This window comes from Vibrio wakamikoensis, from assembly GCF_050337275.1.
Lineage (GTDB): Bacteria > Pseudomonadota > Gammaproteobacteria > Enterobacterales > Vibrionaceae > Vibrio > Vibrio chaetopteri.
Genome location: NZ_JAKJST010000012.1, coordinates 173,015 through 230,685, shown reverse-complemented (window position 1 = coordinate 230,685; position 57,671 = coordinate 173,015). Strand labels below are relative to the sequence as shown.

The following is a 57,671-nucleotide window of genomic DNA, read 5'->3' as shown; positions in this document are numbered from 1 at the left end:
AAATAAAAATCGTTCCGACAACAATACCTGCCCACTGAACATACTCGAGCAGCTCAGGTTCGATGAATACTAACTCTATTAACCCTAAAGACAGTGAGGCAAACAGCGAAAGGCAAATCGCCACTAAAAATATCACCCCAGCACCCAGCGTAAACGCATTACTCCCTTCTAATTTGGGGATCGCCAATTGAACGCCCTTTTTACGCCCAAACGCCCAATACACGTGAATCAACGCGATGATCGATAGAATCGAAAACATCGATAAAGCTACGAGCGACTGCATGAACCCTCTCCAATTTTAAATACCTAAGTCATCTACAGAGAGGTGTACTATGTTGGAGATTGCAAACCAAGTCGAAGCACGCCAATTACGTGCGTTACATTAAAGTTTGCGTCTCGAACGACATTACAAGACTTAGTAACCCGTTAATTCCATGTATCCAAGACCTTCATGGGAGCCTTTTATCTGTACGGGTCCTTCCCAGTAAGGTACGGTCAAAGGCATTTTGGCATTAGGGTTAATGGCGTTAATCGTCAAAGATAGCTCGTGTGTTGGTATGTCTAGTTGCCACGATGTCGGGTGCGGGTGGCCATTTAGGTCTGTGTGTGTCTTTACCTTGAGAGAGAGTTCATCTGCACTAATGGTGATTCCTTCTCGGTCACGATACATCAATCGTCCATAGGCGTAGTTAGCTTCCCCTGCTTGGTTGTCTCTGAGCTGAAAAACCACCAAACTAGTGTCTGTGTCGAGCCTCAGTGCGAACCAGTCCCAACCTTGCTGAGAGCCGAGCAAAAATCGGGAACTCCACTCTCTGTCTATCCATGCTTGCCCTGTCACCTGATGCCTTTGCCCTTCCACTTGAATCGAGCCCGTGACGTCTATAAACGGCTGACTGTAATAATGAGAAGCAACCCTACCATCGGCACTTTTCACGCTATAACCATTATCACCCTGAAGCTGAAAGGCTGACTCGCTAGAGAGTGAGAGCTCGTAGCTAAATACACCTGCGGCAACGGAAAGTGTGGCGGGGAACATGTCTTGGGACTCACTATTCCATTGCCAATCATCCAAATAAACACGAAAAGGCCGCTCAGTCACCCCAGCGATTTCTGGATGGGCGCGAGACCATTTCTCTTGTGCAAGATGAAGCGTTGGCGTGGTGATTGCACTGTGCGCCATGTATATCTGTGTACTGTTCCAGTTTGCCTTTTGTTGTTCTACGTTTTGCGCCTCCTCTGGCGCTAAGGCGATTCGAAACAGCGTCCATTGAACGCCAAATGTTTCGCCTGCACTGTTCTCTAAATTTGCAGTGACATACCACCACTCATAGCGAAAATCATTGTGCGGCTGATGATCTTTAGGAAACTCTATGCTTCGATTGGCCGTCACCTTGGTAAAGCCTTGTTCATCTTGGCCAAGTAAAGCACCAAAACCTTGAGGCTTTGGTTCCTCACAACCGCTCAATAGAAATAAGAGTGGCAACAGTGTCACCAAAAGACACGAGGATCTATTTTTCATCACAGCACCTCGCTCTGAAGACTCGACATCGCTGGACGTTTCACCAAACGCCACAACGGCAATGCCGTCGCCGCTGATGCTGTTGCGATACTCACCAGTGATAGCATCGCGATATCGCTCCAACTCCAAACAAATTGCAGGCTCCATCCAAATGCGCGCAGCGTTACCATATCCGTCAATATGTACCCCACCAACGCACCGAGCGGCAGCGCAAGGCATAGCGTAAAGCAAACTAACACCACCATTTGCATCACAACCATGCCTAGCAATAGTCGACTTCGTACCCCAAGTGCATACAGCCGGGCTATGGCTGCTTTGCGCGCTTCTATAAGCATGAAGCAGGCACTAAACAGCCCGATTACCGCCACCATTAACGTGACACCATTCAATGCTTTTGTAACCGCAAATGTCTGCGAGAAAATCTCGAGTGCTATGGTTTTGATTTGTTGTTGATCGTAGAGCTGGTTGTCACTAAACCCAAACTCGTCCATCAATCGCCTGCGCATATCATCGCTATCAAGTTCTGATTCAATACCCAAGCTAGTGGGTACAGGCGAAAATTCAGCGCGCTGCCAAAGTTCGGGAGCGATCAATAGCTCCCCTGTTGGTGAACCGTAATCATAAAATATTGCACCGACTTTTAGTGGTTTTTCAAGCGCAGTGTTTAGCTCCGCCACTTCTAGCTCATCACCAAGGGCTAATCCAAGTTTCACTGCCATTGGTTCACTGATAGCCGCTAGCTCCATTTGATAAAAACGTGGCCAGAAGTCGTCCACCATTTCTTTAACGACCATCGTTTGTTCAAGTGTTAACGTGTCTTTGGTGCCGAGCTTGGTTGGAAGGTTAGAAACCGTCGTATCTAAATAGCTTTGAGTGAAGATGGCACTTACTCCTGGCATAGACTGCAACGTACTTTGAATACTGCTCATCTCACTTTGAGCGGGACTGATATAAATGTCCGCATGAAGGCGCTGCTCTAGCCACTGTTTCAATGTATGCTCAAAACTCACCACTAGGGTATTCATCGCCAGGTTCGCTGTCATGGCCAGCAGCAGTGCCATCATCGCGAGAGATAACGGCGCAACCAACTCTTTAAGCTCAGCGACGAGATAATGCTTCAACCCACTGGTAAACAGCTTTTCAGCCCAAGCGCTCAGCAACAATAAGCCTTTAGGCAGATATAGTGGCGTAGCAACCACCAACACGCCAAGCCAAAGCATAGTGACCCGAAAATGATGACTGAGCACGAGTCCAACTACAGCCAACATCGTTAAACCAATGGCCATAACCAATAGCTGGGTGGTCTTTTGTGGTTCTGGAAGCGCGTAATAGCCACTGTGTATTGATAAAGGTTGCTGAACGCTACCCCGAAAATGTTGCCAACATGCCACCAGTGCAGCGGTCAACGTGATAGAGAGGGCTTGAAACAACCAGCTCCATTGCCAAGAACCTGGCAAGAGCGTGGCGCCGTAAAGCTGCTCCAACGTCAATGCTACCGTTGGATGCAGCCAATGACTCAACTGCATTCCGAATATAAAACCAAGCAAGGATCCAAGCAGAACCATGATGGTCAGCTCAACCAACAAAGCAGTAAAGACGATTGTGGATTGAAGTCCCGCTTGCTGCAGCTGAACCAGCAATCGCCTGCGCTTTAACAAACTGTACTTCACGCCATTGTAGGCAATAAACAGCCCTACCAAAAAAGCCAGCATGCTCATTGCGGTTAGATTTAGGTGGAAACTATCGGTCAGTGAATCGAGATCGCTGCTTTGAGTATTTTCAATCCACTGGCCTTGCGCTGCGACGAGGCTCTTCCATTGCTTCTCCTGCGCGCTGCGACTTCCAAACACCGCTATGTAGCTAAGCTGCCCAGAGCGATTGAGTAAACGCTCCGCGAAGCTAATGTCCACCAGCATTCGATTACCCAGTTGCCATTGATCTGGCACGGCATAAATTTGTGTCTTGGTGTCATCGAGTATCAACTGGCTAGGGCGCCCCATTTGCTCAAACTGTTGTTCACTCACCAAAGCGATGGGTTCACCTTGAAGCATGTCAGTCAATGGCAATTGCTGGTCGAACAGAAAAATCGGTTGTTTACCGTCTTCTCTCCCACGGTTCATCGTCGCGGTGACAGCCGCAACGACGTCACTGCCCTGCACTGAATATCGCCGACCTTCGGATGAGCGAACGCGTCCTTCAAGTACCGCCAGTGATTGGCTCAACCCAGCCTGCCTGAGCTGAAAATAGAGATCGTTTGAGAAGTACTTTTGTCCAGTAGGAGGGATGATAAATTGCGAGGCAGGCAGACTCAGTTGCTCTGCGGCATCAGCGTAGCTGCGCTTTGCATTTAGGTTTATCGCTTGCACCGCAACAAACAGCATCACCGCAAGCACGATACCAATCAGTATAGAGGCGGCTTGCAATGGAGCTTGTAGATAATGACGGGCATAAACACGCAGTGCGAGCACAAGATGCCAAAGCTTAACTCGCGTCATAAAGCTGTCCGTTCACTAAACGTAATCTCGACTGCATAAAAGCTGCACACTCCTCGCTGTGCGTGACCAAAAGCACCGCCGTATTCCCTTGCTGGGTAATGTCGGCCAAAAGCTGCATGACTTCTCTGCCCGATTGCTCATCCAAATTACCCGTTGGTTCATCTGCTAAAAGCAACTTAGGCTGACTAGCAAGCGCTCGAGCGATGGCAACTCTTTGCTGCTGCCCACCGGATAACGCCGCGACATGTCTATCCAGTAGTCCACTTAGCCCTAATGTCTCTACTAAGTAATCACACCAATCATTCCATTGCATTTGAGCAAGAGACAGCGGAAACGCAATGTTTTGACGCACATTGAGTGGCGTCAATAAGTTGAACTGCTGGAACACAACACCTAACTTGTGGATGCGAAAATCGCTCCAGTCACTATCTCGCCATTGACTCGTATCTTGGCCATCAAGAACTAGCTTTCCTGAATTTAAAGGCTCAAAGCCCGCAATGATGTTCATCAACGTACTTTTGCCACTCCCGCTCGCTCCCATTAGAGCAATGCTCGAGCCGGTAGCCATCACCAATTCGCAGTCGCTAAGCACCGCGTGCACTTCATTGCCATCAACAAATTGCTTGTTAACACTGTTTAGAGAAACCAACGCACTGTTGGGCATAGAGGCTCCTTAGGATTTGTTACTAACGCTGAGAACACAATGCTGATACGCATTCAATCTGGCTTCACACCAACCCTCCAGGTGATAATTCAGTTAATAAAATGTAATTAACACAACTAGATAAGACAAGAAAGCACACACTTTTTGATTTTAGTTCACTAAATAAATGGGAAATGTGACATGAAATGCAATTCGGCCGAACAACTAACCCATTGAGTTGCTTGGCAATGGACATCCCACTATGGTGGACAAGATATGCACCTACACACACCGCCGTATTTAAACCGGTAAATGTGAATTTAGGGTGACACGGATGTAACTAACTTCAGGCGTCAGACTTGAAGTCAATAAAATAAGATAAGGAAATCAGATGCCATTTAAAAAAACCGCATTTGCACTCGCCTGTGCTTCTGCATTGCTTTCAACTTCAGCATTCGCGGCAAACGACAAGCTCACCATCGGTATTACGCAATACCCTGCCACTCTGCACCCTGACATCGACAGCATGGTGGCAAAAGCCTACACCAAAGGTTTTGTTAATCGCGAAACCATTGGGTACGACCAAAACTGGGAGCTCGTTTGCTTTTATTGTGAAGAAGTCCCTAGCTTCGAAAATGGTTTAGCGCAAATCGTAGATAGGCCGCATGCCAAAGAAGGTGAGAGCAAACAAGGTGTTAAGATGCGTGTAACACTCAAATCTGATCTCTATTGGGGCGACGGCACTCCGATCACCACGAAAGACATGGTGTTTTGGCATAAAGTAGTCACCTCTCCTGACGTGCAAGGCAACCCTGAGTTGACGACTATGCAGCAGATCGAACAGCTTGAAGTTGTCGATGAGCATACAGTGAATGTCTATGTCGACCGCGTTTCATTCAAATATAACGCTGACTATATCCCAAACATTCTGCCCGCTCACATCGACCAAGCGGTATTTGAAAGCAATTCTAAAAACTATCACCTCAACACCAAGTTCGTGACAGAGCCAACCTTGGCTGGCCTATACAGCGGCCCATATATCATCGAGCAGCTCAAACAAGGTCAGTTCGTTAAAATGACCCGAAACAAACATTGGAAAGGCAAACAACCGCATTTTGATACAGTGACACTCAAAACCGTCTCTGACACTCAAGCCTTGCAAGCCAATCTGCTTTCCGGTGACGTCGACTACATCCCTGGCGAATTGGGTCTGACTCTCGACCAAGCACTACAATTTGAGAAAAAATTTGGCGACAGGTTTAACGTCGATATTCGTCCTGCATCTCTCTACGAGCATTTGGACGTTCAGCTCAACAATCCTCACTTGTCGGAAGTAAAAGTTCGCCAAGCGTTATTATTTGGGCTAGATCGCAAGCTAATTACCGACAAACTATTCGATGGAAAACAGCAAGTTGCTAACTCAGATACAAGTCCACTGGATAGCATCTATACCTCTGAAACACCGACCTACGACTACAATCCAGAAAAAGCGAATCAACTACTGAAAGAAGCAGGCTATGAGCTAGTCAATGGCGTGCAAATGAAAGATGGTGAGCCGCTGGAAATTGAGTTTATGACGACTGCGGGCAACAAAACACGTGAGTTGGTACAGCAATTCGCTCAAGGTCAGTGGAAGAAAATCGGCATCAAAGCAAACATTAATAACCAAACTGCACGCGTGTACTTTGGTACTACCCTGACTGAGCGCAAACACAAAGGTCTAGCTATGTTTGCGTGGAGCTCGTCACCAGAAAACCCCCCGTTAACCATTCTGCACTCTGATTACATCCCAACTAAAGACAATCAATGGGCAGGACAAAACTACGCTGGCTACAGCAATCCAGAAATGGATCGCATTCTAGAAGCCATCGATGGCGAGCTTAACAAAGAGAAGCGCACTGAGCTTTGGAAGCAATTCCAAAATCTGTATGCGACAGAGCTGCCAGCACTGCCTCTCTACTATCGTTCAGACAGTTACATTCTTCCAAAATGGCTGGTTAATGTTGAGCCAACCGGACACCAACATTACTCAAGCTACTGGTCTGAAAACTGGAGTCGAGCAAACTAGATTTCGAATTCTAAAGTTCGAAATGAATAAGCATCGAAACCGCTAAGCGGTGTCCATTTTAAGAATGAAGTGTCTATGAATGAAGTTATCTTAGACGTCCGCAATATGAGTGTGGCCCTAGGGCCGCATTTTGCTGTTAAGGATGTCAGCTATCAAATCAAGCCAGGAGAGATCCTTGGCGTCGTCGGTGAGTCTGGCTGCGGAAAGTCACTCACCTCTCTTGCCATTATGGGGCTACTCGATAAATCGCTTACCTTGTCTGGTGATATTCGTTTTGGCGGAAGAAATCTTGTCGGCCTGGGTGAAAAGCAGTATCAGCATATCCGTGGCGAAGGCATTGGCATGATCTTCCAAGAGCCAATGACCGCCTTAAACCCAGTAATGAAAGTCGGGGATCAGATCGCCGAAATGTTCATTATTCACGAAAACAGCTCACCCAAAGAAGCACGTGATCGTGCCATCGAAATGCTCAAACAAGTTCACATTCCGTACCCTGAAAAGCGTGCTAATGCCTATCCGCATGAGCTATCAGGGGGAATGAGGCAGAGAGTGATGATCGCCATGGCGCTCGCTTGTAAGCCGAAAGTATTGATTGCCGATGAACCGACAACAGCGCTTGATGTGACGGTTCAGGCGCAAGTGCTCGACCTACTAGAAGAACTGAGAGAAACCACGGGAACGGCGATCCAATTTATCAGTCACTCTCTTGGTGTAGTGTCGCAAATTTCGGATCGTGTCATGGTGATGTACGCGGGACGTGTCGTTGAAATCGCCGATGTAAATGAGATTTTCGATAACCCTCAGCACCCCTACACGCAAGCACTACTCGATACGATCCCACGAGTCGGCGTCGATGTGGACAGGCTACCTGCTATTCCCGGCAGCGTACCACCACTCGATCAACGAAGTGAAGACTACAGCTTTCGTGACCGCTGCCCAGAGCTCTACGATAGCTACTTGCAGAAAGCAGAGAAGCGCAATCATCAAAGACAAGCCACGAAAGCGGCTCAATCAGATTCGGCGCTACAACAGCCCATGTTTCGTCAACAAGGAGGCGCGGCCTAATGACTTTGCTCGAAGCCAGTAACCTGCACAAGCACTATCTCCTTGAGGCAGGCTCGATGTTTGGAAGAAAACCGAAAACCCTTCATGTCACCAACAATGTTTCCCTCAAGGTTGAGTCAGGAAAAACCACCGCGATTGTCGGTGAATCAGGCTCTGGAAAATCGACGTTAGGCCGCATGCTCAGCATGTTAGAGCGTCCCGATTCCGGCGATATATTTCTCGCAGGACAAGAGGTGTCTAGATTGCCTAGTCATATGCAGCGTCGATTACGACAACGCATTGGCCTTGTGTTCCAAGACCCCTACTCCGCGTTGAACCCGCGTATGCCGATTCTCTCTTCACTGATTGAACCGATGAAAGTCAACGGCATAGGGAACAAGCAATCACAGCGTGCCCGCGCTATCGAAGTCTTAAGTTGGGTGGGCATGCGAGAAGACGTTCTTACCCGCTATCCTCATGAGTTCTCCGGCGGACAAAGGCAGCGGATCGCCATTGCCAGAGCATTGATGCTAAGGCCTGAACTTATCATCGCCGATGAACCACTCTCGGCACTAGATGTGTCCGTGCAGTCGCAAATTCTCAATCTATTTAAAGATTTGCAGCAGGAGCACGGTATTGCGTTCTTGTTCATTAGCCACGATATGGCGGTGGTTTACCACCTCGCACACGAAGTGGTGGTAATGAAAAGCGGAACCATTGTCGAGCACGCTTCCAAAGCTGATTTTTTTGCGAACCCCAAACACGCTTACAGCCGTGAGCTACTGAGCGCTGTTCCGGACATTGGCAACACGCGCAGGCGAAATCGCTCTCAGCAAACCGTAACCGCTTAAACAGTTGGCCACTGGTTTAAGCCATTAGATGTAAGGGCTTTATGCCCGTATGGATACACGCATTTTATGAAACGATTTATATTTTCAAGATTGCTGCAAATGCTGCTGGTTCTTCTGCTGGCCTCGTTTGCTGCATACAACTTAATGGGATTAATGCCAGGCGATCCTATCGATCTCATGGTACAAAATAACCCCCATATTACCGCTGAAGACGTCGCAAGACTTAAAGCAGAGCAAGGACTGGATAAACCGGTCTATGTTCGCTACTTCCATTGGCTTGGTGATGCCCTGCAAGGTGAACTAGGTTATTCCCGCATGTTCTCTCAGCCCGCTATATCCGTGCTTTGGGAAGCGATGAAAAACACCCTCATTTTGGTTGGGTGCGGCACGCTTCTCTCTATACTGATTGCGCTACCCGTTGGTGTGCTGTGTGCCGTAAAGCAAAATCGCTTCACCGATTACCTGATTAGTGGCATCACCTATCTATTTCTATCTACACCTGCGGCTTGGCTCGCGCTAATGCTGATCATGCTGTTCTCGGTGGTGTACCCCATCTTCCCCGCAGGAGGAACGGGAGAAGCCGATGGCGCTGAAGGTTTTGATAGGCTGCGTTATATGATCCTACCTATCCTTAGCCTAACCTTACTCAGCATTGCCTCTATTTCACGTTTTATGCGCTCAAGTATGCTGGAAGTGTTTCGCCAAGATTTTGTGCGAACCGCAAAAGCAAAAGGCGCTTCTTCAACACGAGTACTCTTCAGGCATTGCATTAAAAACGGCATGTTACCGATGATCACCGTGCTCGCAATGGATATTGCGGCATTAATGAGCGGCGCGGTACTGACCGAAACCATCTTTAGTTGGCCTGGTATAGGTAAACTCACTGTCGATGCGATTAACGGTAGTGACTACAACGTCGCCATGCTCTGTTTTATGGTCGCCACTACCGCCATTCTAGTGATGAACTTTATCGCCGACATTCTCTACTCCAAAGTGGATCCCCGTATTGATCTGACCAGAGGAAGCCCGTCATGACCGCACTCGCAGCAAGAAGCCAAAACCCTTGGCTGCAAATCGTTCATCGCTTATCTCGTCATAAGTTAGCAATGGCTTCTTTACTAATCCTTACTGTAATGACGATACTGTGCTTCAACGCTACGAGTATTGGTCAATGGCTGGGTGTCGATCCTTTCGAAGACAATCTCTTTAGCCGTTTCGAAGCCCCGAGCGACACGCACAAACTTGGCACTGATGAACTTGGCCGTGATATTTTGATACGCCTCCTTCTGGGTGGTCAGGTATCCCTTACGTTTGCCTTTGTTGCCGCCATTGCAACCTCAGTGATTGGCACAGGGCTGGGCGTTGTTGCTGGTTATCATGGCGGCCGCGTAGATGCCATTATCATGCGCAGTGCTGACTTCATCATTAGCCTGCCTGGCATCATGTTGCTGATTTTGATCCAGAGTATCGACATGACCAAGCTTGGCTTTTCAGAAGAGTTAGTACGTAGTGATAGCTTTAGTGTCTACCGTTTAGTGGTGGTGATTTCACTATTAGGCTGGCCATTTGCTGCACGTTTAGTGCGTTCAAACACCCTATCCGTAAAACACCGAGAATATGTGCAAGCGGCTATCGGTTACGGCGCAAGCCACTGGTTTGTAATGAGGCAGCACATCCTACCTAATGTCATCGCTCCAGTGATTACCGCCACGACACTTGGCATTGGCGGAGCAATCCTGACCGAGAGTGCTTTGAGTTTTCTTGGCTTTGGCATCAATCCACCCACACCATCTTGGGGCAACATGCTACAAAACGCTCGTGAAGCCATGTGGCATTACCCAATGGCGGCAGTATACCCGGGTGTGATGGTGCTCATCACCGTTATTACGATTAACTTCTTGGGGGATGGTTTGCAGGAAGCGATTGATCCGAAAGCTTAGTATTCACTAGCAGGGAAAGTGGCGGTGCTCTTTCCCTGCTTATTATTGCGAGGTACACAAAAACCAATGTCTACATCTTTACTGCTGTGAGTGATAGCGGAATTTATGCAATGTATCGCTACACCAAAAATCTTATTTAGCAGCCAACGCTACCCCATCAAATTTTACGCCTTCCCAGCCATACTTAATAAAGTTACGAATATTGGCATGATCAGTACCTTCAGGATTTTTCAGAACATCTTCGCGATAGTATTGGCCAAAGCACGCCAACGTTGATTGCTCATCCAGCTCTTTGATTTGAGCGAAAGCGAAGATTTTGCACGAGCCATTGTTTTGACCGGCTTGATTCTCCGTGTCCCCGTTTACAAAGCTCACTGGCGTAAAATCAAAGTGCTCGTCAATCACGTGCATCGTTTGCTCAAACATCACTTCGTTTGGTTGTGTAGCCAGCAGTGCTAGAAATTGTTCCATTTTTTAGTATCCCTTACTCGTTTTCTGAGCTCGCACTATATCATTGGCGCAATAAAATGTGGGGCAGTTAGAAAAGAAAAAGGGTTCGAGAGGAAATACGCAAGCCCAACTGATTAAATATCAGCCAACAATCAACATTCCTCTCATATCAGCGACTTTGAATGTCTTTTAAATGAGTTAACAATGCCTTCTCAAAGTCTTTCTTAATAAGGGGCTTAGCAATCACCGTATTGACGCCACTATCTAGAAATTCTTGTCGATTTTCACTGATAACATCCGCTGTCCATCCGAATATTAATACACCATCGCCATATTTTTCTCGTATCTCTGATGCCGCACTCGGGCCATTCATTACTGGCATGTGATTATCCAATATGATCAGGTTGTATTTATTAGGGTCGAACATTTCCAAGCACTCTGCGCCGTTGGCGCAGCTTTCGACTTCGATATTTAAAGACTGACAAAATTTGGCGGCAACAATTCGATTGATCGCATTATCATCAACGAGCAGTACCCTGTAGACAGAGAAATCTGCATCAATAGGATCAATACTCAATTCATCATCAACCTTATTCTTAATCGCTGGCAGAGGGATCTGAACCGAAAAAGCGGAACCCACCCCCACTTCACTGTTCACTTTTATTTGTCCGCCCATCAGTAAGGTGAGGCTTTTTACTATCGAGAGCCCTAGCCCAGTACCTCCAAACTGGCGTGTTGTAGAGGTTTCCGCTTGCTCAAATTTCTCGAACACACTGTCTATTCTCTCTGGGGGGATCCCAATGCCCGTGTCTTTGACAACCAACTCGCATTGTCCTTCGCCTCGATTAGACACAGAGACTGAAATCGATCCTTTTTGAGTAAACTTGAGCGCATTGCCAACCAAGTTAAGTAAAATCTGTCTCAGCCTTACCTGGTCGCCAACAAACAGCGTATCCGGATCGGTTTTATCATGAATTTCAAACAGCAGACCTTTTTCAGAACAGAGACTTTGATAGGTATTGTTCACTGGGGCGAGTATTTCTTGCATCTTGAACTGGGTATGTTCTAGCACTAGCGCTTGGTTTTCGATCTTTGAGATATCCAAGATGTCATTGAGAATAGAAATAAGATGGTTGCCAGAGCCTAGTATGAGTTGAAGTGCTTCTCGATGTTTAGGGTCGGTAATTTCTTTTTCTAGGATTTGGGTTAGGCCGAGCACTCCATTCATTGGTGTTCGAATTTCATGACTCATCGTCGCCAAAAATGCGGATTTCGCCTCATTTGCAGCATTCGCTTCTTTGGCTGTGGTGGTTAGTTTACTCTCTAATTTTTTGTACTCAGTAACGTCCCTTTCTATGGCAATATATCGGTCAATGACACCATTCTCATCGCTAATCGGTGTGATATCGATATCCACCCAGTATTCTTTCCCCTGAGAGTCATAATTCAAGATTTCCGTTTTGATTGGCAGCCCTTTAGATAGGGATTCCGCAATGCGTTGTTTCGCTTGCGGGTCAGTATTGTCACCTTGTAAGAAGTGACCAGGTATTTTGCCTTTCACACTCACCAACGCATAGCCAGTCATCTCTTCAAACGCTCGGTTGACCCATTCAATAGCGCCGTGTTTATCTGTAATCACCACAGCATCTCTAGCGGCTTTAACTACCGTTGCTAGTAGCTTACTCTCACGCTCTTGAAGAATGAGTTCGCTGTTTTTCTCCGCTAACTCTTTTTGGGATATTTCGAGTTCTTTATGAGGGTTAACCAGTACTTTGTTTCCAGCAAACAAGACAAGTAGAAAACTGACGCCCATAACAACCGCAATCGCATTGTAAATATGCCCCATGAAACTATCTAATTGCAGCTCTAAAGATTTGGGGTTAACACCTTGCATTAGCGTCAAACCCGCCCTAGCGACAGGTGTAGAGTTCACAAGCCAGGCACCAAGTTCGTTTTGAGTGACGTAATCAGAGACATCCCCTTGTGTTAACGCGTACCAGCGCTCTTTGGGGTCGATCAATTCCCCAAACAGTTCGTCATAATCTACTGGCGTCTCACCAAATACCATTCCGACGAAGTTGCCGTTGCTAATTATTGGCATGAAGATCTTGATGCAAATATGATCGGTATCATTATGGAGAAGGTAAACTGGCGCTGGCGTAATAAGGTTCGACGCCATTTGCTTCATTTCATTAAAAATACGGATTTCATTGGTTCGAGATGGGTGCCTAAACTTGTCTTCAAAAAGGACTTCCCTATCCGCGTTAAACACCGCAAACAAAACGGAACGAGTGTCTCCCTCATAACGGTGTAAAGTCGAATCAAGGTTGACGCTCTGTTTACCTTCAAGAAACCCGATAATGTCTTTATTGCTCGACGCCAGTTTCACGCGCGCCTTTGCATTGTCTAAGTATTCTTCAACAAACAACTTCGCGGCTTGCAGCTCTAAATTCGATCCAGTTGTTTGCAGATAGTCTATCGCGTGCTTAGATTCTCGACCTAAAATAACGACAGAAGCAATAGCGAATACACACATGACGAAAGTCGTGTATATCAATACTAACGTTCTCCCACTTAGCCCTTTTAGTTTCAGCACGTTAAGTCCCTTTTACTGGTCACTTCTATGAATCTAGGAGATTTTGTACAGATATGCAGTACAACTTCACGAAAAAACGAAAGTCCACAAGCTTAGCGCTCTATTTTAAAAGGGTCGTGGCAGTTCACCAAACACACTAAAGTTTTTAGATTTCTTGATGTTAGCCACCCAAATCATTATTTAACGTCTATATTTCTGTTAAGCCCCTCTTCAATTCAAGGATAATGAACAGCAAAGCGCGATTTGCCACTAAGGTGGCGCTAAGTTTGACTCTCGCTTATCTCATACCTTTTGCTATGGGATGGCCTCAAGCTTCCACGGCTGCGACTACCGTTATGCTCATTGCATCGACGGGGAGTCAGCGTGAGTCTTTTGAAAAAGGCAGCCTCAGAGTACTTGGCACTATTGCCGGTGCAGTCATCGGTCTTATTTTAGTGGGTGCTTTTGCTCAAGACCGATTTTTGTATATGTTAAGCGTGTCTATTGTGGTGTCGTTTATCTTTTACTTTCGCAACGCCTATCAAAGCGACCCTACTCTACTCATGCTGACGGCTGTCATGACGCTAATGATGTCAAACGGTGGCGATGCCGAAGGTGCATTTCTGTATGGTGTCGACCGTGCTTATATGACGGTATTTGGAGTGACGATATACACCTTGGTTGGCGTCTATTTATTCCCCAGTAAAGCAGAGCAAAACCTCACTGCGCTGCTTCAAGAAACCTTAGACATCCAACAAAAAACCTTCGCCGCAATTTCCTCATCTTTACCAGGTATGGCGACTTCCGCTTCGAATGATGTTCAACCAAATGAGATAAAAGACGAAACTGGTGAACGTGATTATGCCGAAAACACGACTCCATCCATCGACGATCTAGTCGAAAAACTCTTCGCCGCACAAACCACGCTTGAGCAGCGCTTCAACGTCATAAGAAAGGAGAGTAGTGAAGTCGCCGCGTACATGCATGAGTGGAAATTGGTCATCCACCACAGTCAGAAAATTACCCAACTCCTTGCGACTGCGTCAAGCGCGCGCTTCAACCATGAAGACACCAATGATTACTTGGCCGAGTTCCCTGCGTTTGTCGCGCAAATTGAAACGCTGCTCTCGCAAAGTCAGCAGTTTTTAGATTCTCCTGAGGGTGGAGAGTCATTTCGCTTTGAAGAGAAGAAGCTGCAAGTTGATGAAGCAAAATTGGCAGCAAGCGGTCACCTTTCCAGGGCGTCGGTGTTGACCTTGGGCTATCTATTGAATCGGCTTTATGGTAACGCAGGTAAGCTTGCTGAAGCGGTTAGCTGTATTGACTCTATCACTAAAGTGGTGTCGTTTAAAGAAACGCTTCCTCCAATGCCTAGTGCCTTTTTGTGGTGGGATGCAGAAAACTTTAAAACATCGATTAAAGTCTTCGTCACTTACTGGGTCGCAGGTGGTTTATGGATTATGTTTAACCCACCTGGTGGTTACAGCTTTGTGATTTTCTCCACCATATTTATGGCTGTCCTGTCTTTTATGCCGCTTCATCCTAAAGCGCTGGGATTTCTGTTCACATTCGGTTTTTTATTCGCTATCCCCGCCTATGTGTTTATTTTGCCCGCGCTAGAGCTCGGAATTGAACTCGCACTGTTCCTATTTATTTATACCTTTATCGGCTTTTACCTATTTAAAGGGCCTATCACCATCTTCTTTATGTTGGGTATGTTTGTGCTTGGGATAGACAACACTATGACCTATCACTTTGGCATCATTCTTACCGTCATGACCTTATTTTACCTTGTGGTGCTGATGATAGTGTTTTCGCACTACTTTCCTTTTTCCAGCAAAGCGGAGCATCTATTTTTAACCGTTAGGCAGCGACTTTTCTTTCACTTACACCGTTTGCTGCTCGGCATGCAAAATATCAAACCAAACTGGCTAACAAGGCTGCGCCTCGCATTACACGTCAAAACCGCCAATGTCGCCTCTAAAAAGCTGGTGCTTTGGGCAAGTAAGGTCGACGTGAGCTATTTCGATAACAATAGCCAACAACACTTAGTTCACTACGCCAAACGCTGCGGAGTATTAATAGGACATGTGAATAACCTCGTTGCTGCACAAACAATTCTGAAAAATAACTCATTGATTACTAAGCTTAGAGAGACTCACATTGATACTGTTTTACCAAGCCTCGTCAGAGTGCATGGGCTCGAGGTGAATGGTATCGCTCGATCAAATAGCCATGCTTATTTCGAGCAAGCTGAGCAAGACTACACCCAAGCGGAACAAGCTCTCGAAACCTTTTTCGAGTCGCTCGACTTGGACGAGATAGACAAAAATGACATTGCTGGCTTCTACCTATTTCTTCATTTAAAAAGAAACTTGTATGAATCACTGAAAAATGTTGAAGAGGCTGGTCGAGATATCGATTTGAAGAACCTCAAAATGCATCGATTTTAGGGACGAAATAATGATGAGCTATCGGCTATTCATAGCCTTTATTACGACTATGTTGATGACTGCCTGTACCACACTTGGCCCTGAATTTGAGCCGAGCAGCAAGGTGGTGCTTCCTCAGTCATGGAGTGACAGTGAAACAGAATCGAGCACACAATCAACGGCGAACTGGTGGCAACAATTTAACGACCCGACTCTCAATCAACTTGTAGAGAAAGCCGCTAAGCAAAACCTAGATGTCGAGGCCGCTGGACTTCGAATCTTACAGGCCAGAGCCGTATTAGGCATTGCCGATGGTCTGCGTTACCCACAAGCACAGGCAATATCGGGCAACCTGGCTCGAGCCTATGTGAATGAAAGTTCCTTTAACAACGCCGCCATCAGTTTCGATGCAGGTTGGGAAATAGACGTCTGGGGAAAATACGCTCGCGGTATTGAAGCCGCGCAGGCAACCTACTACGCCTCTATTGCCTCTTATAACGATATATTGGTGACCATCACTTCAGAAGTGGCTCGCAACTACATCAATTATCGTTCGTTCCAAGAGCGCATGTTACTTTCGCAGCGAAACATCGAAATTCAAGAGCGTGTTGTCAACATCACTCGAGTACAATTTGAGTCCGGTAACGTCACCGAGCTCGACGTGCAGCAGGCGAGAAACCAACTATTCACCACCAAAGCGGCACTACCCGCGCTTGAAATTGCCATGTTACAGGCACGCAACGCACTTGCTGTTTTGCTCGGTTTGCTGCCAGAACAGGTCGACCCTTTACTTGAAGGAGGGATGAATCAAAGACTCGCTGAATATGAACAACGTTTTCGTTCATCAGGCTCTAAGTCTCTTATATCAGAAGATGACGATGGTTCAATTGTGCCCGAGGCGCCAGCACTTGCCTCCAATATCGACGCAAGCTTGGTCATGAGACGTCCAGATCTGCAAGTCGCAGAACTTCAAGCTCATGCCCAAAGTGCACAAATTGGTGTGGCAGAAACCGCGCTCTATCCTAGCTTTTCCTTATTTGGCTCGATTGGTATCGACAGCTCAGTTCCGTCAGGTTCGAGCTTTAGCTTCAATGACTCACTGACATTAGTTGCAGGCCCTTCCTTTAGCTGGAACATTTTTCAATACGGCCGAGTTAAAAATAACATTCGCCTCGAAGACGCTCGTTTCCAAGAGACCATGACCAACTATAACAAGAAGGTTCTACAAGCGGTGCAAGAAGTCACTAACGCCATGGAAGCCTACGAACTCTATGTCGAGCAAAAAGCACTTCGTCTTCAATCGGTCAACGCATCGGTGCGAGCATTCAATATCTCTCTTACTCAATATGAGAACGGCCAAATCTCGTTTGAACGCCTGCTCAATTCGGTAGAGAAAATGACTCGCAGTGAAGATAGCTACGCACAAATCAAGGGCAACGTCGCCAACCAGGTCGTCGCGCTTTACAAGTCACTCGGGGGCGGTTGGCAAATTCAATCCGGACAGAGCTTTGTGTCTCCAGACAACATTGAGCAGATGCAAAAAAGAACGGATTGGGATAACCAATTAGACCAAGAGAATACCCTTGTACCAGAAATGATGTTTAGAACCGCATCCACCAAGGAGGAGCCGTAAATGCCACACGAACTCGCTTGGGGCGATATCTATTTTTCACCGCTAACTCTCGTCGTGTGTATGGCGATTGTTGCCACATGGATTACGGTGATCATTATGAACAAAACTAAGTTGTCGCGATTTGTCGCATTCCCTTCACTAACGTTCCTCGCCATCGTGGTGATGTACGTTGTTGCCTTCGACCACTTTGTGATTAGGTTTTAGGAGCCTCCGAATGAAGAAATCCATTATTATCGTCCTGAACTTAGTCATACTTGGCGGCGCGGCCTGGTTTGGGTATCAGAAGTACCAAGACTATTTCAATAACCCTTGGACGCGCGATGGCCAAGTAAGGGCGAACATAATCAAAGTCGCGCCACGTGTCTCAGGCCCCATTGTTAACGTTGCTATTACAGATAACCAAAGAGTGCAGAAAGGCGATCTTCTTTTTGAGATTGACCCAGAGACTTACCAGGTTGCATTAGCTCAAGCGGAAGTAGCACTTGAGCAATCCATCATCAGCTCAAAGGGCAAAAAAATCGAATACGACCGCTTGCTCGATATACGTAAAAAAGACAAAGGCGCAGTATCGCACAAAGATCTGATTCGACGTGAAATCGCTTATCAAGAGTCCCTACTCAAAATCAAAGCGTCGGAAGAAAAACTGAAATCCGCCAAGCTTAACCTAAGCTATACCCGTGTCGTGGCTTCTGTCGATGGGTTTGTTTCCAACCTCGACATTCGCACTGGTACGCAAGCGGTGACTAACCAACCGTTATTGGCGCTGATTGACGAAAATAGCTTTTGGGTATTCGGCTTTTTCAGAGAAAACCAACTACCACAAATCAAACCAGGTAGTGATGCTCGGGTGACATTAATGTCGCATCCAGACACGCATTTAGAAGCAACGGTCGACTCCATTGGCTGGGGGATTGCGCCAAAAGATGGCACCGTGGGTTACAACTTGCTGCCTAACGTAAACCCTGTATTCCAATGGATTCGACTCGCGCAGCGTATTCCGGTGCGTATTTCGATTAAGGAATTACCTGAAGGGGTTCATCTAAGATTTGGTCTATCGGCTTCTATTATGGTGATGGAAGACACTGAATAAGGTGCCACACGCTAGTGAACAATATGGAAACGGGTGGCAAAGCAGCAAGGATAGATAACATGAAAGTAGGAAATCGCCTTAAAAACATCAATGAAGAAAACAATTTCTTCTATTTGACTCTCGCCTTAATTGCCTTATTGATTAGCGGTGCTTTGGCAGAAGTTGTGGGTAGTGGTGCTATCGAGCGTGTTCTTCAAGTCACAATTGTCATTACCTTTATCGTCTGCTTTGCGAGCCTTAGGTTTGATAAAAACTGGTCACGACTTCTGAAAACACTCGCTCTATTCTGGGTTGCCGTCATTATTTTCAAACTCATATTCGAGCGGCGTGAAATGGATATCGCCATGCTGGCGCTCACCTTTTGCTTCTTCTTTGGAACATTCAAATCCACAGCAAAGCAGGTACTGTTTCATGGCGAGGTAAATACCAACAAAGTCATCGGCTCAGTCGCATTATTTCTCCTGCTTGGCTTAATGTGGGCTATCGTTTACTTGGTAGTCATTGAATATTCGCCTGGCGCATTTACCGGTATGGAAGCGATTTCTTGGGGAGAGAACTTCTCCAATGCTGCCTATTTTAGTTTCGTTACCTTAACCACTCTCGGTTATGGTGATATAAGTCCAGTGACGCCACTGGCTCAAGTAGTGGTGTATTTAGAGGCGATTGTAGGCGTATTTTATATGGCCATCGTCGTTTCGAGTTTAGTCAGTGCAAATTTGCAACACAGGGAACAACAAAATGGATAGACAAACCGAACAACGTCAAAGCAAGCTCTTTGTTAATAATATGGTGGAGTCGGCTATTCGAATCGGCTTACTCGTACTTTTGCTCAGTTTTACTTACGACATCATTAAGCCGTTCATTATTCCGGTGTTGTGGGGGGCAATCATTGCCGTAGCCTTATTGCCCGTCACTAAAAAGCTTGAACGTTCGCTTGGTGGCAAGCGAGGGTTAGCCTCTACACTAGTTGCTTTGATTGGTATCTCAATTCTAGTTATCCCATTTGTGTTGGTGTCAGGCTCAATTTATGACGGCGTTGCACATACGACGGAGGTACTGCAAAGCGGTGAGATTAAGATCCCAGGTCCAACAAACAAAATCGCCGAAATCCCTATCATCGGTGACAAGCTGTATAGTATCTGGAACTTGTTTGCGACCAACATTGAAAAAGGCATTCAGCAGTTCTTGCCTGAAATTAAAGGCTTCTTAGGCACCATAGCTTCTATCCTTGGTGGCGCACTGACAAGTCTTATCATGTTCATCATCTCACTGGCGATAGCCGGCGGCTTTATGGCTCACGCAGAAAAAATATCTGGTGCACTAGAAACCGTCGCGGTACGAACCGTTGGTAAAAAAGCAGAGCAATGGGCGAACTTAATGGCCGCAACCATTCGCAGTGTATTGCTGGGCGTTGTCGGTGTTGCCTTTATTCAGTCAGCTATTATTGGCGCTGCGATGTTTGTATTCAAAGTACCAGCCGCTGGTTTACTTACTCTTGCAACCTTGATTTTATGTATCGCTCAGCTTCCCGCGCTTTTGATTGTCGCTCCGGTCATTTTCTACGTTTATTCAACAGGCGACGGCACCAGCACCACAATATTTACGATTTGGGCATTGGCCGGCGGTCTTTCTGATAATTTCCTAAAACCTATGTTAATGGGGCGTGGTGTTGACGTTCCGATGCCTATCATCCTAATCGGTGCTATTGGCGGGATGCTCTTTGCGGGCATCATAGGCTTGTTCTTGGGGGCAATTGTCTTAGCGATTTGGTATGAGTTGTTCTTGTTCTGGATAAACTATGAAACGCAGAGTGAGCTAACCGAGTTAAAGCAAAGTAAGGAAGAGGTCGAAGACTACCGAATATAACTTTTGTCTCTGATTGTTTTTAGAAACTTAATCAAAGATCTGCGAATACATGGCCTTGTTCGTGCGTTACCGCTAACAACAAGGCTATGTTGGTTTTGAAGATGATGAATTATTTTTCCGCAATAACAAGGCCATGATTACTTGCACCCAATAAGCTCGGTTCCTGGCAGGTTGCTAAGTGATAGTTAAGCCAAGACTGGTATTGAGTGGGTGTAAATCGATTAACTCCTTGGTCTAAATATCGGTTAAAGCCATCTGTAGATGCATGAGCTGTGACTTGAAAGTCTGCTCCTTTGACTAGCGACTCCATCTCTGCTGGTGAAGCAAAGTAGCCAACATTGAAAAAACCATCCGCTTCCTGATTTGAAACGGTGCCTTTTGAGTGCAATTCACCAAGTATCTCAGGCGTAATCAGGTGAGGAAAACGTTGAGCAAATAATCCTGCAACAAAAAACTTAGAAATATAAGCTATCGCAAGCACTCCACCAGGCTTCAAAATGCGCTTAGCTTCTTGAATCGCTTGCTGACGCTCGTGCGCAGTCTTCAAGTGGTAAAGCGGCCCCAAGATGACACATAGATCTTGAGATTCATCCTCGATAAAAGGCACATGGCAAGCATTCCCTTCATGGATATCTAGCGCTAAACCTTGTTTCAAAGCATTCTCTTTTAGCAAACGCACTTGATCGGGTACTAACTCAACGGCAGTAACATGACACCCCTGACTAGCAAACTCTAGAGAATAACGACCTGTCGCTGCACCCAGTTCACTAACCTGTTTCCCTTTGCCAAGATAATCACTCAGTAAATGCATAGTCGTATCGTATTCAAGCTGGGTAATATACTGACGAGTCAAGCGAGAATGCTCGTCTGCATCGGTATATTGGGCAATTAATGCATCCATTGCGAAGTCCTTTAATTTTTATGATTGAAGATTTAGCTGTGTGACCAGTTTTGCATTCCAGACCGTTTCCCCGTGGCGAATAAGATGAGCTTGAGGCATAACCTTTCCTTGTAAAACCGTCACTTAGCAACAATATGCCACTAAACCCATAACCAAGTAAACCACATGAACATTCATTGCAATCACACCAAGCCTACATCTGAGTCTCACTTGGGTATATACTCCCTAGCACGCCACACACTCGTGTAAAGACGACTTAAGCAACCTTAGTTCCTATTCTTACCCTATTATGCAGCTGTCCAACTTCAAATATAAAACGCGAAAGGGCCCTGACTATCGTCATGGCGAACAGGTTTCTTTTTTAAATATCAAGCAGACGTTTGGCATTGGCAGCATCCGTGTTGGAAGTTGGGTAAACTCGGAAGAGAAAGATCTCGCCGCTAACCTTATCTTTGATTCATTGGCTGATTTGGCGTTTTTCCTCGCACTTCCAGCCAAGGCTATCGGCCTGCGTGGCAATCTGAATCTTGCTTTTGGCACTGGTGGCCGTAAAGGAGTACAGGCGCACTATGCTCCCAATCAGAGAGAGTTGGCACTTGCTAAAAATGCGGGCGCTGGCGCCCTAGCGCACGAATTCTGGCACGCGTTTGACCATTACATTGCAGAGAAAGCCTTTGATATTGGTGACCGTTCAGGCCCGCAGACAAAAATACTGTTCGCGAGTGATTGTTGGCTTACCAATACTAAACACTTACCTCATCCTTTAAATGAACGGTTACTTAACGTATTTGATACTGTGCTGTTAAGCAGTGATGGTTTGGATCGACACGACTATGTTTCTCGAAGTGTCAAAGCAGATCAAGCCGCAGGTGCCAACTACTTTTCTCAGCCAACTGAAATGATGGCTCGAGCATTTGAGGCTGTCATTGAATCATGCTCAGAGATTGAAAACTCGTACCTCGTTGCAGGTACCGAGAAACAAGATCTTATCGCGTTGTATCCAGATATGCACCATCGCCAAACCATCAGTGATGCACTGCTGGCATACTTTAAACCGCTTGGAGAAGCGCTAAGCCGATAGCTTTTCAACGCTTAAACTGATAGTCACCAAAATAGACATCAGCTTGCTCTACTGACCACAGCGGCTGCTTTGCCATGACTTTGGAAAAAAACGGGCTATTTAGATAACGAGTCAACCAGTCACGTACCTTGGGATAAGGCGCTTCTCGAAACCACTGCTTGTCGATACGAGCGAACTTTCTAATAAATGGCAGTAAGGCGATATCAACGAGGCTTTCGCGCTCTCCAAACAGAAACGGGTGCTCTGAAAGACGAAGTTCGAGCTTGGCCAGCTCACGCTCACATTCTTGCCGCAGAGGGTTCATTGAATTTTCATGGTAGCGTTTAGCGCATCCAAACGCGTTGAGTGCTGGGTCAAAATCTCGTTCAAATTCCTCAATCAATGTCAGCATAATTGGAAGCTGATTGTGACTATCCTCTCCCAATAATCCATGAGGATCATTTTTCGACAACGCCCAAACCATGATATCCAAACTTTGTTCCAGAACGTGCGTCTCATCAGCCAACAGCGATTGCTGATTTTCTGACACCACGAGTACTGGCACACTGGCCTTTGGAGAGGCTTGCAGGAGTTCGGTGGGCTTATTGTCTAGCTTAATTGAGCGAATACGTACTCGTTGCTGCGCTTTAATCAGCGCCATCCGAGCACGTATTGCAAAAGGGCAATTGTGCAGAGAATAAAGAATGGGCATGGATTCCATTATTAACATCCTCTGAAGCTTTGTGCCTCATAAACCACTATCTTACCACTCGAATTACTCTTGAGGCTTGTTGTTATCTCTATCCACATAGGGCCAGTAATGATGCCCTACTCGAATAAGCAAAGTCGCGGCCGCCAAAACAAATGCCGCTACCGATAGCCAAACGACTATGGTTGCGTCCATTTCTTTCATCCCAAGTGTGATATAGCGAGCAATGGCCATCATGGCAATATAGATTGGATATCTAACTGGAATTTTTCCGTTCACGACGAACTGCTGCACCATAGCGAGAACTTCTAGGTAAATAAACATCAGCAGGATATCAGTGAGCAGCACTCGACGTTCAGTAAAGACGTGCATGAACTCTTCAACCATGGCGTAAATGGTGGCAAGCGTAATCGCCACCAGCAGCACGGCTTCGAGCACATAAAATATTTTTAAAAACGGCTTACTAAACGATTTAGGTAAATGTGAAGGCATAAACTTTCTAAGTTATTGTTAGTTATGTTTTTACTCTAGCACATTTTTATTGCAACAAAGAATACGCATCACCATGCAGTCACGCTTTCTTGGTTTCAATAATTCCTAAACCGCTATAAAGCGAGTTTAAAGCCTTCGTGACTGGCAACAAAACCTAACTTCTCGTAAAAACGTAACGCGTCAGGTCGCTGTTTATCACTAGTCAACTGTACCAGATTACAGCCGCGTTCACGTGCCCTCTCAATCGCATATACGAACATCTTTTCTCCTAACCCCTGCCCTCGAACTTGCTTGACAATTCTGACACCCTCAATCAAGCAGCGCCAACTGCCGATATGAGTCAAGTAAGGGATAAAAGTGAGCTGCAACATACCAACTACCTTGCTCTCTGATTCGACGACCCAGAGTTCATTGTTTGGATCTTGTTCAATTGCGGCCATTGCTTGTAGATACTTAGCATTTATCGGCGAACTAATATCCTCTCGTTTTGCTCCCAATGGGTCATCAGCCAATAGATGTATTAACTCAGCGAGATCAGATGATTGTGCTTGTCGGTAGTGAATCGTCATGCGACTTTCCTTAGTAAATAAAACTAGCAAAGCATCTTAGCAACTATGGAAGCTGATGACCAAATACCAGCTTCACATCAGGGGACTGGGCAGAAAACGTTAAGCCAATCTGCTTACATCGCATTGTAAACATCATTCTTTGATGTTGCATTCGACACTCATTTGGCCAACAAAGTGCGACCTATTTATCATTAATCATGAAAATTGATTGGAAAGGTCGACTAGCACCTAATATCTACTAACTTGTTTTCACATCATTCGCGTTAGGATCGAAAACCATGAGTGAAAATCAAAGGCGTCACTATCGACTTACCTATCCAACTAAAGAGCGACCAACGCTGCATTTAGCCAATCACAGTTACGAGGTATTGCAGATTGCAGAAAGTAATATTGTTATTTCAACAGAGCGGGCTTCGCTGAATGCGGAGTACATATTCCAAGGAGAGATTGCATTTAATGATGGTACCAGCGACAGTGTCGCGGGCGCAGTGCTAAAAAATGATGCGCAGCAAGCGATCATCTCACTCACTGAGACATTATCTTTCAAACGTTTGATGTCTGAACAACGCCGAATTCGAGTGACTTATCCAGCGTTTGATTTTAGTGACTGAGAACTAATTTGGCTCTATATAACAGCGAATAAGCAGTATCGATGATGAAAACCTAACGCACATCGATACTGCATTTAGGGCGAGTGCTTTCGTATCTGCGAGCTTTCTAGCTCAATCCCGCAAACACCACTTTCCAATAACCTTTACTTACCCACTACCAAGGTTACCAAAAAGCAAACACAGGCTATCACTAGTAAGGTGATTTCTTTTCTGCGCATAAACGCTCCTTTTGTTTCACGATTAAAAAACCGATAGTGCACGAGTGCTTATCCAGAGATAGATAGGCACTCGGCAATTTACTTATCTTTTCGCCACATCTTGTAGCCATTCCAATACATGCTTTTGCTGAGTAGGTGCGCAGCGACTGGCGCCGTCAACAGGATAAACAGCATGGTACCGAGAACTCGGGAGACAACGGTCACGTCTGGCATACCTACTGCCACAGCAGCCAATAATGCGGTCAGCCCCATGGTGTTTGCTTTAGTCGAGGCATGCATTCGCGTATAGAGATCCGGCATACGCAGTACCCCAATACTCGCCACCAGCACAAAAAAAGTGCCTAAACAGAGTAAAAGCCCAGTTAAAAACGTCATGACTTGCCCCCTTGCTCAAGATTCTTCTGATTTTCCGCTTCATTTTGTTGCTGGTTTTGCTTTGCAATAAATCCAGCAAACGCGATAGTGCCTAAAAACGCGACTAGACCTAGAGTTATCGCGACATCAAGTAGTGATTTTTGGCCACTCGCTAGTGTGTGCACAGCAATAAAACCAACCGTGATAAAGGCAATAAGATCCAGTGCAACCACTCGGTCAGCGAGCGTCGGCCCTTTAATCAATCGGATAAACACCAACACCAAACTAAACAGCATGCCTACATAGGCAAAATTGATACTAAATGACAGCCAGCTATCCACGTGTCACCTCCAGAATTCGTTTTTCCATCCCATTCTTGATTGAGCGAATCACATCGTCGTGATCTGGTGCGAACATGGCATGAACAACCAAATGTTTCTTATCTTCAGTCACATCCAGACTCAAGCTGCCTGGGGTAAGTGACACCATGTTTGCCAGCAGCGTGATCTCAAGATCAGAGGTGACATCCAATGGCACATAAATGATGTCTGGATCACTTAGATGGGTGGGCGTGACAACGTCCCACACAACATGAGCGGCGGACACCAGCATCTCGTAGCAAAAATAAAGAAACAGCTTTATCGAAGCACTGAACCGTTTGAAGTAACTCGATTTAAGCCCAAACGGCTGGCTCAACCTAAGAGCGAAATAGCCCACCACAAAACCGGTGACGAAACTCAAGCCGGTATACTCACCATTGAGCATCATCCATGCGCCACCCAAGAAGACATTTAGGAAGAAATAGTTCATGCGCCACCTCCTAAAACGGCGTTGATATAAGCGCTAGGTTCGAGAAGTTGCTCTGCTGCGGTAAAGGCAAACTGAAAGAACGGCTCTGCTGCAAAACCAATAACCAAGGTCATTGAAGTCAACACAACGATTGGCGCGTAATAAAGCGCTCTGGTTTTGTTGCACAGTTTTTCTACCGGCACCTCTCCTTCTTGCTTAGATGGTTTAGCCTTCCAAAACACCTCACTCCAGATCTTGGTCATTGAGAAGATAGTAAGCAGGCCAACAAACAGTGCGACACCAGCTAGCATGTAGTACTCGTTTTGCAGGCTGTCTTTGATGACCAAGAACTTGCCCCAAAACCCTGATAATGGAGGGAAGCCAGCCAGTGAAAACGCTGGTACTAAGAACAAGAACGCAAGCCAAGGCGTCGCTTTGTACATGCCACCCAATTCACTTAGCTCGCTAGTTTGATGCTTACGCTCCACAAGACCGCCTATCAAAAACAGATTCGCTTTGACGATTATGTGGTGCACGATGTAGAAAATAGCGCCCGCCAAAGCAAGCGGTGTATACAGTGCTAGTCCCATCACCATGTAGCCAATTTGGCTGATGATGTGGAAAGAGAGGATTTTCTTTACATTGTATTGGCTCGCGGCTCCCAGTACGCCTGTCAGCATCGTCAGCGCAGCCACCCAAATCATCAGAGGCTGCCAACCACTGTCGGCCAAAGGAAATACCAAGGTAAACACACGCATTAGCGCATAAATACCCACTTTGGTCAGTAGCGCAGCGAATAGAGCCACTACACCACTTGGCAACGTGTGGTATGACGCAGGCAGCCACGCAAACAATGGAAATAACGCCGATTTAACCGCAAAGCCAAACAGGAATAATGCCGCAAGCAATACCTTGGTTTGTGGTGCAATGTCCGCAGCCTTACTGTGTAAATCAGCCAAACTCAGCGTACCGGTTGCGCCGTATAGCAGACCAATCGCCAACAAGAACATCAGCGTCGAGATAAAGTTCAGCATTACATACTTTACCGCGCCATCAACTTGCTTACGATTCGCATCCAGCACCATAAGACCAAATGACGCGATCAGCATAACTTCAAACCAAACGTAAAGGTTGAAGATATCACCGGTTAAGAATGCGCCGTACACACCTGCTAAAAGCACATGAATCAGCGAATGAAATACGCCGTAGGACGGTTTCTGCATTAGATCCGCCATGGCATAAAACACACTTACCACACCGATAATGGCGGTAATGACCACCATCGCTGCCGCTAAAAAATCGGCGACGAACACGATGCCAAATGGCGCTGCCCACTGGCCGAATGCGACTGCTTGAGGGCCGTGGTCTAAAACGCCATTCAGTAACAACACACTGCCTAGCAAAGTAAACAGTGCACTGGTACCACTTACTGCTTCAGCAAGCTTATGGTTATGTCTGGCGAAGAACACTAACACAGCGGTCAAGACAGACATGATAACAGGCAAGGTTAACCACATTGACATTACACCTGCTCCTCTGAGTACTTCATTTCATCAATATCTGCTGACTGCGTTTCTTCATAAGCGCGGTAGAACAGCACCAAAGCAAACACTAAGAGCCCAAAGCCAATCACAATGGCCGTTAAGATCAGCGCTTGTGGTAACGGGTTCGCAGCATCCATATGTGGCACGACAGAATCAGCATCAATGAGCGGCGGATTTCCTAGTGTTAATCGACCTGCATTAAAGATGGCAAGATTGACGGCGCTACTTAGTAAAATCAGGCCAAATAGGACTCTAAGTAGGTGTCTTTCCAGCATCAAATAGATCCCAGATGCGACAAACACTCCAACAACAACACTCCACAACATTTCCATCAGTCCATCTCCTCCGTTACATGGAGGATCATTCCCATCACCCCACCAATGACACCTAGATAAATACCAATATCGAAAATTAATGGCGTACCCAGAGGCAATACATCTTTCCACCACAAACCCGTTAGGAATGGCAGATTAAACACTAAGCTCACAGCACCTGCGGCAAAACTAATAAAGACACCCAGCATAGCGATGCTAAACGGCGCGTAATGCAACCTTTCTCGCACATACTGTGGAGACTCCGCGAACATAAGCAATGACAGGCCAATGACGGCGATCAGCGCGCCGATAAAACCACCTCCTGGCGAGTTATGCCCGCGCATCAATAGGTAGAGTGAGAACACCAGCATGAGTGCAGCAACAATATGCGATGCCGTTCCCAAGATAAGTGATTTCACTTTGGTCGATGGTACACTGCCGGGTTTAAGCAGGCTCACAGCACACAGGCCAGCTAGTGCCACAACCAGTACCTCACCAAAGGTATCGAAGGCGCGGAAATCGACCAGAATGACGTTGACGATGTTGCGACCATGACCGCCCGGCACACTTTGCTCATTAAAGAACTGAGAGACCGACATATCGATAGGATCAGCGGTAATAGAAATCAGCATCATAGTGACAGCAACGCCAATTGAACCCGCAACCAAAGCATGTAGGACGCGGCGACCTTTAGAGTGCTGCTTCACTGTCGATAGCTTTGGCACATGACGCATTAGCAGTACTAAGAAGACCACCATCAAGGTTTCAACCAATAGCTGAGTCTTAGCGACATCGGGTGCGCTATAAATCATGAACACCAAAGTGGTCATGAAGCCAATCATGCCGAGAGCTGCGACCGCTAAGAATTTTGTTCTGGAAATAATCACCACGAAGGACGACGCGATGAGTAGAGCAGCAATCACAAGTTCGTAAAGCTTGATGCCCTCCAATCGACCTGCAAACTGGCTAAGTGACATTGGAGTATGAGTGATGAGCAGCACCGCTAGAGCGCCAAATGAGAGCAACCCATAAACACTCATTCGTTTTGTCTGAAGCAAGTTCGTTTGCCACTTCGCAAAGCTCACCATAGCGTGCAGCAGATTATCGAAGACACGATTTGCACACGGCATTTTTGACAACTGACGATCAAGCAATGTGGTCAGTGACGGATACACTTTATAAAGCAGCACGCCCAGTGCCAAAGTCACAACACTCAAGATGAGCGGCGTGTTGATACCATGCCACATTTTCACTGGCTCAGGCGTCGACACCGGCGCTATCGTGGTCACGCCAGGAATAATCACTTGCTCATTAAGCCACCCTAGACCAATGAGCGTCGCCAAAACGCTGATGATGGCCAGCATAAATGGTGGCATCCACAACCCTTTATTGAGTTCAACAGGCTTAACTTGTGTCGGCTCACCTTGATGACGTGTAGTAAAAGGTTTAATTAACAGCGCCATAACCAGTGTCACGGTAAGCGCATTCACTAATACCATCAGAAAGACTGCCCAATTGCTGACTTCCAACCCCGCTTTGTACATGTACTCCTTACCCAAAAAGCCAGGTAAAGGCGGCACACCAGAGGTCGAAAGCACAGCAACAACCGCGGCGACAAAGCTGATTTTTAGCACAGAACGTAAACCGCGAAGCTGACTGATTTCACGTGTGCCCGCTGCTTTATCAATGTTGCCGACCACCATGAACAGGCCTGCTTTGTACAGGGCATGAGCAACAATCAGCATCAGTGCCGACTTAAGTGCTAAGTCACTTCCAATACCAAGCAAAAAGGTCAGCTTTCCGAGTACTACAGTGGTGCTGTATGCCAACATGAGTTTCAAATCAGTTTGCTTGAGCGCCATCAGCGCGCACCACAACGCAGTAAAACCGCCGAGTAAGGTCAGCGTATAGAACCAGACCTCTGAGTGAGAATAGATGGGTGATACCACTGCCAGCAGGTAGATACCCGCTTTAACCATTGTAGCGGAGTGCAGATAAGCACTCACTGGCGTTGGCGCTGCCATTGCATTAGGCAGCCAGAAGTGAAACGGGAATTGAGCAGACTTGGTTAGCGCGCCCAACAATATAAGAACCAAAGAAGGTAAAAACAGAGCGTGATTTGAGATCTCGCCTACTTGCGCCAAGATACTGGTCAGCTCATAGCTGCCTGCCATGGAGCCAAGCATAATCAGGCCAGCAAGTAGTGCTAAACCACCAGCGCCAGTAATAAGCAGTGATTGCAGCGCATTCTTTCGAGACTTGAGCGCTTCGTGGTTAAAGCCGATGAGCAGATACGAGGTAACCGTCGTCAATTCCCAAAATACAAACAACAGCAACACATTATCGCTGAGAACAACGCCAAGCATGGCGACCATAAACGCGGTCAAGTAACAGTGAAATGCGACTCTCTGTTTGTGCTCTTTAAGATAAGCCAGCGCATAGATCTGCACCATAGTACCGATACCGCTAATCAAGCAAGCAAACAGAAACGATAGTCCATCCAGCCGGAAACTTAACGCCAGACCTAGGCTCGGAACCCAAGGAAAACTCCAACTGACGCCCTGAGGATCATACAACGACAAGACGGTTGTTAAGATCAAAAACGGAAACAACGCAAAAAGGCCAAATAGCGGAGACGACGAACTCTGGCCTCTACCGCTGCTCTGGCTTTGTATCCCGCTATTTATTACGGCTCTCTCGATACTCAAGTTAACACTCACTTCTCTCTTTCTCTGCACATAGTGAGTTGGTTGTCTTTCTCCCTTCTTGGGCTCCCTGATAAAAACATCGGAAATTCCGAACCAAAAACCACATATGCAATACAAAATTCGAACTTAATTCTATCCTCGAATGGTTACAAGGCTCTAGGTAGGAACTGTAAGGTTTGATTGAAGAGTTAAAAGAAGCGTTTCTTTAGATGTAAAAGTTCGACTATTTGCAGCGAAGTATTGCGATCTCAACAAAATTCATGAGCATTTGTAACGAACTGTCACAGCAAGGGAAATCAAGCGGAGGAAGCAATAACGTGAGTATCCCCTGAAGATAGGGATAAACGGCTAAGTGTGGCGTAGTAAAAAGTAAAACGCCCGAAATGATTGACCACATTTCGGGCGAGGAGTGCCAAGCGATAGCTTATTGTGGGGATTCGATGTTTATCTCATTTAACCCACCTGCATTGTGAAGTGCTGTGAAGCCTTTAGACTCCATATAAGCCAATGCTTGCCCAGAGCGATTACCACTGCGGCAGTAAAGCACTATAGGTTGAGACTTATCGAGTGCAGCGATGTGCTTGTCCAACTCAGAAAGTGGATAGTTGACGGCTTGGTCTAAATGCCCAGCGTTAAACTCTTCTGGCGTACGAACGTCGATGACCATTGCGCCTTGCTCAATCATTTGCCAGCCCTGTTTTGCTCGTTCACTGGCATGAGCTGCCCCTAAAACAAACAATAAACTAAGTACAATATAGCGAAACATAACCTTCATTCTTCCCTCCTTGAGCATCACACTGAGCAGCCGTTGTCTAAAACAAGTCTAGCGTAGCCTCTCTAGCACAATGTTTTGGTCTAGATGTTCATGATACGGCTGATAGTCAAAACCGCGATCAAATATATAGGCCGTTACCAATGAACGAACGCAACTCACAAGCTCTTCGGCCTTCCAAGGCTTCTCAAAGTAGTGGCTGACACCCGCAGTGTTAATCGCAGTAATGGTATCTGAGTGCGTCGCTTGACCAGTGAGCAGCACCTTTTTTGTTTCTTTGAATCGACTGTCACCTGAAAGCTCAGTCAACAGCTCTACCCCTGTCATTCCCGGCATCACATGATCCGAGACAATCACCGCGATACTTTCACCTTCCGCATCAAGGTCTTCAATAAGATCCAACACTTCTTCGCCAGACTCACAGTCCTCGATATTTAGCCAGCTCGATAACGGCTCAAGATCTTGAATGACGGCGCTGAGTACTTCTCTCTGGTCATCCACACAAATGACGTTAAGCTTCTCCATATGCTTCTCCTACTGGTAACTTGACGCGAAAGATAGTGCGTGTTTCATCGCTTTTAACAGCAATCGTGCCACCTATCTCGCTGACGATTCTTTTCACAATTGATAGTCCTAACCCCAAGCCAAAAGACAGTCCGCCTTTTTTTGTTGTGAAGTTAGGCTGAAAGATTTTTCGGCGTGTGGACTCATCGATTTCCGGTCCATTATTGGCAATGGTCACCAGAATACGTTGATTCACAAACTTCGTTTGAATATCGATATTGGGCGCATCCGTTTGGGAAAGTGCATCACAAGCATTCTTTAAAATGTTGCTCCAAATCTGCACATACTCCGTCGATGCCCCTTTTATTAACGGCAGAACCGCTGGTTGAACACGAACTGACACCCTTCTCAAATCACTTTGCAACAGTGCCAGTGCTTTATTGATGGTATCGTTAATATCAAGCAGCTCATCGGGCTCACCATCAGTACGCCCGAGTTGCTTCACAGATTTGACGATGCCAACGGTATGCCTCGCAGCAATTTTGAGGTCGTGTAGATCCCGTCCCATCCCCCAGTATTTGAGCGCTTTCTGAGGATCATGCAACCAAGACTCGGGGACTGGGTTATTGCCTAGCGCTCTCGCCAGTTGCTTAGCCGTGTCTCTCTCTAAGCGATAATCACTTTGGTGACGCTTGGCAATTCGGCGTACCTCACTGGAAGAAACCGTTTGACCAAGCATCAGACCGACATCGAAATAGCCACTGACTTCCGGGTGTAGCTCTTCAAGGAGTTGCAACAAATCTTGCTGCATTCGTTCTGTTTTGCTGCTCACCACGCCAATGGCATTATTCAACTCATGTGCAATCCCAGCTGCTAATTGACCCAAGGTGGTCATCTGCTCCGCAGTATGCAGGCGTTGAAGCGCTTTCTCTTTGGCTAGTGCTTCTTGCTTAGCGCGCCTTTGACGTCTTGATAACTCATTGACCATCACCGGCATAAACTGGGCACTCAATGGACCGTATTGCTGCGGTTCGACTGGCTCAGTATGTTTATCTATCCAAGCCAGCGTCACTTTGGTTTTAGCAATCACCGTCGATGAAGCGACCCAGGTGCCAGAAAAGAAACTGTGCACACCAATAAATGCCCCATTCGAGGCATTGAAGAGCTTCGTGAGCTTGCCATCTTGTTCACTTTCAAAGTAGCCCTCAAGCTCTCCTTCTAGCACGTAATACAGACGGTCATTGTGCGCTTCTTGGCGCAGCACCACCTCTTCGGCATCGAAAGTAACTTGACGACTTGGCTCTGAAAAATAATGACGAACCAACAAATCCATTGGCACCTACCCTATATGTCCAACTGCGTGCAGCAGCCACACTAAGACAAAGCTCAGCAATACGCCCACCACACCCAATATCACGCCAACGCGTGCCATCTGACTGCTTTGTACATGGCCTGTCGCATGAGCCAATGCATTTGGCGGCGTACTAATCGGTAGAGACATACCGAGTGATGCAGCAAAGGTAACGACAAGAATGAGTGTCAACTCCCCGCCTAACGGCGTTAAAGAAGTCATTGAGGTACCTAGTGCCGCCATGATAGGCATCAATAGGTTTGCCGTTGCGGTATGGGACATAAAGTTCGCCATAACCAAACATAGGAATGCAGCGCCAAATAACACAACGTAAGGAGAGAATTCATCAAACGGAATGCTGTGAACAACGAGGCGAGCAAGCCCGGTTTTATCAAGCGCTAGACCCAACGCGATACCACCTGATACCAACCATAGTACATCCCACGAGATCTTTTTCAGATCTTCTTTATTGATGATGCCAGTCAGCGAGAAAATGGCGACCGGAATAAGCGCAACTGTGTATGAGTTCATACCGTGTGTTGAGCCCATTAGCCAGAGGATAATGGTCAAAGCAAACGTGATGTACACCATAATGGCTTTTGGAGTTTTAAGGAACTTACCTTTGATCGACAGTTCGATTTTCTTTTGATCAGCACTGTACAGGAAGTTAATCAGCATCCAAGCCAGCGCCATCATGACAACGACGAACGGCACACCAAATGCCATCCACTCACCAAAGCTGATGTAGTTGTCACCCACTAAGTATTTGAGCGCAATTGCGTTCGGTGGCGTACCAATTGGCGTACCAATACCACCAATGTTAGCGGCAACGGGAATACACAGCGCAAACGCGATACGACCCGGATCTTTAGGGCCAAACACTGCAATAACCGGAGTAAGAATCGAGAGCATCATCGCGGTCGTCGCCGTGTTCGACATAAACATCGAGAAGATACCGGTGATCAACATCAAGCCTAACATGACAAACTTCGGGTCGCTTCCAAAAGGTTTAAGCAATACGCGAGCTAAGTTGACGTCAAGACGGTATTTCGTTGCCGCCATAGCAAGGAAGAAGCCCCCCAAAAACAGCATGATGATTGGGCTCGCAAAGGTCGCCATGATCTCGTTGTAATTGAGAAGTTCACCAAAATGTGGCTGCCCTTCTCCCGATCTAAACAAATAAACACCCTTGTTGGACACCAGCAAAAGCTCGAGAACAATAATGACAACGGAGGTGGCGTAGATAGGAATCGGCTCAAAAACCCAGCAAAGCGCGGCCAATAAAAAGATGGCGATGACGCGCTGCTGAACTATGGTCAATCCTTCGAAAGGGAATGCGGATAATGGTAGAAGTAATACGATCAATGGGATCGATATCGGAATGATATACTTCAGATATTTTTGCATGATACTGCTCGTCCTGAGAATAAATTACTGTGAGCAGTATCACGCCACTATGCCAGTTTGGACTAGCGTAGGATCAAAGTTTCCTCATAAATATCATCAAGTTTCTTGGAATGTGATTTGAGTATCAATTTAGCTCAGTTTGTTTTTGAGGCTTTCAACCACGGACTTTCTAATTGAGCCAAGTCGCGGTATCTGTTCCTGTTTAAATGGAATCGGACGCATTAAATTGATGGTCTTCAATCCTAAACGAGCCGTCACCAAACCTACACCTAAACCTTGCCCTGCGCGTGCAGACAGTTTTTCTGCCAGGTTCATCGACAATATGTCAGCACTCGATTCAATGGCTAGCTCACTTGCACCAGCAATCGCTATGTTCACCAACACCAATTTGAACAGCTTCAATCTCGACCAGTAACCTAGCTCAACACCATAGATTTCAGAGATTTTGTCAATCATACGGAAGTTACGCCAAGCAATTAGAAGCATGTCAGCAATCGCGAGTGGGCTTAACGCCACCAAAATCGCCGCTTCACCAGAAAGCTTAGAGACCGACGCCATTGCTTTCTTGTCCTGCTCTGTCAGCACCATAGATTGATACATATCGAGCACTTCCGCATCGCTATGGGCACTGTGCACACTATTTTGCCAACGATCAAAAGCCGGATGCTCTGCAGGTATAGACGCCTCATGAGCAAGCTTTTGACAGAATTTTTCGCCTTTGCCTACCGCGTCATTGTCTAATAAAGCTTGCGCCTCTTCTTGCACTGAAAAATGATTCTTCAGTTTGCGAAGTTTAAAGAGCTCTTTACCAAAGGCGCCGATACCCATGACAGCAACGCCAGTCACTAGAGCAGACCAGCCAAGTGATAGATAGTCGCCTGTCGTTGCCGCGGTAACCACGTTATCAATAGCTTGCCAGCCAACGAGACCTGCAAACGCAGTCAGAAATGTCGTCGCTATCCAACCTTTCTTGCTGCTACCGCGAATGGTTTTCTCCAACTCGGCATCACCTTCGTCTTCAACAGCAACCTGTTCAACGGGAACGAAAGTTTGCTCAGGCTCAAACAGCTTTTGGCTGTTCATGTCTAATGTTGGCTCTCCATTAGACAAATCTTCATCAAAGACTTTTCTGTTTTTCATATCACTCATCGAAGTTTGTCTCCAATTAAATACTGCATCGCTTTATCAAGGCGAATATGACCGCAAGGTGCATCTTGCGCACTCGCTAGAGGCCTGAATGAGGTAAATTCAAACCCGCTTTGCTGCCAAAAATCAGGCTTCGGTAGTCTTGCAGGTACATCACCGGGATACAGCGTGAATGTTTGGTTATCCAATGTCGTGCCACGCAATGCTGGAGAGCTGTCGCTGCCATTGCCGACAAACCCGGCTTCCGTTGCTTGAATAGATGCTACGCTCATGCAGCTCATCTCAATATTTTCAAACGCCGTTTCTTGCCATGCTGGGTGAACCATCTGTTGCAAAAGGCTGACTAAATTCCCGTGCTGATTCGGTGTTACATGATCTGCCTTTGTCGCAGCGAACAGTATTTTGTCGATGCGCGAAGCAAACAAGCGTCTTAGCAAATTCGATTGCCCATAACGGAAGCTTTTCATGATCTGCTGAAGCGCCTGCTTCATATCATTGAATGCCTCGTCCCCCGCCATCAATGGCTGCAGACAATCCACCAGTACGATTTGACGATCAAAGGTAGCAAAGTGCTCTTTATAGAACTGCTTAACCACTTTAGTTTGATACTCTTCGTAGCGGCGTTTCAGCATGGCGTAACCGCTGTTCTTTTCTGCTTTGTCCGTTAGAGACTTGCATGGGAAGAACTGAAGCACTGGTGCACCCGCAAGCTCACCGGGCAACACAAAGCGACCGGGTTGTACCCAATGGAGGCCACGATCTTTACAAGCAAACAGATAATCCGTGAAGGCCTGAGAGATCTCAGCAATCACTTTCTCGTTAGCTTCTGCTTTTCCATCAAATGTCTCCAGTGCAGCGAGCCAAGCTTGTGCACATTCGCTACGAATACCAGACAAGTTTGCAAACTGCAGCTCGTTCCATTCTTCGAAGGAAAGGTCAAGCAAAGGTAAATCCAGCAGCCACTCTCCTGGATAGTCAATAACATCAATAAATAGAGTCGATGTTTTGCTGATTAAACGCTTCGCTCCTTTCGCTGGCTTATATTTCAGCGCCAAACGAATTTCACTCACATCTCGCGTTGGCTGCGGCCATTCTGGTGGCTCAGCGTGAAGCTGTGCCATGGCATCATCATAGGCAAAGCGCGGTACCATTAAATTAGACTGAGGAACGCGCTTTGCTCCAATGAGTCGCCCATCTCGCGCGCACTCAAGTAATGGCAAGTTGTCGTGAGTGGAAGTATGAAGTAACTGGTTCACCAATGAGGTGATAAAAGCGGTCTTACCCGCTCTGGACAAACCGGTAACAGCAATTCGAACGTGAGAATCTAGGCTTCGATGCAACAAATCTGAGACTTCTTGACCAATGCGGTTCATTCAACTTACTCCAATACAAAAGACGAGGAACAGTGTGCACTATACGAGATTAACCAAATATGAACAAAAAACCCCTGATACAGTTCAGGGGTTTAGAGCGTTTCTAGAGATTTTTAGATAGGCCAATTGGCACTAATCATCCTCAATGAGTTTGTAAATAACAAACAGAGCAATCTCAAGCAGTACAGTCAGCACACACGCCATCGTGACGTACTTTTCATTGAAGATGCTGATGCCGTGTAAAATCAAGTCATAGCCAACAAAGAAACCCACTACTAGTAGTAACGCGATTTGTAATATTTGTATAAATCGAGGCATGTTTGCACTCTCCTTGGTTCTTTTTCTTTGAGTATATACCCTAATTGCCTCAATATGCCAAAAAGCTACTTGGGTATATGTCTGAATTATAGATAAAAAAAAGTGAGTATGTCTTCACACACTCACTTTTTTAAACTCAAATTAGGATGCGCTTTCCGCTTCCGCAATTTTCACTTTCCACGTATCTGGACCAATTTGGTGAGCATTAGCACCACTTGAATCCACCGCAACCGTGACTGGCATGTCTTCGACTTCAAACTCGTAAATCGCTTCCATACCCAAATCTTCAAACGCAACCACTTTCGCTTTCTTAATCGCTTTCGCAACGAGATAAGCCGCGCCGCCTACCGCCATTAGGTAGACTGCTTTGTGCTCTTTGATAGATTCAATCGCCGCAGGGCCGCGCTCGGCTTTACCAATCATGCCCGTTAGGCCTGTTTCAGACAGCATCATGTCGGTGAACTTATCCATACGCGTCGATGTTGTTGGGCCAGCAGGGCCTACAGCTTCATCGCCGACTGCGTCAACAGGACCTACGTAGTAGATAAACTTGCCTTTAAAATCTACACCTTCAGGCAAACCTTCACCGCTCTCTAACATGCCCTGAATGCGCTTATGCGCTGCATCACGACCTGTCAGAATTTTACCGGTAAGCAGTACTGTTTCACCTGTTTTCCACTCTTGAACGTCTTCTTTAGTGATTTCATCAAGGTTCACACGACGTGTGTTCGCGCCTGCTTCCCAAGTGATATCTGGCCACTCTTCAAGCTTAGGTGGCGTAAGCTCGGCAGGTCCCGAGCCATCCAACGTAAAGTGAACGTGGCGCGTTGCTGCACAGTTTGGAATCATACACACTGGCTTTGACGCCGCGTGTGTTGGCGCAGTTTTGATTTTCACATCAACAACCGTCGTTAGGCCGCCAAGACCTTGTGCACCAATACCGAGTTTGTTCACTCGGTTGAAGATGTCGAGACGAAGCTCTTCTTCCGCATTTTGTGGGCCACGGTCGATAAGCTCTTGAATATCGATATGCTCCATTAGCGACTCTTTTGCCAGCACCGCAGCTTTCTCTGCCGTACCGCCAATACCGATGCCAAGCATACCCGGTGGACACCAACCAGCCCCCATCGTTGGCAATGTTTTCTCTACCCATTCAGCAATATCATCTGATGGATTAAGCATCACCATCTTAGTTTTGTTTTCAGAACCGCCGCCTTTAGCCGCAATTTGGATTTCGACCTTATCACCCGGCACCATGTTGATGTGCACAACGGCAGGCGTATTGTCTTTGGTGTTGATGCGCTTGCCCGCAGGGTCTTTAAGAACCGATGCTCGAAGTGGGTTGTCTGGGTTGGTATAACCTTGACGAACACCTTCATCAATCATCTCTTGTACGGTCAGGTCGCTGTCCCATTGAACGTTCATACCAATGTTCACGAAACAAGTCACGATACCTGTATCCTGACAAATAGGTCTGTGACCTTCTGCTGACATGCGAGAGTTAATTAGGATTTGAGCAATCGCGTCTTTCGCCGCTTGGCTCTCTTCCTTTTGATAAGCTTTGTCTAGGGCTTGAACAAAATCGAGGGGATGGTAATACGAGATGTATTGCAATGCATCAGCAACAGAGCTGATCACATCTTCTTTACGAATAACCGCCATTGAATACCTCATTTATAATTTTAGCTTCCAGGAGGCCGAACTGTTTGACCTATCAAACTCATTGATCTGTTAAAAACTATTGGTCTATCAAAAACCATCAGCAAGCGAGTGACTACTTCGAGTAGAGCGCTTAGTACCACTCACTTTAACCATAGTGTTATCAGGGCTAAATGTCCGACTTTTTGTTGTGAAAATATGATACTCTTGCTTTCCACTATGCGCCATGAGTGCGACAACGTTTCTGTCACAGTTTAAGCAAATGAACAAAAAAGAAAGCCAATCTATTCAATTCGTTGACCTGCCTTATCAGCCAGATTTAGCCAAACAATACTTTGCCACTATCGAGCAGCTCCCTTGGGCTATGCTGCTGAAGTCCTCGACTTTAAAACATGAAAACAATCGTTTTGATATTTTGGTCGCTGAGCCAGTTGCGACGGTGCAGACCTATGGTGAGCTATCAAAAATTCACTATGATGGAGCGGAAGAAACGCGTAGCGACGATCCATTCACGCTTATCAATGACCTGATTGCAGAAAAGATTGGGCATACTGACTTAGAAACCGAGTGGCCGTTTTTAGGCGGCGCGCTAGGGTACTTTGCCTACGATCTAGGCAGACGAGTAGAACGCATTCCTGAGACAGCAAATCATGACATTGCCGCCCCAGATATGGCGATTGGTATCTACGACTGGGCACTGATGGTCGACCACCAGCAGAAAAAAGCAGTGATTATCGGTATTGAGCCAAATAACAAGCTTACTTGGCTGCAGAGCCAACAGGCCAAAGCACTCTTGCCTTTTCAGCTCACCACACCTTGGCAATCCAACATGAGCCAGACTGGTTATCAACAACGCTTCCACTCAGTGAAAGAGTATCTTTCTGCAGGTGATAGCTATCAGATAAACCTAGCCCAGCGACACTGTGCTCAGTATTCTGGCAGTGAATGGCATGCCTTTGAAGTCTTAGATGAACACAATCAAGCACCATTCAGTGCATTTATCCGTTTGGAAGACAGTGCGATTATAAGCATCTCACCCGAGCGTTTCTTGCAGCTTCATAACCGCGTCATTGAAACTAAACCTATTAAAGGTACCCGACCACGTTTTGTTGACCCCACTGAAGACAAAAATAGTGCAATCGATCTGGCTAACGCGCCAAAAGATCAAGCCGAAAATTTGATGATCGTCGATTTGCTGAGAAACGATATTGGCCGCGTGGCCAAGCCGGGCTCTGTAAAGGTACCAAAGTTATTTGATATTGAAAGTTTCCCTGCTGTTCATCACTTAGTGAGCACGGTAACGGGAGAACTGGATAGCCAATATCAAGCTACTGACCTATTGCGAGCATGCTTCCCTGGCGGCTCAATCACTGGTGCGCCAAAGGTTCGAGCTATGGAGATCATTGAAGAGCTTGAGCCGCACAGACGCAGTGTCTACTGCGGCAGCATTGGCTATATCAGTACCCATGGCGTAATGGATACCAGCATTACTATTCGTACATTAATTGCAACGCAAGGTGAGATTTATGCTTGGGCGGGCGGTGGCATAGTGGCCGACAGTGACTGTGACGATGAGTATCAAGAGACGTACCACAAGCTAGGCAAGATACTGCCTATACTAGACAGCTTATGACACTCGATGGGGTCTAGCACTAAATCGCTTCAAGTCCCCAATTTGGCCCCCACTTGGCCAATGTTTGAGTAAGATCTTTTGCGGTGTAGGGTTTGGACAGTATGTCATCCATCCCTACATCGTAACAATTTTGACGCTCTTCCGTTGTGGTACCAGCGGTCAGAGCCACTATTGGGTTACGATATTCCGCACTGCGCAGTCGTTTGGTCGCCTCAAATCCATCCATGACCGGCATTCGACAATCCATAAAAATAATGTCGTATTGTTGCTGGCTCGCATGCTCAACCGCCTCGAGGCCATTAACCGCCAAGTCAGGCGAGATACCCAATTTACTCAACATCTTAGTAATAATAACTTGGTTCATCTTTATGTCGTCGACCACAAGAATCTTCAACGCTGAAAAGTCTAATGTTTGATTACTATCGGCTTGAACTGCTTCAGTTTTTTCTTCAATCAACTCCGTTTTTAGGGGCAGAAATACATGGAACGTGGTACCGACACCGAGTTCACTTTCCAGCGAAATATTACCCCCCATCAACTCCACCAAGCGGCGACAAATAGCTAACCCCAGCCCAGTTCCTTCATAGTTACGCGAGCTAGAGCGATCGGCCTGAGTAAAGGGCTGAAACAACTTCTTTTGAGCCGATTCACTAATACCGATACCAGTATCTGTCACGGATACCTGAAGGCCATTGGCGCTATTTTCCACATGGACACTAACATCGCCTTTGTCGGTAAACTTAATCGCATTGCCAATCAAATTTACAAATATCTGAGTAATTCTCTCTAAATCACCGTTGATCTGCTGGCTATCCAAATTCTGTGTTTTAAATGTAAATCCAATCTGCTTCTCTTGTGCTTTATGTTCAAAAATACTCTTTAAGGTCGACTCTAAAGTGTTCCAGCCGAACTTTGATTCGATAAGCTCAAGCATACCGGCGTCAATCTTGCTGAAATCTAGCAAGTCGTTGATGATGGATCGCAGTAGTTGACCCGATTGGCTGAGATTATGATGAAGATCTTTTTGTGCATCTGATAATCCCGTATCCGCCAATAGCTCGACACTACCCAATAATCCATTTAAAGGCGTTCGAAGCTCGTGGTTTATCATTGCCAAGAACTCTCTAGTCGATCGTTCCGACGCCTCTGCACGATCCTTTGACTCAACTAAGCGTTGATTAATAACTTGACGGTTAATCGAACTGGCCAGTAACTCACACACCAGTGACATCTGACTGTTAACAAAGTCCATATCAAACGTGGTTTCAATAACGCCTAACTCAAGCTTACCAATCACCTTCTGCTCAAGTTCAATAGAAATACAAGACGTCGTGCAGCCCTCGGCGACAATAAGCTGGGCATATTTAGTCGTTTGATAGTGAGATTGGGTAACTGCCGGGAGGAGCTCACTTGGCAAAGCGATGGCACATGCTACATCTTCCGTCACTTCCGAGAGCTGATTAACCAGATCCACGACCAGTACATCATCTAGGTTGGCACGCAAAAAAATCCGACCGAAATGGATAAGGATACGCTCGATTTTCTGCTGAAACTCCAGACGTTTAAAACTTGCTTCGGAGCGTGCTTCCGTTTGCTTGAGTGCAACCTCAAGCTGCTGATTAGCATTAAAAAGCTCTAAACTCTTCTGTTCGAGTAAGGCTTCCGCTGCTTTTCTCGCGGCTATTTCTCGTTTAAGTTTGCGCTCGATCGCCGAACTGCTAGGCATAGTGTCTTTACACCAACGTGAGGCTGAATCTGACAGTACTATTGTCGTCAGACTGAGGCGTCATCTCAACATTGAGTTTCTCACCAAAATGCTCTGCACAGCCTTCGATCAGACCTAAGCAAACATGAGACATGCAGCGCGCACTTTGATAGTCCATCACCATATCGGTTTCTGACTCACTGATGAAGTAAAACTTGGGAGGCTCAGCATCTGAATAGAGTTTTTTCACTTCAACATGAATATAGTCCTCTACGTGGCGGATAAACTGAAATGTAGAGCGACTCGTCCCAATACTGGCGCTTTCTGGGATTGCAGCGAGTAAAGTTTTAAACACTGTCTGTCCAAATACTTGCTGAAGTGTCTCTGGGTCAATGTTGGTTTTCTTACTCAAGTTGACGATAAGCTTGACTAAGTCTCGATGGTCATAACTGCCAACCGCAGTATAAATGCCCTCATCACCAGACATCTCCAACACCTCATCCAATACATCCAGACCAAACTTCTCTTCAACCAACTCCATGAATTCAGTAAAAATAATTCCTTTCATTCATCTTCTCCTTGTTAATGGAACGCACTGGTTGTGTGTTTATCGTGACTCATTAAAGTATTAGGACAATTCTTGGTTGTTTTCCATATATTGTTAAATATCAGATAATAAGGCGACAAGAACTTTTTCGGCATCGCTACACAGGAGCGAATAGAGTACTGCCTTTAATACTCAACGTTAGTTTGACGTCTTTTGGGTTTCACCTGTAACTGTCTTGGTAGGTTTGCGACCGCAATCCCTGTCGCAACATGCTCTACACCATCACAAATCGAGTACACAAAGCGCCTTGGGTTGACTGATACCGCTTTCTCCTCTTTATCAACAAACGAACCATCAGCTTGTGGGACTAGGAACTGCTGATCGTCCAGACAGAAAACGGACTCAACAAAAGCAATGGGACTTGATAATGAAGGGGTTACCTGAGCCAGCACTTTTTGCTCAAAACACTTAGTATCGTGAGACAAGGATAGTCTAGAGGTAAACAAACTAGAGAAACGAGAGAAGTCCAAACAGATCATAACCTTGGTGATCTCTTCAGAACCAAAATTCTTGAATAAAAGGGTCAAGTGACACAACTCTGATTTCGGAGCCAATAGTGTCTGCTTGGGGTAAACCAACAAATACTGTGGTGTGATATTAAAGGTATAGCCCTCATCTATGTCGTTGACACCTAAGAAAGAGACCTTCACTTTATCCGTTAATTTCCTGGATGCGTTTCGGCACAAGCTTTCTATAGGAATCATGACGGTTCCGTCACTGAGCATTGTATAACCAGAAAGAGACGGAGCGTGTCTGCGCAAAGACAAAGCACTCATGTCTAAGCAAGGCAAATCTAGATGATCTGGAACACTCATCACTTCATCTGAATCAATGGGGCAATAAATCCGAAAAGCAGCTCCGCCTACTGTGCATTTCAATACTAGCGTTTGCTCATCTTTCGACTGTTTACGATACGCGTAAAAGCCATTACCAAAATCCTTAAACACCCCGTTCGGGTTTTCACATATTACATGCTCTGGCTCAATGGACTCTAACTTTTTGGAGCAGCTTTGTAGATACTCTCGCGTGAACACTAGAGTGTCACAAGCGAGTTGTAACATAAGTCTTCCGTGCTGTTCTCTACCTTCCATAATAATCACCTAATACTCAGGAAAATATAGAGTTATTCGACACGCCCACTGCCAGCAAGGTGCTCTTGAATCTGCTCGGCAGTCATTGGCCTGTAGAAGAAATAACCTTGAATAAAATCTACATCTATTAGCTTGAGTGTTTCCAATTCCTCTGCGTTCTCAACGCCCTCTGCAACCACTTTGATGTTTAAGTCATGGGACAGCTGTCTTAGCATATTAACTGCAAAAAACTTCTGTTTTATCTGATGGATATTCGTGATGAATTTACGGTCGATTTTTAGCTCATCAAAATGAAAGTCACTGAAGTAGGAGAACGACGAGTTACCTGTACCAAAATCATCAACCGCAATTTTTACCCCTGAGTCACGAATGTGTTCCAATAGGTTGGAGTTGTTAATGTTTTTTTCGAAATAGGATGTTTCTGTAATCTCAATAGTGACATCTTCATTTGTCACTGGTGACTCATTAATATAGGTAAACAACTCGTAAAGATGGTGGGACTCAGTATCAGCAATCGAGCAATTTAGCGACAGTGTTAGCTTTTGCTCCACTGCATTATCGAGTTGAACAAACGCTTTAATCGCCTTCTCAGCAACAATCATATCAATGGCATTGATCATCTTTAACTCTTCAGCAAGATGTATCATCTCCTGAACACAATAGTCCACTTCTTCGATTTGGAAGCGACACAAGGCTTCTAACTTCACAATCCGGTTGGTTTTGGTGTCCACAATCGGCTGAAAGTGAACATCAATTTGCTTGTTTTGCACCGCTTCAATGAGTAAATTTTCCAACTTTCTACGACGAATACTCGCTTGCACCAGCACTTCATCGTAAAAGTTCACGCTACTTGATTGAGAGTCATGAACAAACATGGCTTGAACCGACTGAGAAATCACTTCATCCATCGCACATTGATTGAAACCATGTAAAGCAACCCCAATTTGCCCATCAGAGATATCATTGATCAAATGGTCATCTAGATACTTACTCAAACCCGTGAAAAACTGCTTAATACACATATTGATCGTAGTGACGTCTTCAACATCGTCTTCACGTATTCGAAGCAAGACAACAAATGTATTCCTACCAATATAACCAAAGCTATCGGCATCATGAAACGACTGAAGTGCGGCATAAACTTTTTGACGTGATTCCACCTCAAGCTCACTGTAAAAGCGAGGATGTAAACTCACTACAATGAACTTGCCTCCTTGAGATGAAAGCTGCTTGGCACTATTTCTAAATGCAACTTCGTCCATCTCCTCCAAGTTAGGGATATTGGCTGCATCTGGCGCGTTGTCTTTTACAGGGTTCCGATGTTCACCTAAAAAGCTGTAAATATAAAAGCAGTGGTCTTGCGCTACCTCGACGCGCTTTATATGAACCATCTCCAACATAGAGCGTGATTCTTTCGCATTAGTAATCATCGCTCCGCGCCATTTCACCTCGCGTTCAATACGTTTTTGAAATGCTTCAATATGTCGCTTGTCACTATGGAACAGCCCTCCCTCACTAATACTGCGTCCCAATAACGCAAGTGAGGAGGTACCATGATCTCGACACAACTTCTCGTTAGTAAACAGCACTCGGTGTTTATCATCGGTGATCATGACTCCTCTGGCAGGATCATCCAGCACGTGCTCCAAAAGCTCAGTACAGGCAATCTTTGAAAGCGTGTGTGATAACACTTCGACACTGCCTTTCACCAAATTATCAATGACCAAGTAGATCTCAAACTTCACAACAATCAATTCACCACCGGTCGTCTCGAGTGGAATTGGTACAGCGGCTGGTGCGCCATCAAATTGGACGTCGCGAATCAAAGTGAGTATGTGGTTAATACTGTCAATAGAAGGCGGATTGACATGAGAATGACGGGGATCAAAGTTCATAACCCTCTGCCAAAACTCGCCTTTTGACACTTCAGTAGTAATGTCATGAAGATGTTCTGACCAGAACAGCTTCTTCGCTTCAGCCTGCTTCGCTAGCATGTCGATCTCTCTTTGAATTATTAGCCAACCGAGGTGCTTATGAGTTTCCCTCTTGCACCAAAACAAGCTAGAAGAAACAAACTCAAATTCAAGTTGATATTTACTTGAATGCAGTGCAATGCGTTCTAGGTTATTGTCATGTTGTTGCGTAGCGGAGGGGCTCGATGGATTACGTGTATGTCGATGACTTATATGACGATGTGTATCATACCCCACCACCTGTCGATAAAGCGCTACAGCGCGGTGATGTACCCGAAGAAGAGTTTGAAATTCGTGAAGTTCTTGATTGTTGGTATCAAGCAGGCTTTGTTCCATTTATCGAAGGTCAACTGGATCAAATCAACTTTTGGCAACGAGTAGACGAATTTAAGCGTTTAACCAAAACACTCACACTGCTGATACGATGTCGTGCATACCAAAGCGCAGTGAAACGTATTACGTCACAATGGCAATCAGAATCGCTAGAGTTTCGCTACGTTCACTATTTACTGTATAAAGTGAATTACCCATAAACACTATTTTTATTAGGGATTTAAGAATTTTTATCATTAGCACTAATACTCAAACTATCAATAGCGCTTTTACGGTACCTATGATATTTTGCTAACGTGTACTTTTTATAAGTTTTATTATGTACAAATACGTCAAAGACAAGCTCGATCACAGCTATACTCAGGCGGTGCCAATTGGCCAGGCTCTGAATGAGAATGAGATACCACAGGAAGAAATTGAGATCAGAGAAATGGTCGAAGCCTGGTATGTCAGTGGCTATCGCCCGATAATTGGGGAAGATACTCTCTTTGAGCAATATTGCTGTGCTCACTCTTTAGCGAATATTGAAGGCGACTGGGAATCACAATCACAACAACAAAAAACAACCAGACTTCAACGCCTTGAACAGACACTGGTTGAAATTTGTCGTCACCGTGTATATTTCGCTGCCCTTACTCGCTTTTTGTCAGGTTTACAGGACTGTTCAGTCAAACAACGGCTAATAAAGGTACTGTCAGTTGCCAAAGCGTCACAATCGAAGCCAAGGCTGCATCACTAGTGTCAACTACTAGCAACTAGCAACTAGCAACTAGCAACTAGCAACTAGCAACTAGCAACAAAAGTTACTCACCTCATTACCCAACCATCAAATTTGAGCTTGCCCTGAAGCTTGGTCACACCTTCTTGCTGTAGTTGGCGTACTCTCTCTTTAGAGAGCCCATACATTTCACCGAGGCAGTCTAACGTCAGTACTTCTTTACCAAACAGCCCAAAGCGATGAATCACAATATCTCTATATTTGTTCGGTAGGGATAAAACCACTTTTTCCAAACTTTTCAGAAGCTTTTCATCATGACAAGTATCGTAAGGCTCGGGAATAGCATCTGAGCGACACGTGTCTAAACTCTGAAACTCCTTGTCTGTGATATCGACAGACGCACTAGATTCGATAAATCCGCTCATGTGAATAAGTTCACTCACGTGTTGCTGAGAATTCGACGTTTGCTCAGCAATCTCTTTGACAGACGGCGCTCTTTTCAAAGCTGAGCGCATCTCATTAGTTTGACGTGATAGTCGATTGATTTCCTTGATGACATGAACTGGCAAGCGTACCGTTCTTCCAGTATTCATCAAAGAAGACTCAATGCTTTCGCGTATCCACCACACGGCGTAGGTACTGAAGCGGAAGCCTTTTTCAGGTTCAAACTTATCGATAGCTTTGATCAAGCCTAAATTTCCTTCTTCGATTAAATCGAGGATGGTGTGATTATTTAAGCCACGTTTTGTATAACCTCTCGCAATCTTGACCACAAGACGAAGATTGGATTCAATGAGTACATCCCTCGCTGCCTTGTCCCCGCGTCTGGCTAGCGTAGCATAATGGTATTCTTGTTCCGGTGTCAGCAAATCAATACCTACGACATCTTGGATATACTTGGAGTAGAAATCTACGTTGCTGTCTAAGCCGTCAGTTTTTGTGTTTTCGATCCTAGTAGTCATGGCAATCTCCATATCTGTCTGCAACCTCGCCAACTCTATAGATAATTATTAGTTTTGATCTTTTGAGGTGCGTCGCATGATCAAGAGTAGTTCCCTTTATGCTATGCATCAAAATTTACTTCATACTGTTTAGTTAATTAATGATCGAATTAGTACCAAAGTCGTAGATGTACAGCGATTACAAAGATCAAGTTTAGATCTTAATAATTGGCAGTTTTTCATTTCTAATAAACTATACTATTGTTGTTAAGTAACTGAGTTTGGGACTGAAATGAAACAAACCCCGTCACAAACTCAGTCAGGAAAAACGATAAACAGCATAAAAGGACAGCAGGATGATAGATTTCGACGTACTTCGCAGCTACATGGACAATGACGAGGACATCATCGCAGCCGTATTTATGGCATTCATGGAAGAACATGAAAACGGTGCAGACAAAATACAATCGCTTTATAACGAGCAAAATTGGAGCGAACTGTTTATCACTGCCCACTCTTTAAAAGGTATTCTCGCAAGCTTTGGGGAAACCAAAGCCGTGGTTAAGCTTGAAGCGATAGAAACCTCAACTCGCAGTGGTGACGCTCCACAGTTAACTGATATGCAATTTGTGATTCAAGAATTGGAAGTAATAAAAAACCAAATCAACGAATATTTAGCATCAATGGTGTAGTTGGCGAATAGTAGTATGACGAAATCTGAGTTTTTATCGCGCTTTCAACTGCAGCAAACCGAGGACTACCATAAAGAGACTAAACTACGTACCGCAAATATAGACAAAGGTTCTCTGCGTGAGGCCAGTGTGTTAATAGGGTTAGTAGAACGTGAAGCCAAGCTTCACGTCATCCTTACCAAACGAGCCAGCCATTTAAAACACCACCCAGGCCAGATTAGCTTTCCTGGTGGTAAGGTAGAGCCAAGTGATCAAAGCCCTATCATTACAGCACTTCGAGAGACAGAAGAAGAGATAGGTATCAGTAGCAATCATATTTCCGTGATTGGCTACCTTCCCAAGCTCGTAACCGTCACGGCGTTCAACGTGACACCGGTACTCGCGTTTATTGAGCCTAAATATCGACCTAAAATTGACACCAACGAAGTCGACTACTTATTCGAGGTACCACTGGAGTTTCTCGCTTCCCCGACCAATCTTTCGGCTGTAGGTTTTCAAATTCGCGGACAGAACCACCGTGTTTTGTCTATTCCTTATAAAGAACACTTTATTTGGGGCGTAACAGCACAGATCATCGAAAACCTACAGACTCAACTTTTGCCAAGTTAACTAAAAGTAAAAAGCCAATCGTTTGCCTAAAATGGCATTAGTTTTACTAATGCCACCCATCAACCCATCTAATCAGTAGCACGAATAAAACGTGACTAAACCTGCAAAATATAGCCCCAATGAATAAGCCAACGCAAACCATGACCTAGATCTAGTTTTTGGCTGCAATTTACGTGCAATATTGCGGCCGACTTATTTCCTGTTCCCAAAAAATGAGTATTAACTATGACTACCACAACTACTGCGGCAGCGAGTCGCGCTGCGTCTAAGTGGACCTACAAAGATTTCACGTGGGCACTTTCTCTTTTCGGTACAGCCGTTGGTGCTGGCGTACTTTTCCTTCCTATTAAAGCGGGTGCTGGCGGCTTCTGGCCATTAGTAATCCTAGCCCTAATCGCAGCACCAATGACATGGTTTGCGCACAAGAGCTTAGCGCGTTTCGTACTTTCTGCTAAAAACCCAGACGCAGATATCACTGACACCGTTGAAGAGCATTTTGGTAAAACGGGTGCAAACCTTATTACTTTCGCTTACTTCTTCGCCATTTACCCGATTGTTCTAATCTACGGTGTTGGTATCACAAACACAGTAGATTCGTTCTTAGTAAACCAAATGGGCATGGAGTCTATCCCACGCTGGTTGCTATCTGGCTGTCTTATCGCTGCAATGACATGTGGTGTTGTATTCGGCAAAGAACTAATGCTAAAAGCGACGTCTGCAATGGTTTACCCATTGGTATTCATCCTTCTAGCTCTGTCTGTTTATCTAATTCCAGACTGGAATACATCAATGATGAGCGTGAGCCCTGATTGGGGTTCAATGCCTTCAGTTATCTGGCTAGCTATCCCTATCATCGTATTCTCATTCAACCACAGCCCAATCATTTCTCAGTTCTCTAAAGAGCAACGTCGCGTATACGGTGACGACGCTGTGAAGAAAACAGACATGATCACTGGCGGTGCTGCGATGATGTTGATGGGCTTTGTTATGTTCTTCGTATTCTCTGTAGTGCTATCTCTGTCTCCAGAGCAACTATCGATTGCACAAGAGCAAAACATCTCTGTATTGTCTTACCTTGCTAACGTTCACGAGTCGCCATTTATCTCTATCCTTGGCCCTGTTGTTGCTTTCGCAGCGATTACCTCAAGCTACTTTGGTCACTTCCTTGGTGCTCACGAAGGTCTAGTGGGTCTTGGTAAGTCTCGATCTAAAGCGCCAATCGGTAAAATTGAGAAAGCGTCTCTAGTATTCATCGTAGTTACAACTTGGGTCGTCGCTATCATCAACCCAAGCATCCTTGGTATGATTGAAACCATGGGCGCACCGATGATTGCAGCTATCCTATTCCTGATGCCTGTATACGCAATGAAGAAAGTTCCAGCGATGGCGAAGCTCCAAACTTCAGCCCCTGTACAAATCTTTACAGCAATTTGTGGTGTTGCGGCGATTACTTCGGTAATCTACGGCGCTTTTTAATTGACGCTGTCAATTGAACATCTCGATTAAACCGTATCTCGATACACAATAACGATAATTTGAGCCCCTATTTCGTATAGGGGCTTTTCTAGAGGCAAAACAGTATGATCAGTGTTTTTGATATCTACAAAATTGGTGTTGGTCCTTCAAGCTCACACACCGTCGGTCCGATGAAAGCCGGTAAAGAGTTCATCGATGACCTACGCACCATGGGCAAGCTAAGAGACATCACTAAGATCACTGTAGATGTTTATGGATCACTATCACTGACAGGGAAAGGTCACCACACAGATATCGCTATCATCATGGGCTTGGCGGGCAACTCGCCAGAAAAAGTCGACATTGACTCTATCCCAGGATTTATTGCACGCGTAGAAGAGACAGAACGTCTTCCGGTTGGTATGCATTGCCATACGGTTTCCTTCCCTCGTGAAGGCGGAATGAACTTTCATTCAACCAACCTAGAGCTGCACGAAAACGGTATGCAGATCCACGCGTGGATCGATGAAGAGCTCGCTTACTCGAAAACGTATTACTCAATTGGCGGTGGTTTCATCGTTGACGAGGAAAACTTTGGCAAAGAAGAGGTCTCTGCTCTCAAAGCGCCTTATGAGTTCAACTCTGCTGAAGAGCTTGTTAACCTATGTAAAGACAACGGTCTTTCTATTAGCACACTCGTGATGGCAAATGAGCACGCGGTTCATTCTGATGAAGAGACGCGCACTTACTTTGCGAACATCTGGCGCACCATGCGCGAATGTATGGAACGTGGTATGAATACAGAAGGTATTCTGCCAGGTCCTCTGCGCGTTCCACGCCGTGCTGCAGCGCTTCGTCAGCAATTGATCACATCAGAAAAAACCACAACGGATCCAATGTCCGTCGTTGACTGGGTTAATATGTTTGCGTTTGCGGTCAACGAAGAGAACGCAGCTGGCGGCCGAGTGGTTACAGCACCAACGAACGGTGCATGCGGTATCATTCCAGGTGTTCTGGCTTACTATGACAAGTTCATTCAAACCGTCACCGAGAAAGATTACATCCGCTTCTTTGCTGCGTCTGGCGCAATCGGTGGTTTGTACAAGCAAAATGCATCTATTTCTGGTGCAGAAGTAGGCTGCCAAGGTGAAGTTGGCGTAGCATGTTCAATGGCCGCAGCTGGTCTTGCTGAGCTCATGGGTGGCAGCCCTGAGCAAGTTTGTATGGCTGCTGAAATTGCTATGGAGCATAACCTAGGTTTGACTTGTGACCCAGTTGCAGGCCAAGTACAAGTACCGTGCATCGAGCGCAATGGTATCGCTGCTGTAAAAGCGATTAACTCGACACGTATGGCTCTTCGCCGCGCTTCTGCTCCACGTGTTTCACTCGATAAAGTGATTGAAACCATGCTCGAGACGGGCAAAGACATGAACGCGAAATATCGTGAAACGTCGCAAGGCGGTCTAGCGATTAAAGTGGTTTGTTAATAGGCCTGCAGATCGCTCAATAACATAAATGCCGAAACCTAATCAGTTTTGGCATTTTTGCATCTACACGGTAAAGAATACGTTGGAATAAAAACCAATGACAAAAAAAGTCGAGATAGCCGCACCTGTCAATAAGGTTGGCATTCGCGCTTTTGGATAGCGTTCAAGCAGGAGCATGATTGCTAAGTAGGTTGGATACAAGCCAAAAATATAACGCGGCATTGCATTCACACCCGATGACAGCGGGATCAATAGATTGATGAGCATAAACGTCGCTTCTGCATAACGTTTTTTCACGAAAAGGTAAGCATTAAGTGCGAATCCTATGAGCGATACCAGCACCAAATAGAGCTTTGCTCCTCCGGTTTTCACACCATAAACCAACCACTCAATTGGATTACTGAACTCCCTACCCCAAGCAATCTGGATATGCCCAAAGGCCAGGGCATCCCCCATATGAAAATGCAAGTAAGCCATATAGCTAAAGAAGCCCAGAGGAATCAACCAAATTGCAGCAATTACCGAGAGCGCATTGTTCTTTAACCGATAGAAACTGCTCGCTCCATAAGCCTGAAAGCCCACTATCAATACTGAAAACACCAACATGACACCCAAGTTTCGAGTGATCGCAGCTACCAACCCAAGCATGCCCACTGCCCACCAATTTTGTCGATAGCAGGCAATGAAGACGCCACTGATGAGAGCGATATAAAGCGGCTCGGAGTAGCCAGACATGGCATAAACCGCATAGGGAGAAAAGCACAGTAGCCAAATGGCGATGTCTTGCATCTCCTCACTGAAACTTAACTGCTTTAGCGCTTTCAGGAATACAGCCACACTGAGTACAAATGTCAGGTTGGAAACCAAAACGAGCGCGAGATTGGTGTCTCTGACTAACAGTGCCATCAGCTTGCCCAACAAAGGTGACACCGGCATAAACGCCCAATTGGCCGCATTGCCACCTTTCATATAAGTCGGGAACAATGCATAGCCATCATCGGCAATACGTTGAAACCACATACAATCAAAACGGCATACCTGTTGCCATATATCGATATTAACAACCGTTTCTGGGTTATACGCATGCGTTCCAATCAGTCCTAGCGCATAGAAAACCGTACGACTGAACAGAACTGCAACCACTAGGGTTATCCACTGCTGCTTAGAAATCGTCAAGCTTGGTAAATGCTTATCAACGTACCGTGTTTGTTCTTGCAATAAAGTAGAATCGGCAACGTTTTGTGGATTTGTCATGGTCAGTTTGGTCATACTCATTGCACCGCCTCCGTAATCGTCACCTGTCGGACATTCAAACTGGCGTCAGTTTCAAATCGCAGTTGTTGAATTGGCTGAGCGCGCAAAAATACACTTGCGGGTAACGTCGTTTCTAGTGAATTGAGTTCTAACGGCATCAACATGACCTTTCTGCCTTGGTTTGCTGAAATATAAACAGGCTCAGTAATCGATTGATTAAGCGAAATTTTAATTCGAACAGGGCTATGTGGCGTTTTTTCGAAGTTAAAGTAGAGGCTCGCATCGTGCACTAACTCCCTACCTTCTCTCTGCGGTAAGGATTCCCAACCTTGGCGGCTCAAAAATGGCGATGGTTCTGCGACATTGATAGTCCCCATTTCAGGCCAAATGAGGTCTATATTCTCTTGGCCCCAATAGCGAGTTTTCTTGTCGATGTAATAGGTCTGGTAAGCCGTTGACACATTCGGGTGAACGGCAAGATACAAGACCCACACGTAATACAAAGAAAGCGTGATAAACAACGCGAATACGAATGGTCGAAGTACCTGTGCTTTCACCTTAGCGAAGCTATTGTTTACTGATAATTCAGTGGGTTGTGAAGACATGCTGGATAACGTTCAATAACATCAAACCTCATTTTTACGCCTTACAACACACTACCCTGTCAGATTTGAGTCAAGAACTGATGAAGTTTCGATGACCTCGTGATAGTCAATCGGCATCAATTGATAAGTGTGATGGTACGACCACGTATGAAGGGTGATTTCTCAATTTTGAAGCAGTTTGCACTAAAAACCATGAGCTTTTCGAGGTTTTGCCACAAATCCACTTTTCCATTAAGTATTTATTAACTTAATATTCACCCCGTCAGCCCATACAATTAACATTATAACTATGCGACTCACTATAACAAATAAACTCCTACTCGCACTTATCTTGGTTTTTGGCACCGTCGTTGTCATTTCAACCACTTATCAATACAACCAGCAACGTAACCTTATCTATTCGGTACTCAGTGAGCAGCTAGAGGATAAAGCCAGTAACTATTTTGATAGTTTGAATATGATGATGCTTACCGGCACCATGGCACAAAAAGAAACGTTACGAGGTAAAGCTCTGGCTCAAGAGAATATCGAGAATGTCCGAGTGCTTCGTGGTGATGCTGTGAGCAAACTCTACGGCCCAGGTTTAGACAATCAAGTTGCGCTTGATGATATCGATAAACGTGCCCTACTTGGAGAAACCGTGTTGGAGCCATTTAAGGCAGAATGGGGGCAAGGCCTCGTCGTTGCATTGCCAATGAAAGCCAGCGAGAACTACCGCGGCACCAACTGTATTGCTTGCCACATGTCTCAAGAAGGTGAAGTGCTGGGCGCAATTCGAATTGAGTATAATCTCAGTCATGTAAATAGCATGATCAACAAGCGCACCGCGATTGCCGTCGCCATTATGGCTGCCATAGCGTTTATCGGCTACCTCGCGACCATTTTCATTGCGAGACGCTTTATCGTGGGTCCGGTGCAAACTACATCGAAATTTATGACGCGAGTGAGTGGAAGCAAAGATCTCTCCATCCGATTAGAAGGCAAGCAAAACGACGAAGTTGGCGACCTTACTAATGATATCAATGACTTCCTAGATACTGTTTCACATAGCCTAGTCAAAGTGCAGTCGACCGCTCAAACCGTCAGTGGCAATGCCGACAAACTTACTGACATCGCGCAAAACAATGAATCGACTGCCAAGCGTCAGCTTGATGAAACCGCTGCGGTTGAAGCCAACATGCAGATGCTAAAAGAGCAACAGGCAACGGTCAGCGAAGCAACACAGCGCGCCTCACAATTAATGCAGGAAACCTGTGAGCTCACTCGTCTAAGTAGCGTGGAAGCGAAAAACGCCAGTGATGATATTGAGTCCTTGGTTCAAGATATAACAGAAGTCTCAACGCACATCTCTGAGCTCAATGAGCAGACGGAACAAGTCTCTGCGATCCTATCCACCATTAAAGGCATTGCTGACCAAACGAATCTGTTGGCTCTCAACGCTGCCATTGAAGCAGCACGTGCGGGTGAGCAAGGCCGAGGCTTTGCCGTTGTCGCCGATGAAGTTCGCTCCCTTGCCAGTCGGACTACAGAAGCGACCAACGATATTGAAACCATTATTGCCAAGTTCCAACAAGGCAGTAGTTTCTCAGTTAACGCAGTCAATCAAGTGTCCGACACTGCCCACCAGCGCGCTGATGAAGTGCAAGCCCTCGCTAGCAAAATGCAGACCGTAGTGTCGCAAATTGAATCAACGACAGAGCTTGCTAGTCAAGTGCAGGATCAGATCCAAGCCAACCGCCAAACCAGTGAAAGTGTCGGTGAAAAAACCGCCACAATCACGGAGCATGCAAACGAAACATCCAGCAGCGCGACCCAAACGCATCAAATCAGCATGGACTTACAACAGCTTTCTCATCAGTTGGAGACATTACTTAATCAATTTATGCTTAATAACCACAATAAAGGTTGAACCGTGAAAATTGACAGGTAATATGTCCCTTTGAAAAGAAATTTAGTAGCAACCCAATGAGTTGACTAATTATTGGTCAATAATCATTGGGTTGTATTGTTACCTCCATGGAGATGATTAATAACATGACTTACGCGCCTGTAACTGACGTACTAAGCGGTAAGCTAGCGGTAGACAGTGAAGTAACTGTTCGCGGCTGGATCCGTTCGCGTCGTGATTCCAAAGCTGGAATCTCTTTCCTTGCCATCTACGACGGCTCTTGTTTCGACCCGATTCAGGCCGTGGTCCCAAATAATCTTAATAATTACGAAGAAGAAATCCTAAAACTGACTACTGGCTGTTCAGTGGAAGTAACGGGCAAAATCGTAGAATCTCCAGCGAAAGGTCAAGACTTTGAGCTTGCAGCGACTGACGTTAAAGTAGTTGGTTGGGTTGAAGATGCAGACACTTACCCAATGGCTAAGACTCGTCACTCAATCGAGTACCTACGTGAAGTAGCACACCTTCGTCCACGTACTAACGTGATTGGTGCGGTTGCGCGTGTTCGTAACTGTCTATCTCAAGCGATTCACCGTTTCTACCATGAGCAAGGTTTCTTCTGGACTTCTGCGCCACTTATCACAGCGTCTGACGCTGAAGGTGCTGGTGAGATGTTCCGTGTGTCTACTTTAGACCTTGAGAACCTACCTCGCACTGAAAAAGGCGACGTAGACTTTAACGAAGACTTCTTCGGTAAAGAGACGTTCCTAACCGTATCTGGCCAGTTGAACGCCGAAGCTTACGCGTGTGCACTAAGCAAGGTTTACACGTTTGGTCCTACGTTCCGTGCAGAAAACTCAAACACCAGCCGCCACCTAGCGGAGTTCTGGATGGTTGAGCCTGAAGTTGCATTCGCAGACCTAGAAGACGTGGCTAAGCTTGCTGAAGACATGCTTAAGTACGTGTTTAAAGCGGTACTAGCAGAGCGTCGTGATGATCTTGAGTTCTTTGCTCAGCGCATCGACAAACAAGCAATCACTCGCCTAGAGCAGTTCGTAGATGCTGACTTTGCTCAGGTTGACTACACAGACGCAATCCAAATCCTTCTAGACTCTGGTCGTGAGTTCGAATTCCCAGTTGAATGGGGTATCGACATGTCTTCTGAGCACGAGCGTTTCCTAGCGGAAGAGCACTTCAAAGCGCCAGTCATCGTTAAGAACTACCCGAAAGACATCAAGGCATTCTACATGCGCTTGAACGACGACGGTAAAACGG

At 45.8% G+C, this 57,671-nt stretch carries 53 protein-coding genes (2 of these 53 running past the window's edge); 22 read left to right on the top strand and 31 right to left on the bottom strand.

Features of this window, described 5'->3' with window-relative positions:
- From L4C42_RS01790 to L4C42_RS01775, 4 genes are all read right to left on the bottom strand, one after another.
- On the bottom strand, positions 1–283 hold the 5' portion of the coding sequence (locus tag L4C42_RS01790; protein WP_353498531.1) for a DUF3995 domain-containing protein. It extends 206 nt beyond the left edge of the window; the window shows 283 of its 489 coding nt (coding positions 1–283); it begins with the start codon at positions 281–283; the stop codon falls past the left edge of the window.
- Positions 284–415: 132 nt separating this feature from the next.
- Positions 416–1,519 (bottom strand): lipocalin-like domain-containing protein, encoded by a 1,104-nt coding sequence (locus L4C42_RS01785; protein WP_429759066.1) that lies wholly within the window; start codon positions 1,517–1,519, stop codon positions 416–418.
- Complete coding sequence (locus L4C42_RS01780) at positions 1,519–4,014, bottom strand: ABC transporter permease (protein WP_429759064.1); 2,496 nt, start codon at positions 4,012–4,014, stop codon at positions 1,519–1,521. Before L4C42_RS01780 ends, L4C42_RS01785 begins: the two co-directional genes overlap by 1 nt.
- Positions 4,001–4,678 (bottom strand): ABC transporter ATP-binding protein, encoded by a 678-nt coding sequence (locus tag L4C42_RS01775; protein ID WP_353498528.1) that lies wholly within the window; start codon positions 4,676–4,678, stop codon positions 4,001–4,003. Before L4C42_RS01775 ends, L4C42_RS01780 begins: the two co-directional genes overlap by 14 nt.
- 370 nt (positions 4,679–5,048) lie before the next feature.
- Here L4C42_RS01775 and L4C42_RS01770 point away from each other — a divergent pair, with 370 nt between their 5' ends.
- The 5 genes from L4C42_RS01770 to L4C42_RS01750 all read left to right on the top strand — a co-directional run bounded on the left by L4C42_RS01770 (position 5,049) and on the right by L4C42_RS01750 (position 10,560).
- Positions 5,049–6,725 carry a peptide ABC transporter substrate-binding protein gene (locus tag L4C42_RS01770; protein WP_353498527.1) on the top strand — a complete coding sequence of 559 codons (1,677 nt, stop codon included), beginning with the start codon at positions 5,049–5,051 and terminating at the stop codon, positions 6,723–6,725.
- 75 nt (positions 6,726–6,800) lie between these two features.
- On the top strand, positions 6,801–7,790 hold the full coding sequence (locus L4C42_RS01765; protein ID WP_418641514.1) for an ABC transporter ATP-binding protein: 990 nt from the start codon (positions 6,801–6,803) through the stop codon (positions 7,788–7,790).
- A complete protein-coding gene (locus tag L4C42_RS01760; protein ID WP_418641515.1) occupies positions 7,790–8,620 on the top strand; it encodes an ATP-binding cassette domain-containing protein in 831 nt (276 codons plus the stop codon). The genes L4C42_RS01765 and L4C42_RS01760 overlap by 1 nt, the downstream gene beginning before the upstream one ends.
- A 66-nt stretch (positions 8,621–8,686) precedes the next feature.
- Positions 8,687–9,655 carry an ABC transporter permease gene (locus L4C42_RS01755; protein WP_353498524.1) on the top strand — a complete coding sequence of 323 codons (969 nt, stop codon included), beginning with the start codon at positions 8,687–8,689 and terminating at the stop codon, positions 9,653–9,655.
- Complete coding sequence (locus L4C42_RS01750) at positions 9,652–10,560, top strand: ABC transporter permease (protein ID WP_353498523.1); 909 nt, start codon at positions 9,652–9,654, stop codon at positions 10,558–10,560. The genes L4C42_RS01755 and L4C42_RS01750 overlap by 4 nt, the downstream gene beginning before the upstream one ends.
- 132 nt (positions 10,561–10,692) lie before the next feature.
- Here L4C42_RS01750 and L4C42_RS01745 read toward each other — a convergent pair whose 3' ends face one another.
- Together L4C42_RS01745 and L4C42_RS01740 are read right to left on the bottom strand one after the other, a co-directional pair.
- On the bottom strand, positions 10,693–11,031 hold the full coding sequence (locus tag L4C42_RS01745) for a HopJ type III effector protein (RefSeq protein ID WP_353498522.1): 339 nt from the start codon (positions 11,029–11,031) through the stop codon (positions 10,693–10,695).
- Positions 11,032–11,179: 148 nt separating this feature from the next.
- Positions 11,180–13,606 carry a PAS domain-containing hybrid sensor histidine kinase/response regulator gene (locus tag L4C42_RS01740; protein WP_418641516.1) on the bottom strand — a complete coding sequence of 809 codons (2,427 nt, stop codon included), beginning with the start codon at positions 13,604–13,606 and terminating at the stop codon, positions 11,180–11,182.
- A gap of 224 nt (positions 13,607–13,830) precedes the next feature.
- Between L4C42_RS01740 and L4C42_RS01735 the strand changes: the two genes are divergently transcribed.
- From L4C42_RS01735 to L4C42_RS01710, 6 genes are read left to right on the top strand one after another with little or no spacing between them, the layout of a single operon-like run.
- Positions 13,831–16,038 (top strand): FUSC family protein, encoded by a 2,208-nt coding sequence (locus L4C42_RS01735; protein WP_418641517.1) that lies wholly within the window; start codon positions 13,831–13,833, stop codon positions 16,036–16,038.
- A 10-nt stretch (positions 16,039–16,048) separates the two neighbouring features.
- Positions 16,049–17,650 carry a TolC family protein gene (locus L4C42_RS01730; protein ID WP_353498520.1) on the top strand — a complete coding sequence of 534 codons (1,602 nt, stop codon included), beginning with the start codon at positions 16,049–16,051 and terminating at the stop codon, positions 17,648–17,650.
- Positions 17,651–17,854, top strand: coding sequence for a DUF1656 domain-containing protein (locus tag L4C42_RS01725; RefSeq protein WP_353498519.1), 204 nt, complete (start codon positions 17,651–17,653; stop codon positions 17,852–17,854).
- A 10-nt stretch (positions 17,855–17,864) separates the two neighbouring features.
- Positions 17,865–18,740: an HlyD family secretion protein gene (locus L4C42_RS01720; protein WP_353498518.1), complete on the top strand. Its 876-nt coding sequence runs from the start codon at positions 17,865–17,867 to the stop codon at positions 18,738–18,740.
- Between the two features lie 59 nt (positions 18,741–18,799).
- Positions 18,800–19,486: a potassium channel family protein gene (locus L4C42_RS01715; RefSeq protein ID WP_353498517.1), complete on the top strand. Its 687-nt coding sequence runs from the start codon at positions 18,800–18,802 to the stop codon at positions 19,484–19,486.
- A complete protein-coding gene (locus L4C42_RS01710) occupies positions 19,479–20,606 on the top strand; it encodes an AI-2E family transporter (RefSeq protein ID WP_353498516.1) in 1,128 nt (375 codons plus the stop codon). Before L4C42_RS01715 ends, L4C42_RS01710 begins: the two co-directional genes overlap by 8 nt.
- Before the next feature lie 109 nt (positions 20,607–20,715).
- Here the strand turns inward: L4C42_RS01710 and L4C42_RS01705 are convergent, their stop codons facing one another.
- A complete protein-coding gene (locus tag L4C42_RS01705; RefSeq protein ID WP_353498515.1) occupies positions 20,716–21,507 on the bottom strand; it encodes a class I SAM-dependent methyltransferase in 792 nt (263 codons plus the stop codon).
- Positions 21,508–21,796: 289 nt separating this feature from the next.
- Here L4C42_RS01705 and L4C42_RS01700 point away from each other — a divergent pair, with 289 nt between their 5' ends.
- Entirely contained in the window at positions 21,797–22,588 is a 792-nt protein-coding gene (locus L4C42_RS01700) for a CLCA_X family protein (protein WP_418641519.1), read from the top strand.
- A 4-nt stretch (positions 22,589–22,592) separates the two neighbouring features.
- On the opposite strand, the gene L4C42_RS01695 is transcribed toward L4C42_RS01700, so the two are convergent.
- The 3 genes from L4C42_RS01695 to L4C42_RS01685 all read right to left on the bottom strand — a co-directional run bounded on the left by L4C42_RS01695 (position 22,593) and on the right by L4C42_RS01685 (position 24,337).
- Positions 22,593–23,279: a glutathione S-transferase gene (locus L4C42_RS01695; protein ID WP_418642287.1), complete on the bottom strand. Its 687-nt coding sequence runs from the start codon at positions 23,277–23,279 to the stop codon at positions 22,593–22,595.
- A 63-nt stretch (positions 23,280–23,342) separates the two neighbouring features.
- Positions 23,343–23,768 (bottom strand): phosphate-starvation-inducible protein PsiE, encoded by a 426-nt coding sequence (locus tag L4C42_RS01690; RefSeq protein WP_353498512.1) that lies wholly within the window; start codon positions 23,766–23,768, stop codon positions 23,343–23,345.
- 113 nt (positions 23,769–23,881) lie between these two features.
- Positions 23,882–24,337 carry a GNAT family N-acetyltransferase gene (locus tag L4C42_RS01685; RefSeq protein ID WP_353498511.1) on the bottom strand — a complete coding sequence of 152 codons (456 nt, stop codon included), beginning with the start codon at positions 24,335–24,337 and terminating at the stop codon, positions 23,882–23,884.
- A gap of 278 nt (positions 24,338–24,615) precedes the next feature.
- Between L4C42_RS01685 and L4C42_RS01680 the strand changes: the two genes are divergently transcribed.
- Positions 24,616–24,948: a hypothetical protein gene (locus L4C42_RS01680; protein ID WP_353498510.1), complete on the top strand. Its 333-nt coding sequence runs from the start codon at positions 24,616–24,618 to the stop codon at positions 24,946–24,948.
- 296 nt (positions 24,949–25,244) lie between these two features.
- Here L4C42_RS01680 and mnhG read toward each other — a convergent pair whose 3' ends face one another.
- The 14 genes from mnhG to L4C42_RS01610 all read right to left on the bottom strand — a co-directional run bounded on the left by mnhG (position 25,245) and on the right by L4C42_RS01610 (position 39,408).
- Positions 25,245–25,541: a monovalent cation/H(+) antiporter subunit G gene (gene mnhG, locus L4C42_RS01675; protein ID WP_042498239.1), complete on the bottom strand. Its 297-nt coding sequence runs from the start codon at positions 25,539–25,541 to the stop codon at positions 25,245–25,247.
- The gene (locus L4C42_RS01670) at positions 25,538–25,861 is read right to left on the bottom strand and encodes a cation:proton antiporter (protein WP_353498509.1); all 324 of its coding nucleotides are present in this window, start codon (positions 25,859–25,861) and stop codon (positions 25,538–25,540) included. Before L4C42_RS01670 ends, mnhG begins: the two co-directional genes overlap by 4 nt.
- The gene (locus L4C42_RS01665; RefSeq protein ID WP_353498508.1) at positions 25,854–26,330 is read right to left on the bottom strand and encodes a Na+/H+ antiporter subunit E; all 477 of its coding nucleotides are present in this window, start codon (positions 26,328–26,330) and stop codon (positions 25,854–25,856) included. The genes L4C42_RS01670 and L4C42_RS01665 overlap by 8 nt, the downstream gene beginning before the upstream one ends.
- A complete protein-coding gene (locus tag L4C42_RS01660; protein WP_353498507.1) occupies positions 26,327–27,832 on the bottom strand; it encodes a proton-conducting transporter transmembrane domain-containing protein in 1,506 nt (501 codons plus the stop codon). Before L4C42_RS01660 ends, L4C42_RS01665 begins: the two co-directional genes overlap by 4 nt.
- Positions 27,832–28,185 carry a Na+/H+ antiporter subunit C gene (locus tag L4C42_RS01655; protein WP_353498506.1) on the bottom strand — a complete coding sequence of 118 codons (354 nt, stop codon included), beginning with the start codon at positions 28,183–28,185 and terminating at the stop codon, positions 27,832–27,834. The genes L4C42_RS01660 and L4C42_RS01655 overlap by 1 nt, the downstream gene beginning before the upstream one ends.
- On the bottom strand, positions 28,185–30,842 hold the full coding sequence (gene mbhE, locus L4C42_RS01650) for a hydrogen gas-evolving membrane-bound hydrogenase subunit E (protein ID WP_429759286.1): 2,658 nt from the start codon (positions 30,840–30,842) through the stop codon (positions 28,185–28,187). The genes L4C42_RS01655 and mbhE overlap by 1 nt, the downstream gene beginning before the upstream one ends.
- A 457-nt stretch (positions 30,843–31,299) precedes the next feature.
- Positions 31,300–31,650, bottom strand: coding sequence for a rhodanese-like domain-containing protein (locus tag L4C42_RS01645; RefSeq protein WP_353498504.1), 351 nt, complete (start codon positions 31,648–31,650; stop codon positions 31,300–31,302).
- A 48-nt stretch (positions 31,651–31,698) separates the two neighbouring features.
- A complete protein-coding gene (locus L4C42_RS01640; protein WP_353498503.1) occupies positions 31,699–32,172 on the bottom strand; it encodes a response regulator in 474 nt (157 codons plus the stop codon).
- Positions 32,159–33,484, bottom strand: a complete 1,326-nt coding sequence (locus L4C42_RS01635) for an ATP-binding protein (RefSeq protein WP_353498502.1) — start codon at positions 33,482–33,484, stop codon at positions 32,159–32,161. The genes L4C42_RS01640 and L4C42_RS01635 overlap by 14 nt, the downstream gene beginning before the upstream one ends.
- Before the next feature lie 6 nt (positions 33,485–33,490).
- Positions 33,491–34,909: an SLC13 family permease gene (locus L4C42_RS01630; protein ID WP_042498225.1), complete on the bottom strand. Its 1,419-nt coding sequence runs from the start codon at positions 34,907–34,909 to the stop codon at positions 33,491–33,493.
- 129 nt (positions 34,910–35,038) lie between these two features.
- Entirely contained in the window at positions 35,039–36,058 is a 1,020-nt protein-coding gene (locus L4C42_RS01625; protein WP_353498501.1) for a YcjF family protein, read from the bottom strand.
- Entirely contained in the window at positions 36,055–37,428 is a 1,374-nt protein-coding gene (locus tag L4C42_RS01620) for a YcjX family GTP-binding protein (protein ID WP_353498500.1), read from the bottom strand. Before L4C42_RS01620 ends, L4C42_RS01625 begins: the two co-directional genes overlap by 4 nt.
- A 132-nt stretch (positions 37,429–37,560) precedes the next feature.
- On the bottom strand, positions 37,561–37,746 hold the full coding sequence (locus L4C42_RS01615; RefSeq protein WP_006073687.1) for a hypothetical protein: 186 nt from the start codon (positions 37,744–37,746) through the stop codon (positions 37,561–37,563).
- Between the two features lie 141 nt (positions 37,747–37,887).
- Positions 37,888–39,408: a fumarate hydratase gene (locus L4C42_RS01610; RefSeq protein WP_418641522.1), complete on the bottom strand. Its 1,521-nt coding sequence runs from the start codon at positions 39,406–39,408 to the stop codon at positions 37,888–37,890.
- 259 nt (positions 39,409–39,667) lie between these two features.
- Between L4C42_RS01610 and pabB the strand changes: the two genes are divergently transcribed.
- The gene (gene pabB / locus L4C42_RS01605) at positions 39,668–41,038 is read left to right on the top strand and encodes an aminodeoxychorismate synthase component 1 (RefSeq protein WP_429759052.1); all 1,371 of its coding nucleotides are present in this window, start codon (positions 39,668–39,670) and stop codon (positions 41,036–41,038) included.
- Between the two features lie 19 nt (positions 41,039–41,057).
- Here the strand turns inward: pabB and L4C42_RS01600 are convergent, their stop codons facing one another.
- From L4C42_RS01600 to L4C42_RS01585, 4 genes are all read right to left on the bottom strand, one after another.
- The gene (locus L4C42_RS01600; RefSeq protein ID WP_429759050.1) at positions 41,058–42,764 is read right to left on the bottom strand and encodes an ATP-binding protein; all 1,707 of its coding nucleotides are present in this window, start codon (positions 42,762–42,764) and stop codon (positions 41,058–41,060) included.
- Positions 42,765–42,771: 7 nt separating this feature from the next.
- Positions 42,772–43,311, bottom strand: coding sequence for a heme NO-binding domain-containing protein (locus L4C42_RS01595; protein ID WP_429759048.1), 540 nt, complete (start codon positions 43,309–43,311; stop codon positions 42,772–42,774).
- A gap of 164 nt (positions 43,312–43,475) precedes the next feature.
- Positions 43,476–44,441 carry a hypothetical protein gene (locus L4C42_RS01590; RefSeq protein ID WP_429759046.1) on the bottom strand — a complete coding sequence of 322 codons (966 nt, stop codon included), beginning with the start codon at positions 44,439–44,441 and terminating at the stop codon, positions 43,476–43,478.
- Between the two features lie 32 nt (positions 44,442–44,473).
- Positions 44,474–46,435, bottom strand: a complete 1,962-nt coding sequence (locus L4C42_RS01585) for an EAL domain-containing protein (protein ID WP_429759044.1) — start codon at positions 46,433–46,435, stop codon at positions 44,474–44,476.
- A gap of 164 nt (positions 46,436–46,599) precedes the next feature.
- Between L4C42_RS01585 and L4C42_RS01580 the strand changes: the two genes are divergently transcribed.
- Both L4C42_RS01580 and L4C42_RS01575 read left to right on the top strand, forming a co-directional pair.
- Positions 46,600–46,947, top strand: coding sequence for a hypothetical protein (locus tag L4C42_RS01580; RefSeq protein WP_429759042.1), 348 nt, complete (start codon positions 46,600–46,602; stop codon positions 46,945–46,947).
- A gap of 119 nt (positions 46,948–47,066) precedes the next feature.
- Positions 47,067–47,486, top strand: a complete 420-nt coding sequence (locus L4C42_RS01575; protein ID WP_429759040.1) for a hypothetical protein — start codon at positions 47,067–47,069, stop codon at positions 47,484–47,486.
- 68 nt (positions 47,487–47,554) lie between these two features.
- On the opposite strand, the gene L4C42_RS01570 is transcribed toward L4C42_RS01575, so the two are convergent.
- A complete protein-coding gene (locus L4C42_RS01570) occupies positions 47,555–48,427 on the bottom strand; it encodes a sigma-70 family RNA polymerase sigma factor (RefSeq protein ID WP_429759038.1) in 873 nt (290 codons plus the stop codon).
- A 335-nt stretch (positions 48,428–48,762) separates the two neighbouring features.
- Here L4C42_RS01570 and L4C42_RS01565 point away from each other — a divergent pair, with 335 nt between their 5' ends.
- The 4 genes from L4C42_RS01565 to L4C42_RS01550 all read left to right on the top strand — a co-directional run bounded on the left by L4C42_RS01565 (position 48,763) and on the right by L4C42_RS01550 (position 52,649).
- Positions 48,763–49,098, top strand: a complete 336-nt coding sequence (locus tag L4C42_RS01565; RefSeq protein ID WP_429759036.1) for an Hpt domain-containing protein — start codon at positions 48,763–48,765, stop codon at positions 49,096–49,098.
- Between the two features lie 15 nt (positions 49,099–49,113).
- Entirely contained in the window at positions 49,114–49,707 is a 594-nt protein-coding gene (locus L4C42_RS01560) for a CoA pyrophosphatase (protein WP_353498489.1), read from the top strand.
- A 225-nt stretch (positions 49,708–49,932) separates the two neighbouring features.
- On the top strand, positions 49,933–51,183 hold the full coding sequence (locus tag L4C42_RS01555) for an aromatic amino acid transport family protein (RefSeq protein WP_429759034.1): 1,251 nt from the start codon (positions 49,933–49,935) through the stop codon (positions 51,181–51,183).
- A gap of 104 nt (positions 51,184–51,287) precedes the next feature.
- Positions 51,288–52,649 (top strand): L-serine ammonia-lyase, encoded by a 1,362-nt coding sequence (locus L4C42_RS01550; RefSeq protein ID WP_429759032.1) that lies wholly within the window; start codon positions 51,288–51,290, stop codon positions 52,647–52,649.
- A gap of 63 nt (positions 52,650–52,712) precedes the next feature.
- On the opposite strand, the gene L4C42_RS01545 is transcribed toward L4C42_RS01550, so the two are convergent.
- Together L4C42_RS01545 and L4C42_RS01540 are read right to left on the bottom strand one after the other, a co-directional pair.
- Entirely contained in the window at positions 52,713–53,924 is a 1,212-nt protein-coding gene (locus tag L4C42_RS01545) for a mannosyltransferase family protein (RefSeq protein ID WP_353498486.1), read from the bottom strand.
- On the bottom strand, positions 53,921–54,508 hold the full coding sequence (locus L4C42_RS01540) for a hypothetical protein (RefSeq protein WP_353498485.1): 588 nt from the start codon (positions 54,506–54,508) through the stop codon (positions 53,921–53,923). The genes L4C42_RS01545 and L4C42_RS01540 overlap by 4 nt, the downstream gene beginning before the upstream one ends.
- A 289-nt stretch (positions 54,509–54,797) precedes the next feature.
- On the opposite strand from L4C42_RS01540, the gene L4C42_RS01535 reads away from it, so the two are divergent.
- A complete protein-coding gene (locus L4C42_RS01535; RefSeq protein ID WP_353498484.1) occupies positions 54,798–56,417 on the top strand; it encodes a methyl-accepting chemotaxis protein in 1,620 nt (539 codons plus the stop codon).
- Between the two features lie 125 nt (positions 56,418–56,542).
- Positions 56,543–57,671, top strand: partial view of an asparagine--tRNA ligase gene (asnS, locus tag L4C42_RS01530; protein WP_353498483.1) — the 5' portion only. Its footprint extends 272 nt past the window's final position; 1,129 of the gene's 1,401 nt are visible here — the first part of the coding sequence; the start codon lies at positions 56,543–56,545; its stop codon lies off the right edge, out of view.

Bases quoted from the DNA above. Each gene is read 5' to 3' on its own strand.
- L4C42_RS01690 (WP_353498512.1), bottom strand. From the start codon at position 23,768: ATGCCTTCACATTTACCTAAATCGTTTAGTAAGCCGTTTTTAAAAATA.
- L4C42_RS01625 (WP_353498501.1), bottom strand. From the start codon at position 36,058: ATGAGTGATATGAAAAACAGAAAAGTCTTTGATGAAGATTTGTCTAAT.
- L4C42_RS01620 (WP_353498500.1), bottom strand. From the start codon at position 37,428: ATGAACCGCATTGGTCAAGAAGTCTCAGATTTGTTGCATCGAAGCCTA.
- L4C42_RS01550 (WP_429759032.1), top strand. From the start codon at position 51,288: ATGATCAGTGTTTTTGATATCTACAAAATTGGTGTTGGTCCTTCAAGC.
- L4C42_RS01755 (WP_353498524.1), top strand. From the start codon at position 8,687: ATGAAACGATTTATATTTTCAAGATTGCTGCAAATGCTGCTGGTTCTT.
- L4C42_RS01725 (WP_353498519.1), top strand. From the start codon at position 17,651: ATGCCACACGAACTCGCTTGGGGCGATATCTATTTTTCACCGCTAACT.
- L4C42_RS01715 (WP_353498517.1), top strand. From the start codon at position 18,800: ATGAAAGTAGGAAATCGCCTTAAAAACATCAATGAAGAAAACAATTTC.
- L4C42_RS01600 (WP_429759050.1), bottom strand. From the start codon at position 42,764: ATGCCTAGCAGTTCGGCGATCGAGCGCAAACTTAAACGAGAAATAGCC.
- pabB (WP_429759052.1), top strand. From the start codon at position 39,668: ATGAACAAAAAAGAAAGCCAATCTATTCAATTCGTTGACCTGCCTTAT.
- L4C42_RS01590 (WP_429759046.1), bottom strand. From the start codon at position 44,441: ATGGAAGGTAGAGAACAGCACGGAAGACTTATGTTACAACTCGCTTGT.
- L4C42_RS01610 (WP_418641522.1), bottom strand. From the start codon at position 39,408: ATGGCGGTTATTCGTAAAGAAGATGTGATCAGCTCTGTTGCTGATGCA.
- L4C42_RS01710 (WP_353498516.1), top strand. From the start codon at position 19,479: ATGGATAGACAAACCGAACAACGTCAAAGCAAGCTCTTTGTTAATAAT.
- L4C42_RS01760 (WP_418641515.1), top strand. From the start codon at position 7,790: ATGACTTTGCTCGAAGCCAGTAACCTGCACAAGCACTATCTCCTTGAG.
- L4C42_RS01735 (WP_418641517.1), top strand. From the start codon at position 13,831: ATGAACAGCAAAGCGCGATTTGCCACTAAGGTGGCGCTAAGTTTGACT.
- L4C42_RS01700 (WP_418641519.1), top strand. From the start codon at position 21,797: ATGCAGCTGTCCAACTTCAAATATAAAACGCGAAAGGGCCCTGACTAT.
- L4C42_RS01685 (WP_353498511.1), bottom strand. From the start codon at position 24,337: ATGACGATTCACTACCGACAAGCACAATCATCTGATCTCGCTGAGTTA.
- L4C42_RS01765 (WP_418641514.1), top strand. From the start codon at position 6,801: ATGAATGAAGTTATCTTAGACGTCCGCAATATGAGTGTGGCCCTAGGG.
- L4C42_RS01785 (WP_429759066.1), bottom strand. From the start codon at position 1,519: ATGAAAAATAGATCCTCGTGTCTTTTGGTGACACTGTTGCCACTCTTA.
- L4C42_RS01660 (WP_353498507.1), bottom strand. From the start codon at position 27,832: ATGTCAATGTGGTTAACCTTGCCTGTTATCATGTCTGTCTTGACCGCT.
- L4C42_RS01630 (WP_042498225.1), bottom strand. From the start codon at position 34,909: ATGCAAAAATATCTGAAGTATATCATTCCGATATCGATCCCATTGATC.
- L4C42_RS01615 (WP_006073687.1), bottom strand. From the start codon at position 37,746: ATGCCTCGATTTATACAAATATTACAAATCGCGTTACTACTAGTAGTG.
- L4C42_RS01655 (WP_353498506.1), bottom strand. From the start codon at position 28,185: ATGGAAATGTTGTGGAGTGTTGTTGTTGGAGTGTTTGTCGCATCTGGG.
- L4C42_RS01665 (WP_353498508.1), bottom strand. From the start codon at position 26,330: ATGAACTATTTCTTCCTAAATGTCTTCTTGGGTGGCGCATGGATGATG.
- L4C42_RS01580 (WP_429759042.1), top strand. From the start codon at position 46,600: ATGGATTACGTGTATGTCGATGACTTATATGACGATGTGTATCATACC.
- L4C42_RS01745 (WP_353498522.1), bottom strand. From the start codon at position 11,031: ATGGAACAATTTCTAGCACTGCTGGCTACACAACCAAACGAAGTGATG.
- L4C42_RS01570 (WP_429759038.1), bottom strand. From the start codon at position 48,427: ATGACTACTAGGATCGAAAACACAAAAACTGACGGCTTAGACAGCAAC.
- L4C42_RS01750 (WP_353498523.1), top strand. From the start codon at position 9,652: ATGACCGCACTCGCAGCAAGAAGCCAAAACCCTTGGCTGCAAATCGTT.
- L4C42_RS01695 (WP_418642287.1), bottom strand. From the start codon at position 23,279: ATGCCCATTCTTTATTCTCTGCACAATTGCCCTTTTGCAATACGTGCT.
- L4C42_RS01560 (WP_353498489.1), top strand. From the start codon at position 49,114: ATGACGAAATCTGAGTTTTTATCGCGCTTTCAACTGCAGCAAACCGAG.
- L4C42_RS01720 (WP_353498518.1), top strand. From the start codon at position 17,865: ATGAAGAAATCCATTATTATCGTCCTGAACTTAGTCATACTTGGCGGC.
- L4C42_RS01595 (WP_429759048.1), bottom strand. From the start codon at position 43,311: ATGAAAGGAATTATTTTTACTGAATTCATGGAGTTGGTTGAAGAGAAG.
- L4C42_RS01575 (WP_429759040.1), top strand. From the start codon at position 47,067: ATGTACAAATACGTCAAAGACAAGCTCGATCACAGCTATACTCAGGCG.
- L4C42_RS01565 (WP_429759036.1), top strand. From the start codon at position 48,763: ATGATAGATTTCGACGTACTTCGCAGCTACATGGACAATGACGAGGAC.
- L4C42_RS01770 (WP_353498527.1), top strand. From the start codon at position 5,049: ATGCCATTTAAAAAAACCGCATTTGCACTCGCCTGTGCTTCTGCATTG.
- L4C42_RS01555 (WP_429759034.1), top strand. From the start codon at position 49,933: ATGACTACCACAACTACTGCGGCAGCGAGTCGCGCTGCGTCTAAGTGG.
- L4C42_RS01780 (WP_429759064.1), bottom strand. From the start codon at position 4,014: ATGACGCGAGTTAAGCTTTGGCATCTTGTGCTCGCACTGCGTGTTTAT.
- L4C42_RS01705 (WP_353498515.1), bottom strand. From the start codon at position 21,507: ATGGATGCATTAATTGCCCAATATACCGATGCAGACGAGCATTCTCGC.
- mnhG (WP_042498239.1), bottom strand. From the start codon at position 25,541: ATGACGTTTTTAACTGGGCTTTTACTCTGTTTAGGCACTTTTTTTGTG.
- L4C42_RS01585 (WP_429759044.1), bottom strand. From the start codon at position 46,435: ATGCTAGCGAAGCAGGCTGAAGCGAAGAAGCTGTTCTGGTCAGAACAT.
- L4C42_RS01545 (WP_353498486.1), bottom strand. From the start codon at position 53,924: ATGAGTATGACCAAACTGACCATGACAAATCCACAAAACGTTGCCGAT.
- L4C42_RS01635 (WP_353498502.1), bottom strand. From the start codon at position 33,484: ATGGATTTGTTGGTTCGTCATTATTTTTCAGAGCCAAGTCGTCAAGTT.
- L4C42_RS01775 (WP_353498528.1), bottom strand. From the start codon at position 4,678: ATGCCCAACAGTGCGTTGGTTTCTCTAAACAGTGTTAACAAGCAATTT.
- L4C42_RS01680 (WP_353498510.1), top strand. From the start codon at position 24,616: ATGAGTGAAAATCAAAGGCGTCACTATCGACTTACCTATCCAACTAAA.
- L4C42_RS01535 (WP_353498484.1), top strand. From the start codon at position 54,798: ATGCGACTCACTATAACAAATAAACTCCTACTCGCACTTATCTTGGTT.
- L4C42_RS01645 (WP_353498504.1), bottom strand. From the start codon at position 31,650: ATGAAGGTTATGTTTCGCTATATTGTACTTAGTTTATTGTTTGTTTTA.
- L4C42_RS01730 (WP_353498520.1), top strand. From the start codon at position 16,049: ATGATGAGCTATCGGCTATTCATAGCCTTTATTACGACTATGTTGATG.
- L4C42_RS01540 (WP_353498485.1), bottom strand. From the start codon at position 54,508: ATGTCTTCACAACCCACTGAATTATCAGTAAACAATAGCTTCGCTAAG.
- L4C42_RS01640 (WP_353498503.1), bottom strand. From the start codon at position 32,172: ATGGAGAAGCTTAACGTCATTTGTGTGGATGACCAGAGAGAAGTACTC.